The organism is Kocuria atrinae C3-8, assembly GCF_000286355.1.
GTDB lineage: Bacteria > Actinomycetota > Actinomycetes > Actinomycetales > Micrococcaceae > Kocuria > Kocuria atrinae_A.
In genome coordinates this window covers 1-54631 of record NZ_AJXN01000006.1, presented here as the reverse complement: position 1 = coordinate 54631, position 54631 = coordinate 1, and the positions used below count along the sequence as shown (strand labels likewise).

Here is a 54631-nt window from a genome sequence, read left to right as displayed (position 1 = left end):
TAACCGTGCAGCAGTCCCTATGCGTGGCGGACATGGCTCGCATCACAGTGCTTCCATTGAATGGAATGGCGCATGCGAAAGCCGCTGGCGACACAGGCCCGTCAATCGTTCATGCGAGGCGCAAGTTGGTGATGCAAGTGGGATCGTCCTCGTTTTTAGTCGAGATGCTTGCGGTTCCGATCTGACCTGCGTGACTAATTCTGAGCGTGGCGTCTATATCACGCGGTACCCAAAGTCCAAGGAAGCCATTGTCGTACGTCTTGCGCACTTCATCGACAAGAACCTCACCGCTGCCGCTCGTGAGTCTGACCTGCACGTCCGTGTTACCCAGCTCGCCGACACAAGTAGTCAGGCTATGAAAATAACAATCGTGTGTCTGGCTCTTGTAAGGAGCGATTGAGACATACATCCCATCCTCAGGCAGGGGGAGCCGAGCCTCGCGCTGCTGCGTGTCAGAAAGCACGACCGCATCAGGCTGCACTGACGCCTGCAGGCCAGCGGGCCGATTGGAAACAGGCATAGTGTCCAAGCGCTCAATGACTTCCGCCGCACCAAGTCCTTCCAAGCCATGGTTAGCCAAGAGGTCACTCTTTACTGCAAGGTCGCCCGACGATGTAGGCACTGCCTCAGGGGCAGATATTGTGCAGCCCGAGAGTGCAAGAGCGGATGCGAAACAGACTGCCGAAGATGCAAGAATCAGCTTCTGTCGACGGCCTGACTGAAGCTTAGTCATGCGGTGCTCCTCCAATGAACTGGCACGTACACACATCATCTTATTCCGACCGGAGCAGTTTCCATCGACCCTGAACCCGCGCCAACCCCTTTGACTCCATGCACTCGCCCGCTTGACCGTGGACCCCCCTTGGCAGACCCGTGTGCGCACCCGAGACAACACCACAGACCCAGTGCTGACATGTGCTGGACTCTGAAGAACGAGGCAAACAGCCTTGCCCCATACCCCCCATGGGTATATCCTGAAACCAAGCTCTTCAGAAGAGCCACACGGGTGGCCATCAACTTCGATATCCGTCGATGGGTACTCAATAGTCTGCAAGAATCCCACGCCTCTCCAGTTCACCCCGTCAGACAAGGAGCTTCAGATGAACAAGCGCACGCGCACCCTCATAGCCACTGTGACGCTCACCGGAGCAATCGCGTTCACCGGTTGTTCGAATTCAGCCAACGAAGAGCCAGCATCGCCGGCTTCCCAGAGTGACAACGCGCACGCGGGGCATGGCGGCATGGATCACCCAATGGACGGCGGCCCCGTGCCCGAGGGCATGACAGCAGCCACCGACCCGGAATATCCCGTGGATACCGAGGTAACCCTCACAGCCGATCACATGGAAGGTATGAACGGTGCCAGCGCGACCGTGGTCGGCGCATACAACACGTACACGTACGCGATCGACTACACGCCCACCGAGGGTGGAGACCCCGTCACCGATCACAAATGGGTCGTTCAGGAAGAGCTTGAAGACGCGGGTAACGAGCGCCTGGCCGATGGCACCGACGTCAAGGTAGCTGCCGATCATATGGAAGGTATGAACGGAGCAATAGCAACGATCGCGTTTTCAACCGACGAGACCGTCTACGTCGTTGACTACGAAGCCGACGGGATGGAAATGACGAACCACAAGTGGGTTGTCGAAAGCGAGATGCAGCCCGACTCCTAGCCAACAGGAACCGGGCATCGAGGAATGGACAGACCATGAACAATCAGCACACCCACCACGGGGCAACCGAGGCTACCCCCCACGAATATGCGGGCCACCACGACCACTCTGTACACGGGGAGCGGGGTGCACCCATGGAGCACGGTGGTCATGGCCACGCAGGTCAAGGCGGGCACGGTGATCATATCGGACAGTTTCGGCGGTTGTTCTGGATCATGCTCGTCCTCGCGATTCCCGTCGTGGGATTCAATGACATGTTTGCCCAGCTCATCGGCTACACACTCCCAGATGCCGATTGGGTGCGGTGGGTTTCCCCGGTCCTGGGCACGGTCATGTACTTCTGGGGTGGATGGCCGTTCCTCACTGGCGGGTTCAGCGAGATCCGATCTCGCAAACCCGGCATGATGCTGCTCATCGCTTTGGCCATCACCGTAGCCTTCCTCGCCTCTTGGGGCGCAAGTCTGCAGTGGCTTAGTCATGAACTCAATTTCTGGTGGGAACTCGCACTACTAGTGGTCATCATGCTTCTGGGCCACTGGATAGAAATGCGCTCCCTAGCCCAGACCACCTCGGCCCTTGACTCTCTCGCGGCGCTCATCCCCGATGAAGCCGAGAAGATTGAGGGCGACGGAGTCGTGAAAGTCGCGCCCACAGCCCTTGCTGTCGGAGATATCGTGATTGTCCGTCCGGGTGCCTCTGTGCCAGCTGACGGAAAGATCATCGACGGGTCCGCGTCCATGGACGAATCGATGGTCACCGGCGAGTCCAGGACCGTCAGCCGAGGGGTCGGTGGTCACGTGGTCGCCGGCACTATCTCCACAGACTCGGGGCTGCGGATCGAGGTAACCGCCACCGGCGAAGATACTGCCTTGGCAGGCATCCAGAGGCTTGTGACCGACGCTCAGGCGTCCTCCTCCCGTGCCCAGCGGATCGCCGATACCGCCGCCGGATGGTTGTTCTGGTTCGCCCTCAGCGCTGCCGTAATTACGGCGCTCGTGTGGTCCCTAATAGGTCTCCCTGACGAAGCCGTCGTGCGCACCATTACGGTCCTGGTCATCGCCTGCCCCCATGCCCTTGGCCTCGCAATACCGCTGGTAGTATCCATCGCTACCGAACGCGCGCCCGCGGCGGAGTGCTCATCAAAGACAGGCTCGCATTGGAGTCTACGCGCACCGTTGATGCAGTCCTCTTCGACAAAACCGGCACACTGACCAAGGGCGAACCTACGGTCACCGCCGTCGATACTGTCGGCGTACATACCGAGGACACGGTGCTTGCCTTAGCGGCAGCGGCCGAGTCCGACAGTGAACACCCCCTCGCTCGTGCCATTACCCATGCAGCCCAGCAACGCGGTCTGGAACCACCTCGAGCCAGGAACTTCACGTCCTCCCCCGCCATCGGGGTTAGGGCCACCGTCGACAACATGGTCATCGAAGTTGGGGGCCCGTACCTTCTTGAGCAGCGCTCCTTCAAGGAGTTACCCATCTCAGCGCAATGGCGAAATGAGGGTGCGATCATCCTCCACGTCATTTCCGACGGTCAGGTGATCGGTGCTTTGCGTCTCGCCGACGCAATCCGCACCGAGTCACGCGACGCCGTTGACGCTCTCCACGCTCAGGCGTTCAGGTCGTCATGATCACCGGCGATGCAGAGGCCGTGGCTCAAGCGGTTGCCGACGAGCTTGGTATCAACCGTGTCTTCGCCGGCGTGCACCCCGAGGACAAAGCCATGAAGGTCGCGGAGCTCCAAGGCGAGGGCCGCAAGGTTGCGATGGTCGGCGACGGAGTCAACGATGCTCCTGCGCTGGCCCAGGCCGACGTCGGCATCGCCATCGGCGCGGGCACGGATGTCGCCATCGGATCGGCCGGAGTCATCCTGGCTAGCTCCGACCCCCGTTCGGTGCTCTCGGTGTTAGAACTTTCGCGTGCGAGCTTTCGGAAGATGAAGCAAAACCTCTGGTGGGCTGCCGGGTACAACTTGATCTCCGTACCTCTCGCCGCGGGCATCCTGGCTCCGATCGGGTTCGTTCTGCCCATGAGCATCGGCGCAATCCTCATGTCCGCATCGACAGTCGTCGTGGCACTCAATGCTCAATTACTGCGCCGTCTCAACCTGGCCCCGGAAGTTAGCACTGATCACATGCTCCACAGCCGGTAGACATGAGGTCGGGCTTCGGGCCCTTCCCTCACGTCCGCTCAATATGCGGCGGCTGTGGACGCACAGACATTCATCCAGGACGCGGCAAAGGTTTCTGCTACAAAGGACAACCTTTGACAGTTGTTACAGTGCGCCCATGGCACGGGAGATTCCGTGCGAGGCAACCCTTAACGTTTGCACGACGCCGGGCACTTCTGCCGGGCCCATATCCTCGAGCGCCATGACCACGCCCAGCGCCACCGGGCGGTGCCACTGTGCACCCGTACCGGCACCGAGATACCACCGGTTTCCTGGTCAATTCGACCGCGTTGCAGGGCATAACCGCGTTGCGCGAAACGGCGCAGGTCAGTCATCAGACGATCCGTAGGAATCCCCTCGGGAAAACTGTCGTCGCGCACCCGCTGGCAATATTCCGTGACGAAAGACTCCGAGTATTGGGACATCAGCACCAGCCCCGCCGCCGATTGGTGCAGGGGTAACCTGCCCGCCACGTTCGAGCGCAGCGGCACATCCGACTTCTTGCCGAGGATCCGCTCGGCGAACAGAACGTCGTCGCCTTCCACGACTCCCACGTGAACGTGCTGTCGAAGCACCGCGTGGACGTCCGACATGAACGGGATGGCAACCGACGCCAGGTCCTCTGCCAATGCGGCCCGGGAGGCCAGCTCCCACAACCGGGTCCCCACCCGATAGCCCTGCCCGCGGGCGGACTCGATCCAGCCGATCTGCTTCATATCTGTCAATAAACGGAGTGCAGTGGACGTGGGGAGCTGAGCAGAACTGGCGATGTCCTTGAGCTGCAACACCGGGGTCTCTGAACCGAACGCCGCAAGGATCCGTTCCACGCGAGCGAGAACAGAATCGCCCGATGTCGAATTCGCCATCTCCCGCTCCTCGCCGCTCGTGCCACAGATCCCATGCTGCACCGTCACAGGCACACGAATGATCTGTACTCCAGCGTAGTCTCCCGGGCAATGCCGAAGGCCGGCCCCCACATGAGTGGGGACCGGCCTTCGGTCGTACGGACTACGGCAGCTCAGCTACCGCCCCGTGTGATCAGTTGGTGCCGAAGTCGTAGTCATCCAACGGGATGGCCTGGAACTCCGAACCCAACGCACCCGAGTTCTCCTCGGCGTAGCTGAAGTCAGCGAACGCGGAAGGATCGGTGAACATGGAAGCCTTGGCTTCCTCGGTGGGCTCAACATCCACGTTGTTGTAGCGTGCCAGGCCGGTGCCGGCCGGGATGAGCTTACCGATGATCACGTTCTCCTTCAGACCCAGCAGCGGATCCGACTTACCTTCCATGGCCGCCTGCGTCAGAACGCGGGTGGTTTCCTGGAAGGATGCGGCAGACAGCCACGAGTCGGTTGCCAGCGAAGCCTTGGTGATACCCATGAGCTCCGGACGGCCCGCTGCGGGACGCTTGCCCTCGGCCACCGCACCGCGGTTTGCCTCGAGGAAGCGCACGCTGTCCACCAGCTCACCCGGCAGCAACGGAGTGTCGCCGGATTCGATGATGGTCACGCGGCGCAGCATCTGACGGACGATGACTTCCACGTGCTTGTCGTGAATGCCCACACCCTGGGAGCGGTACACACCCTGGACCTCGTCCACCAGGTGCTTCTGAGCCTCACGGGGACCGCGGATACGCAGCACCTCCTTGGGGTCAACCGCACCGGTCACGAGCTGCTGGCCCACGACCACGGAATCGCCGTCGTGCACGAGCAGCTTGGCGCGACGCAGCACCGGGTAGGCAAATTCCTCGTCGCCGTTGTCCGGAACAATGACGATCTTGAGGGACTTGTCCGTGTCCTCGATGCGTACGCGGCCGGCCACCTCGGAGATCGGGGCGACACCCTTGGGGGTACGGGCCTCGAAGAGCTCCTGAATACGGGGCAGACCCTGGGTGATGTCACCGTCCGAGGAGGCGACACCACCGGTGTGGAAGGTACGCATGGTCAGCTGGGTACCGGGCTCACCAATCGACTGCGCGGCCACGATGCCCACGGCCTCGCCGATGTCCACCAACTGGTTGGTGGCCAGGGAGCGACCGTAGCAAGATGCGCACACACCCACGGCGGACTCACAGGTGAGCACGGAGCGCACGCGAACCTCGTCGATACCGGCGGTGAACAGCTTGTTGATCAACGCATCGGACATGTCCTGCCCGGCCTCGGCCACGATCTCGCCGTTGGCATCCACCACGTCGGTGGACAGCACACGACCGTGCACGGTGTTCTCGACGTCCTCGTGCAGGGAACGCACGCCGGACTCATCGATCTCCGACACGGGCAGCACCAGGCCACGGCTCGTCTGGCAATCCGCTTCGCGAACAATGACGTCCTGGGAGACGTCCACCAGACGACGGGTCAGGTAACCCGAGTTGGCGGTACGCAGTGCGGTATCGGCCAGGCCCTTACGAGCACCGTGGGTCGCGATGAAGTACTCCAGAACCGACAGGCCCTCACGGTAGGAGGACTTGATCGGACGGGGCATGATCTCGCCCTTGGGGTTGGCCACCAGACCACGGATACCCGCGATCTGACGAACCTGCATCCAGTTACACGTGCGCCCGAGGACACCATGCGGTTGATGGTGTTACTCGCGGTCAGGTTGTTGCGCATGGCCTCGGCGACCTCGTCGGTTGCCTTGGACCAGATGTCGATCAGCTCGGAACGACGCTCGTCGTCATCGATCAGACCCTTGTCGTACTGGCCCTGGATCTTCGCGGCCTGCGCTTCGTAGCCCTCCATAATGGCGGGCTTCTCCGGCGGGGTCGCGATGTCCGAGATCGCCACGGTCACACCCGAACGGGATGCCCAGTGGAAACCGGCGTCCTTGAGCAGATCCAAGGTGTGAGCCACCTGGGTCATGGGGTAACGCTCGGCAAGGTCGTTGACCAGAGAAGACAGGTGCTTCTTGTCGGCAACGTTCTCGTCCCACGGGTAGTCCTCAGGCAGCGTCTCGTTGAAGAGCACGCGACCCAGGGTGGTCTCGACGACGGCGGGCTGGCCGGGTTCCCAACCTTCGGGGGCCTCCCAGCCGGCGTACGGCACGAAGTTCTCCAGCTCGATCTTGCACTTGGAGTTCAAGTGCAGATCACCGGAGTCGTAGGCCATGATGCTTCGGCGATGGACGAGTAGCTGTTGCCCTCACCGGCCCAGCCGTCACGAACGGTGGTCAGGTGGTACAGACCGATGATCATGTCCTGCGAAGGCAGGGCGATCGGCTTACCGTCCGAGGGCTTGAGGATGTTGTTCGAGGACAACATCAGCACGCGAGCCTCGGCCTGTGCCTCCGGGGACAGCGGCAGGTGCACCGCCATCTGGTCACCGTCGAAGTCGGCGTTGAACGCACCACACACGAGCGGGTGCAGCTGAATGGCCTTACCTTCGACCAGCTGCGGCTCGAACGCCTGAATACCCAGGCGGTGCAGGGTGGGAGCACGGTTCAACAGAACCGGGTGCTCGGTGATGACCTCTTCGAGGACGTCCCACACCTGCGGGCGGTAACGCTCAACCATGCGCTTGGCAGACTTGATGTTCTGGGCGTGGTTGAGGTCGACCAGACGCTTCATAACGAAGGGCTTGAACAGCTCCAACGCCATCTGCTTGGGCAGACCACACTGGTGCAGCTTGAGCTGCGGACCCACCACGATGACCGAACGGCCCGAGTAGTCCACACGCTTACCCAACAGGTTCTGACGGAAACGACCCTGCTTGCCCTTGAGCATGTCAGACAGCGACTTGAGCGCGCGGTTGCCCGGTCCGGTGACGGGGCGGCCACGGCGGCCGTTGTCGAACAGCGAGTCAACAGCTTCCTGGAGCATGCGCTTCTCGTTGTTCACGATGATCTCGGGCGCACCCAGATCCAGCAGACGCTTCAAGCGGTTGTTGCGGTTGATCACGCGACGGTACAGGTCGTTCAGGTCCGAGGTGGCGAAACGGCCACCGTCGAGCTGGACCATGGGACGCAGCTCCGGCGGGATCACCGGAACGGCATCCAGGACCATACCCAGCGGGGAGTTATCCGTGGTGAGGAACGCGTTGACAACCTTGAGTCGCTTCAGGGCGCGAGTCTTACGCTGGCCCTTACCCGTGGCGATGGTTTCCCGGAGGGATTCCGCCTCGGCGTTCAGGTCGAAGGATTCGAGGCGCTTCTTGATCGCCTCGGCACCCATGGAACCTTCGAAGTACATGCCGTAGCGGTCGACCATCTGGCGGTACAGGGCCTCGTCACCCTCGAGGTCGTTGACCTTGAGGTTCTTGAAGCGGTCCCAGACCTTTTCGATGTGATCGATCTCGCGGTCAGCGCGCTTACGCACGTTGGCCATCTGGCGATCAGCGGAGTCACGCAGCTTGCGCTTCTCGGCCGCCTTGCCGCCCTCTTCCTCGACGCGGGCGAGTTCAGTCTCGAGGTCACGAGCGATTGCGGCGATGTCCGAATCGCGGGTGTCCTCCATCTGCTTCTTCTCACGGTCGATGGCAGCCTGCAGGTTGGGCAGGTCGTCGTGACGAGCCTGCTCATCCACGGAGGTGATCATGTAGCGGCGAAGTAGATGACCTTTTCGAGGTCCTTCGGAGCCAGATCCAGCAGGTAGCCCAAGCGCGACGGAACGCCCTTGAAGTACCAGATGTGAGTGACCGGTGCGGCCAACTCGATGTGGCCCATCCGCTCACGACGCACCTTGCGCGAGTCACCTCGACGCCACAACGCTCACAGATGATGCCCTTGTAACGGACACGCTTGTACTTACCGCAGTAGCACTCCCAGTCCCGGGTGGGGCCGAAGATCTTTTCACAGAACAAGCCGTCTTTCTCGGGCTTGAGCGTGCGGTAGTTGATGGTTTCGGGCTTCTTGACCTCGCCGTAGGACCAGCTACGAATCTGGTCCGCGGTGGCCAGGCCAATACGCATGAGGCCTAGTGAAGAATCGTTGGACATAAGGTCCTGTCCCTCTTTCTAAAAATCCTGAAGTTGTTCGTGCTTACCGATGACGAGTGGGGAATCAGACCTCTTCGACCGAGCTGGGCTCGGAGTGCGAAAGGTCAATGCCGAGCTCGTCGGCTGCACGGAAGCTGTCATCTTCGGAATCGCGCATTTCCACTGCGTTGCCGTCTGCCGAGAGGACCTCGACGTTCAGGCACAACGACTGCATTTCCTTGATGAGCACCTTGAAGGATTCGGGCACACCCGGTTCCGGAATGTTCTCGCCCTTGACGATGGCTTCGTACACCTTGACGCGACCGTGAACGTCGTCCGACTTGACCGTGAGCAGTTCCTGAAGGGTGTACGCGGCGCCGTACGCTTCCAGCGCCCACACCTCCATCTCACCGAAGCGCTGACCACCGAACTGAGCCTTACCGCCCAGCGGCTGCTGGGTGATCATGGAGTACGGACCGGTGGAACGAGCGTGGATCTTGTCATCCACCAAGTGGTGGAGCTTCAAGATGTACTGGTATCCGACGGACACGGGGTCCGGGAACGGCTGACCGGAACGGCCGTCGAACAACCGAGCCTTGCCGCTGCGGTCGATCAGACGATCGCCGTCGCGGGTCGGGTTGGTGTGATCCAACAGGTCGAAGATCTCGTCCTCGCTGGCGCCGTCGAACACCGGGGTGGCCACGTTGGTGGGGCCGGAGCTCTTCGGGAAGTTGGACAGGCGGTCCAACACTCGGGGTTGCCTTCGATGTTCCAGCCCTGCTTGGCCAGCCAGCCGGTGTGAACCTCGAGCACCTGGCCCAGGTTCATACGGCCGGGCACACCCAGCGGGTTCAGGATCACGTCAACGGGGGTACCGTCCGCCAGGAATGGCATGTCCTCGACGGGCAGGATCTTGGAGATCACGCCCTTGTTACCGTGACGACCCGCGAGCTTGTCACCGTCGGTGATCTTGCGCTTCTGGGCCACGTACACGCGAACCACCTGGTTCACGCCGGCGGGCAGGTCGTCGTCTTCGTCGTCACGGTCGAACACGCGGACGCCGATCACGGTGCCGGACTCGCCGTGGGGCACCTTCAGGGAGGTGTCACGCACTTCGCGGGACTTCTCACCGAAGATGGCGCGCAGCAAGCGCTCTTCCGGGGTCAGCTCGGTCTCACCCTTGGGGGTCACCTTGCCCACAAGGATGTCACCGGCCTGAACCTCGGCACCGATGTGGATGATGCCGCGCTCGTCCAGAGCGGAGAGCACTTCCTCGGACACGTTGGGGATGTCACGGGTGATTTCCTCGGCACCGAGCTTGGTGTCGCGGGCATCGATCTCGTGCTCCTCGATGTGGATCGAGGTCAGGACGTCCTCGGAGACCATGCGCTGGGAGAGGATGATCGCGTCCTCGTAGTTGAGGCCTTCCCAGGACATGTAGGCAACCAGCAAGTTCTTACCCAGTGCCAGTTCACCCTGATCGGTCGAGGGGCCGTCGGCGATGACCGTACGGTCCTCGATCCGCTCGCCCTCGGAGACGATCACGCGCTGGTTATAGGTGTTACCCGGGTTCGAACGAACGAACTTGTTGATCGGGTAGAGCTTGGTGGTTCCGTCGTCGTTGAGAACCTTCACCTGATCGGCGGAGACCTCTTCGACCACACCCGGCTTGATGGCCAGAACGGAGTCGCCGGCGTCCATAGCGGCGTAGCGCTCCATGCCGGTACCGACCAGCGGTGCTTCCGAGACCAACAGCGGCACAGCCTGACGCTGCATGTTGGCGCCCATCAACGCGCGGTTGGCGTCGTCGTGCTCGAGGTACGGAATCAGGGCGGTGGCCACCGACACCATCTGGCGCGGGGACACGTCCATGAACTCGACGTCCGAAGGCTCGACCAGCACGGCTTCACCGGAACCGTCAGCGGCACGTGCCAGAACGGCGTCCTCGGCGAAGTGACCGTCCTCGGTCAACGGTGCGTTGGCCTGCGCGATGGTCACGCCACGCTCGTCGTCCGCGGTCAAATAGCTGACCTCGTCAGTAACCACACCGTTGACCACCTTGCGGTAAGGGGTCTCGATGAAGCCGAACGGGTTGATGCGCGCGTAGGTCGCCAACGAACCGATCAGACCGATGTTGGAACCTTCAGGGGTTTCAATCGGGCACATACGGCCGTAGTGCGAGGGGTGCACGTCACGGACTTCCATGCCGGCACGGTCACGGGACAGACCACCCGGGCCCAGCGCGGAGAGACGACGCTTGTGCGTCAGACCGGCCAGCGGGTTGTTCTGGTCCATGAACTGCGACAGCTGGGAGGTTCCGAAGAACTCCTTGATGGCGGCAACCACGGGGCGGATGTTGATCAGGGTCTGGGGCGTGATGGCCTCGACGTCCTGAGTGGTCATCCGCTCGCGGACAACGCGCTCCATACGGGACAGGCCCGTGCGGATCTGGTTCTCGATCAGCTCGCCCACCGCGCGGATGCGACGGTTACCGAAGTGGTCGATGTCGTCGACGTCAACGTGGATCTCGCGCGGCTCGCCGTCGCGGACACCCTCCATGGTGCTGCCACCTGCGTGCAGGGTGACCAGGTAACGGATCATCGCCACGATGTCGTCCACGGACAGCACGGACGCATCCGCGTCAGTGAAGGACTTGTCCAGACCCAGCTTGCGGTTGATCTTGTAGCGACCCACCTTGGCCAGGTCGTAACGCTTGGGGTTGAAGTACATGTTGTCCAGCAAGGACTGGGCAGCATCAACCGTGGGCGGCTCTCCCGGGCGCAGCTTGCGGTAGATGTCCAGCAGTGCTTCTTCGCGGGTCTCGGTGGTGTCCTTCTCGAGGGTCGCGCGGATCGAGTCGTACTCGCCGAACTCTTCGAGGATCTTGGACTCGGTCCAGCCCAGCGCCTTGAGCAGCACGGTCACGGACTGCTTACGCTTGCGGTCCAGACGAACGCCCACCTGATCGCGCTTGTCGATCTCGAGCTCGAACCATGCGCCGCGGGAGGGGATGATCTTCGCGGAGAAGATGTCCTTGTCCGAGGTACGGTCCTGGCCCTTTTCGAAGTAGGCACCGGGGGAACGCACCAGCTGGGAGACGACCACGCGCTCGGAACCGTTGATGACAAAGGTTCCCTTTTCGGTCATGAGCGGGAAATCGCCCATGAACACGGTCTGCTGCTTGATCTCACCGGTGGTGTTGTTCATGAACTCGGCCTTGACGTACAACGGCGCCGAATAGGTGGCGTCGCGGTCCTTGCACTCGTCCATGGTGTATTTGGGGTCGTAGAACTCCGGCTCGGAGAACGACAGGGACATGGTGCCCTGGAAGTCCTCGATCGGGGAGATCTCTTCGAAGATATCCGACAGGCCGGACGTGGTGGCCACGCCGGTTTCGCCGGTCTCCTGGGCCTGCGCCAGGCGGGCCTGCCAACGCTCGTTGCCCACCAGACGGTCAAAGCTGTCCGTCTGAAGTGCAAGCAGGTTGGGGACGTCTAGCGGCTCGTGGATCTTTGCGAAGGAAATTCGGCGAGGAATGTTATCGCTCGTGGGGTGATTGGCGGTGACGTTCGAATCGGTGCTCGAGGCGACCAAGATGTGATCCTTCCACAGACATGCAGTGAATTCGCGAGGTTCCCGAGAATGAGAATGGGGGCCGGTGCTGGCTGTTCGCGCAACACGCCCCGGTGGCGCCCACCGCTATATGAAGGCACGCATGTATAAGGGACAACGCAAGCTATCAGTCTAGGACTTTTTTTGGGCTTTGTCCACACCCTTAGTGGACGGACGGGAGAAGTCGTCGTAAGATACCCCGCCCCCACGGTTCTGGGCCTCCACTTCCGTTCCGAATCCCGGCTCGTACGACGACGCGCCGCGGCGGGCGGTGCCGCGCATCGCGTTCGTCACGTGCCGCGTTGACCGACGCCCCCGGTCACCGGTTTCCCGGCGTCGAATTGCTGACTGGCGAAGGCCGCAAGCTCCGGATGATGCAGGTCGAGCGCCGGACGCTCGGAGCGAATGCGCGGCAGTGATGCAAAGTTATGCCGCGGCGGCGGGCAGGACGTGGCCCACTCCAACGAGCACCCGAAGCCCCAGGGATCGTCCACTTCAACCTTCTTGGCATGCCGGTGGGTGATGTATACGTTCCAGAAGAACGGAATCATCGAGAGCCCCAGCAACATGGCACCGGCCGTGGACAGCTGATTCATCCAGGTGAACCCGTCCTCCGGCATGTAGTCGGCGTACCGCCGTGGCATGCCACTGACGCCCAACCAGTGCTGGATGAGGAAGGTCGCATGGAAGCCGATGAACAACATCCAGAAGTGAACCTTGCCCAGCCGCTCGTTGAGCATCTTGCCGGTGAACTTGGGCCACCAGAAGTAGAATCCGGCGAACATGGAGAACACCACGGTGCCGAACACCACGTAGTGGAAGTGGGCCACCACGAAGTACGTATCGGACACGTGGAAGTCCAGGGCCGGAGTGGCCAGAATGATGCCGGTGAGCCCGCCGAAGAGGAACGTGAACAGGAATCCGAGGGCCCACAGCAGGGGCGTTTCAAAGGTTACGGAGCCCTGCCACATGGTGCCGATCCAGTTGAAGAACTTCACGCCGGTGGGCACCGCAATCATCATGGACATGAACGCGAAGAAGCTCAGTGCCACTGCTCCCGTGACGAACATGTGGTGGGCCCACACTGTGATCGACAGCGCGGCTATCGCGATGGTCGCGAAGGCCAGACCCTTGTACCCGAAGATCGGCTTGCGGGAGAAGACCGGGATGATTTCGGACACGATGCCGAAGAACGGCAGCGCAATGATGTAGACCTCCGGGTGACCGAAGAACCAGAACAGGTGCTGCCACAGGATGGCTCCGCCGTTCTCCGGATCGAAGATGTGCCCGCCCATGCGCCGGTCCATGCCAAGCGCAAAGAGTGCGGCCGCCAGTGGCGGGAACGCATGATCACGAGCATGGAGGTCAGCAGGATGTTCCACGTGAAGATGGGCATGCGCCACATGGTCATGCCAGGTGCGCGCATGCAGAGAATCGTGGTGATGAAGTTGACGCCGCCCAGAATGGTGCCGAAGCCCTGAAGCGCAAGTCCGAACAGCCACAGGTCTCCCCCGACCCCCGGGCTGAAGGTCGTGTTGTTGAGTGGCGCGTACGCGAACCACCCAAAGGACGCCGCGCCCTGCGGGGTGATGAACCCGGCCATCGCAACCAGAGAGCCGAACAGGAAGAACCAGAACGCGAGCGCATTGAGTCTGGGGAACGCCACGTCCGGGGACCCCAGTTGAAGCGGGACCAACACGTTGGCGAATCCGATGAACAACGGTGTTCCGAACATCAGCAGCATGAGCGTGCCGTGCATGGTGAAGAGCTGGTTGTATTGCTCCTTGGTCTCCAGAATCTGCAGACCGGGCTCGAAAAGTTCGGCGCGAATCAACAACGCCATCACGCCGCCTACGCAGAAGAACACGAAGGACGCGATCAGATACATGTATCCGATGGTCTTGTGGTCGGTCGAGGTGAGCCAGCCGACGATCATGCGGCCTTTGGAGCGAGGTACTGCGGCTACTTGTGTGCGGCTACGGCGTTCGGTTGCCGTGTATTCGTGGATGGCCATGACATGTCCTAACCGAGCATGATGCCCTGGTACAGGAGCGACTTCCTCGGCGCGGAGACCGAAGAAGGGGCCCGTGGTATTCCACGCTACGCGGTGGCCATCGCAAATGGTATGCCTACTGACTAGTTTCTTATTGCTTTAATAATTCGTCCATTAATTGACGTTTGTCCGGGTATCTGAGCTGTTGCGTCGACGTTCGCTCAGGCCTTCGCGGCAAGCTGGCAGCCCACGCCTGGCTAAGCCGCCTTATAGTAGTGACGGCTCATCCCCCTGCAGTGTCACAACGTGAGCACCGCCCTGTTCATCCGCCGGAGACGGGTTCTCCACGCTGCGTTAGAAGAAAGTTGAGACCGGTGACCATAGTCAAGGAAAGAACCGCTGCGCCGACCGCCAGAGGATCAGTGAGTTCCGCATTGATCTCGCTTCTGGTGGGTGACCACGAAACCACTGATGGGTTGGCCCACCTTGCTGCCGCCACTGATCGCGCGTTGGCCGAGTCCCAGGACCTCCTCACAGACGAAGACCTGCAGCTCTCGCTCTTTCTGCTCTATCTACTGCACTACGGTCCGGCCGAGTTCGTGCGCGGCGAATGGGAGTGGGACCCGGACCTGATCCGGATCCGCGGTCGTATCGAGCAGCGCTTCGAAGCTCAGTTACGGGCGGAGGTCGAGCTACCCGCTCCGCTCCCCCGCGACGGCAAGGAGGCCGCGGAAGCACTCTTCGCCATGACCCAACCGGCGGCCAAGCCGAGCACCGCCATGTGGCTGGCCAAGAACGCCACCGAGGACCTACTGCGTGAGTTCTTGATTCAGCGATCCATCTACACACTGCGCGAGGCCGATCCGCACACGTGGTCCATACCGAAGCTACAGGGACGAGCCAAGGCAGCAATGGTCGAGATCCAGGCGGACGAATACGGTGGCGGCCACCCGGACAAGGTGCACTCAGAAATCTTCGCCCGCACGATGCGCAACATCGGTTTGGACGACACCCCCGACGCCTACCTCGATCTGGTCCCCGCCAGCACCCTGGCATCGACCAATCTGATCAGCATGTTCGGCCTGAATCGCTGCTTGCGCGGAGCCAACGTGGGTCACCTGGCGGCCTTCGAGATGACCTCGACGATCCCTAACAAGCACTACGGCAATGCGTTCCGCAAACGCGGGTACCGCCAGGACGTGACGTGGTACTTCGACGAGCACGTCGAGGCCGACGCCGTTCACGAACAGTTGGCTGCGCGGGACCTCGTGGGAAACCTCGTGGACGACGAACCCCAGCTGACCGAGGACATCTTCTTCGGAGCGGCCGCGTGCCTCTACGTGGACGGGCACGCCGGCGATCAGATGCTCGAAGCGTGGATGTCGGGACGATCGTCGCTGCTCACCCCGGAACCCCGCACATGAGCTCGCACGTGCCTGACGACATGACGCACTCCGCCGACCAGACGGAACTCACCCATCGTTCTGCCCCGCTCGAGCAACCCCTGCCCCGTCCTCAGGGAGACCTCCGGGATGACTCGGAGCCGTCCAGGGGCAGTGCTACTTCGGAACCCCGGTCAGTGCCCGGTTCCGTGGAATCCCCCGTGATCACGGTGTGTCCCAAGGGCCCTCTGTTGGTTCGTGGAGATTTCCTGCTGGCCGCAGAGCCCGGCGCCGAACCGCTGCCACCCGAGCGGAAGGTCATTGCCCTGTGCCGGTGCGGGATGACCAGCATTGCCCCGCACTGCGACGGTTCCCACAAACTGGCCAAGGTGCGGGCCTTCATGCCCCGCAAGGACCGAGACTGATCACTCGGGATTGAACTCCGCGGCCCTCTCCTGCTCGCCCGCCAGCGAGAAGCGGCAAGTGAGAAATGGCAAGCGAATAATTCAGACACTGACCTACAGCGTCGCATCCGAAAAACACTTCGGGCCGGGTACCTCGTTCGAGGTATCCGGCCCGAAGTCTGTTCAGCCGTTGCTGAAAGGTGTTTCTACAGCCCTGATCAGCCGCGCTTGTAGAACGGCATCTCGGTCTGCTGAACCTCGATGTCACGGCCGCGTGCGTCCTGAACGCTCACGTCGCCGTCGGCGATCCGAGCCAGCGCGTCCGTGGCCACGAGGGCCATGGCAATGGGCTTGCCCAGCGTGGGCGAGGGCAGTCCGCTGGTGACGACACCCACGGTCTCGCCGCCGGACACCACGGTGTAGTCGGCGCGGATCGGCTTGCGGCCCACGCCTTCCAGGCCCACCAGGGTGCGCTTGGGTTCGGTCTCGACCACGGTGGCGAGCGCCTCGCGGCCCACCGTGTCCGTTCCCGCTTCGCCCTTCTTGCGCAGCGCGATCTCCACGAGCTTGCCCAAACCGGCCTCTGCGGGGTGATCTCGGTGGACAGCTCGTGCCCGTACAGCGGCATACCGGCCTCGAGACGCAGCGAGTCACGCGCGGCCAGTCCGGCCGCGGACACGGGCGCGTCCTCGGTGGACAGCTCCCCCGCAGTCTCAAGGAGCGCCGCCCATAGCGCCGGGGCATCCTGGTTGCTGCAGTACAGCTCGAAACCGTCCTCGCCGGTGTATCCGGTTCGAGCGGCCAGAACTTCCACCCCCGCGCAGCGAGCCGGTGCGGCGGCGTAGTACTTGAGATTCTCGACGACGTCGCTCGGGTCCAGGTCCGTGGCCTTGAGCACCTCGAGAGCGCGCGGCCCCTGCACGGCGATCAGGGAGGTCTCGGCACCCTGGTCGGTCACAGCGACGTCGAAACCCTCGGCGCGAGCGGTCAGCTCGCGCACGACCACTTCCTGATTGCCCGCGTTGGGGACCACCAGGTAGCGGTTCTCCTCGAGCCGGTAGGTGATCAGGTCGTCCAGCACGCGCCCGTCCGCATCCACGATCACCGAGTACTTGGCGCGGCCCACGGACATCGCGGACAGCACGCCCACCAGCGCGAAGTCCAGGAACGCACCGGCCTGCGGACCGGAGACCTCCACCTCACCCATGTGGGAGAGATCGAAGATTCCTGCGCCGCGGCGCACCGCGTGGTGCTCAGCCGTGTCACTCGCGTAACGCACGGGCATGGACCAACCACCGAAGTCGGTGAACCGAGCACCGAGTTCCTCGTGGGTGGCGTACAGGGCAGTTTTCTTCTCGCTCATCAGTTCTCCTCCCCCGCGGCAGCGGCGGCGTTGGCGGCGTCGAACGCCTCGATCGGCGGGCACGAGCACACCAGGTTGCGGTCGCCGGCGGCGTTGTCCACGCGGCCCACGGGAGACCAGTACTTCACACGACGCAGCGAGGGCACGGGGTACGCGGCCTGCGAGCGCGGGTACGAGCGATCCCACTCGTCCGCGGTGAGCACCTGGGCGGTGTGCGGGGCGTTGCGGACCACGGAATCGGCCAGCTCGATCTTGCCGTCGGCGATCTCCTGCATCTCGGCGTGGATGGTGCGCATGGCCTCGATGAAACGGTCCAGCTCTTCCAAGGACTCGGACTCAGTGGGCTCCACCATGAGCGTGCCCGCAACCGGGAACGCCAGGGTGGGTGCGTGGAACCCGAAGTCGACCAGACGCTTACACACGTCTTCCGCGGTCACACCGGAGGCCTTGGTCATGGGACGCAGGTCCAGGATGCACTCGTGCGCGACCAACCCGCCGTCGCCGGAGTACAGCGTGGGGAACACGTCGGACAGCGAGCGGGCAATGTAGTTGGCGCTCAGCACGGCCGTGCGGGTGGACTCGGTGAGCCCCTCCGCGCCGGTCATGGCGATGTACATCCACGTGATCGGCAGGACACCGGCCGAACCGAAGGGTGCCTGCGAGACGGGGAAGCCCGCGCCGCGCTCATCGAGCTTGGCTTCCACCGCATTACCGGCAGGTAGGGCACCAGGTGCTCGGCCACGGCCACGGGCCCACGCCGGGTCCGCCACCGCCGTGCGGGATGCAGAACGTCTTGTGCAGGTTCAGGTGGGAGACGTCTCCGCCGAACTTGCCCGGACGTGCCAGACCCATCAGCGCGTTGAGGTTCGCACCGTCCACGTAGACCTGACCGCCTGCGTCGTGGATGGCCTCGCACACCATGGAGATGTCCGTGTCGTACACGCCGTGGGTCGAGGGGTAGGTGACCATGATGCCCGCGAGTTCGTCACCCACGGATTCGATCTTGGCCTTGAGGTCCTCGTGATCGATCAGACCGTCCGATGCCGTAGCGACCACCACGACCTTCAGGTCCGCCAGCACCGCCGACGCCGCATTGGTTCCGTGCGCGGAGGACGGGATCAGGATGGTCTTGCGCTGGGTTTCCCCGCGGTCCACCTGGTAGCGACGGATGGCCAGCAGCCCGGCCAGCTCGCCCTGCGAACCGGCATTGGGCTGCACGGACACCGCGGCATAACCGGTAATCTCCGCAAGCCAGCCCTCCAGCTGCTCGATCAACTCGTGCCACCCTTGGGCCTGATCCTGCGGGGCCAGCGGGTGGATGTTGGCGAACTCCGGCCAGGAAATGGGCTCCATCTCAGCCGCGGCGTTGAGCTTCATGGTGCACGAACCAACGGGATCATGGTGCGGTCCAGCGCCAGGTCCTTGTCGGCCAGCTGACGCAGCCAACGCATGAGCGAGGTCTCCGAGCGGTGGGTGTGGAACACCGGGTGGGTCATGTACTCGTCCGTGCGGTGCCACTCCTCCGGCACACCGTCCAGGAGATCGGAGCTGGGCTCCACGTTCTCCCCGATGTTGCAGGCCTCGGACACCGCCGCCAGCACGTCCTCGACGTCCTCGCCGGTATGGGACTCGCCGAAGCTCACGCCCACGGTGTCCTGGTCCACGCGGCGCAGGTTGATGCCGCGCTCGGCAGCTGCGGCCAGGATCGCGTCTGCCTTGCCCTGAACCGAGAAGGTCACGGTGTCGAAGAAGCGCTCGTGCGCGATCGAAATACCGCGCTCGCGCAGCCCCTCCGCGAAGACCGTAGCCAGTCCGTGCAGGCGCTCAGCGAGCTCACGCAACTTGGCGGGGCCGTGGTACACGGCGTACGCGGCGGCCACGATGGCCAGCAATGCCTGTGCGGTACAGATGTTGGACGTGGCCTTCTCGCGGCGGATGTGCTGCTCGCGGGTCTGCAAGGCCAAGCGGTAGGCCGGTGCACCGGAGGAATCCGTGGACACGCCCACAATGCGGCCGGGCATCGAACGCTCCACACCCTTGCGGGTGGCCATGAAGGCGGCGTGCGGTCCGCCGTAGAACAGGGGGACACCGAAACGCTGGGCGGAGCCCACCGCGATATCGGCTCCGGCCGATCCCGGGCTCTGCAGCGTGGTGAGAGCCAGCAGATCCGTGCTGACCGTCGCCAGGGCACCGACCTCGTGGGCGGCTTCAATGACCGGGGTGGGATCGAAGACATCGCCATCGGCACCGATCTGCGCGACGACCACACCGAAGAAGTCTCCGTCCGAGGCCAAGGTGGCCGCGGCGTCGTCGGCGCCCAGGTCCGCGATGACCAGCTCGATGCCGGCGGCGCGAGCGCGGCCGGTGAGAATCGCGAGGGTCTGCGGGAGCGAACGGCTGTCCACGATTACGCGGGCGCTACGGGACTTGCGGTTGGCGCGGCGCATCATCAGGACGGCTTCGGCCACGGCGGAGGACTCGTCCAACAGCGAGGCGTTGGCCACGTCCATGCCGGTCAGGTCGATCACGGCGTTCTGGAAGGTGAGCAGCAGTTCCAGGCGGCCCTGCGAAATTTCGGGCTGGTACGGGGTGTACGAGGTGTAGAAGCCCGGGTTCTCCAGGATGTTGCGGCGAATCGCGGCGGGGGTGACGGTGTCGAAGTACCCCTGTCCGATCATCTGACGCATCACGGTGTTCTTGCTCGCAATGCTGCGGATGGCCGCGAGCGCCTCGGTCTCGTCGAGGGGCGCGGGCAGGTCCAGGGTGTCGCGGAATCGGATGCTCTCGGGGACGGCCCGGTCAATCAGCTGATCGAGGCTGTCCACGCCCACGGCGTTGAGCATGGTGGTGATGTCATCGGCGTCGGGGCCGATGTGGCGGGGCAGGAAAGACATGTGAGGGTCTCCTGGGTTACTTGAGGGCGTGCTAAGTCCCGGTGAGTTCCTCCCCGCTCTGTACATCAACCTGAGAGATTTCGCCGGTGCACGCGATCACTCGCGCCCACCGACCTGCCCCGTCGGTGCCCGGCCACGACACAGTGTCGCGTTCGAGCTTTTCAGAGTGGCCTGGTGCGGCGGTTCGGGTGCCTGAGAGATTCCCGGGGAGGGTTTGCTCCTTCGGCGATGGCGCGATGCTTGCGCACCCGCCATGCTCTCCCGCCGCACTGTGACGGCCAAGATGGTCAGTCCTAGTTTCGCACAACCCCGGACAGCACAAAGCCCCACACCGAAAACGATGCGGGGCTTTGCGAAGTGGTAGTACCGCTACCGACCCGTTCGGGTCAGGCTACGCGGCCGTACCTGCGCTCGAAAGCGCGGGGAATTACTTGAGGGTGACGGTAGCGCCAGCAGCCTCGAGGGATTCCTTGGCCTTGTCGGCGGTCTCCTTGTTGGCACCTTCCAGAACGGGCTTGGGAGCGCCGTCCACGAGGTCCTTGGCTTCCTTCAGGCCCAGGGAGGTCAGGGCACGAACTTCCTTGATGACCTGGATCTTCTTGTCGCCAGCGGCTTCGAGGATGACGTCGAACTCGGTCTTCTCTTCCTCAGCAGCAGCTTCGCCGCCAGCGGCGGGAGCGCCACCAGCCACGGCCACGGGGGCAGCAGCGGTTACGTCGAAGGTCTCTTCGAAGGCCTTGACGAACTCGGACAGCTCGATGAGGGAGAGCTCCTTGAAAGCCTCGATCAGTTCTTCGGTGGTCAGCTTAGCCATGGTGTTGGCTCCTTCTTTTACGTGGTTGTCAGTGCCCGCGGGCGCTGACGAGGTTTTGCGTGGTGATAGAACACGGGTTCATCCGGCCGGAGCCGGAACCCGAAACCCAGGGGATCCCGTGAGGATCAGGCGGCGTTCTCGCCCTGTTCCTCGACCTTGGCACGCAGGGCTTCTGCGGTGCGCACGGTCTTGGACAGCGGGGCCTGGAACAGCGCGGCAGCCTTGGACAGGGACGCCTTGGCAGCGCCTGCAACCTTGGCCAGCAGAACCTCGCGGGACTCGAGGTCCGCAAGCTTCTTGATCTCCGCTTCGTCCATTGCGACGCCGTCAAGGTAACCGCCCTTGACGATCAGCTCCGGGTTGTCCTTGGCGAAGTCACGCAAGCTCTTGGCAGCTTCGACAGGGTCACCCGAGATGAACGCGATAGCCGAGGGGCCGTTGAGCTTGCCCTCGAACGCGTCGATGCCGACTTCCTTGGCCGCAATCGCGGTCAGCGTGTTCTTCACCACGGCGTATTCAGCGTTCTCACCGAGCGTGCGGCGCAGCGTCTTCAGCTGAGCACGGTGAGCCCGCGGTACTCCGTCAGGACGGCAGCGTGCGAGTTGGAGAAGAATTCCTTCAACTCCGCAACCGCGGCAGCCTTTTCAGGATTCGCCATGGTGCTCCTTCCTTGCTTGTGTATGCCGGATTCTCGTGATCCGTTTCGGAACACAAAAAAGCCCCGCGCAGATGCCCGGGGCTCGACCTGATACACAACGCAAACGGTTCACACCGCGAGACGCTGTTGAAAAGATTCGTGCTGGTTCACCTGCGCTGGCCATTCCCCGTTTCCGGAGAACTCTTCGATCTCACATGCTTGCGCACGCGTGATGACCGGCGGTCTTAGGTACGCACCAATGTACCCGACGATTTCGAGCGGCGCCAAATCGGAGGCCCAAGCGCTCATACCCTGCAGATTGGACCACCCTGGGCGGCCGGCTCTGCTCGGTTGTCAGTCGGTGATCCGCTCCGGATGCGTATACACGTTGCACGTGCCCCGGCGGTTGAATCCCACCACGGTGACACCGTGCTCCCGACCGTGTTTGACCGCGAGCGCAGAGGGCGCACTGACCGCCGAGAGCACCGGGATCCCCGCCATCGCGGCCTTGCTGACCAGTTCGAAGGATGCCCGGGCCGACACCTGCAGCACGCAATCGTTGAGCGGCAACTTGTCGTGGTGCATGCCCATCCGATGACCTTGTCCACCGCGTTGTGCCGCCCCACATCCTCCCGAACCACCAGCGGCTCCCCCGACGACGCCAGGAACAGGCCCGCGGCGTGCACTCCCCCGGTGCGTCGAAGACCTTCTGATGATCACGCAATTCATCGGGTAACCGCACGAGCCGTTCCGCTCCCATGACCGGACGCACCGGTGGCAGCGGGTACGAGCTGGGTTTGACGATCTCCTCCATGGACGAGGTCCCGCACACCCCGCACGACGAGGACGTGTAGACGTTGCGCGCGGTGCCCTTCTTGGGTCCCGGCGCTCCCGGGGCCAGCCGCACGTCGATCACGTTGTAGGTCCGGTGCCCGTCCTGATCCACGCCGGAGCTGTAGTCCATCCCGGCGATGTGATCCATCTGCCGGACCACGGCTTCACTCAGCAGATAGCCGGGCACGAGTTCGAAATCGTGTCCGGGCGTTCGCATGGTCACGGTGAACTGCTCGCCGTTGAGCCGGATCTCCAGGGGCTCCTCGCCTGCAAGCTTGTCCGGGCCGGTGAATTCCTCACCGTCCGCGGACAGTTTCCGCACGCGAGTTGGGACCACAATTCTGCTGACCATGAGGAGTTATCCGTCCAGCCCGACCCACGAGTGGTGCCGTCCGTGTAGGTCTGTCGTTTCCAGATGGGCACACGGAGCTTGATGCGATCCACCAGGCGTCGCACGCGGCAAAGGCTTCCTTGCGGTGCGCCGAGGCCACCGCGGCTTCCAGCGCGCTGTCCCCCACGGTCAGGGATCCGATGCGGTGCTCGGCCCAAATCCGCACTGCGGGGAACTCGGCCGCGATCTCGTCCGCAACCTGCCGGATCACCGTATCCGCATCCGGGTGGGCGCTGTATTCGAGCCCCGTCACACCGGACCGGCCGCCGTCGTGGTTGCGAATCACGCCGCTGAAGCCCACCACCGCACCGCAATCGTCCGCGGCCACGGCGGCCTGTGCCCGCGCGGCATCCAAAGGCTCGCTGGTCACCTGCGCGTGCAGCACACGGGACGACGACGCCGCGGGGACGGGTTCAGATTCCGCACCCCGATCCTCACCGTGGCCGTGCACGTCCTCCAGTTGGGCGCTGATGTGGTCCAGCAGCGGTTCGAGCACCGTGATGCCGTCCTTCACGCCGCCCCTGGATCCGGGCAGGTTCACGACGAATGTCATTCCCACCTGACCAGCCACCCCGCGGCTCATCACCGCCGTGGCAGTTTTCTGAAGCCCATGGCTCCACAGCCCGTGCATGATTCCCGGAGATTCCCGTTCCAGGATCCGTGCTGTGGCTTCCGGGGTGACGTCGTCAGAGTTGAGACCCGTTCCGCCGCTGGTCACGATGAACCGTGGGCGTTCGGCCTGCGGTGTTTGTTCCGTGAGTTCGCGCAGGGTTTGCTCGACCTCCGGGCCGTCCGGAATCACGCGCACCGGATCCACGGCGAGCCCCATTCCGGTGAGCCACTCGTGCAGGATGGGGCCGCACAGATCCTGGGCCGTGCCACGTGCGGCGGACGAGGACACGATCACGACCACCGCGCGGCGGCCCAGCAGGTTCGCCCCGTGTGATTCGTCCCGATGGGGACCGTGATCCTTGGCCCCGTGCTCATCGCTGGGCCCGTGGGTGTCTGTCACTGTCTACTCCAATCGCCGCTTTTGCCGCCGGACTTGGCCACGACCTGCACGCCCGTGATCTGGGCGGCTTTGTCCACGGCCTTGATCATGTCGTACAGGGTGAGGCCGGCAACGCTGGCGGCCGTCAAAGCTTCCATTTCTACCCCGGTGACGCCACGGGTCTTGACCGTGGCACTGATGTTCACACGGTCCTCGGCCGGGACCAGGTCACCGTGACCTTGGACAGCGGCAACGGGTGGCACAGCGGGATCAGATCCGGGGTGCGCTTGGCCGCCATGATCCCCGCGATCCGTGCCACGGCCAGGGCGTCACCCTTGGGAAGGTCACCCGTGGCCAGCAGGTCGATGACGTCCGTTCGCGTGATGACTTGGGCCACAGCGGTGGCCTCGCGAGACGTCACGGCCTTCTCGCTCACATCCACCATGTGCGCTGTGCCGTCCTCGCGCACGTGCGTCAACCGATCCTGGTTGTCACTCATTGGCCGTCTCCTGTCCGATCGCCCCGCCGTTGACGGGCAAAACATGTATGCGCGCTCCGACTGGGAACTCTTGATCTCCCGCGGGGATCCGCAGCAACACGTTAGCGCGTGCGGCTGACATCAACAGGTGCGACGACGCTCCCCCCACGCCGCGCACGGCAGGTTCCCGAGCGGCGTCGTCGGCCGGCTCGAGAACGCCCCGGCGCAGCTGGGTGCGCCCGGGCAGACCGCGCACCGACTCGGCGAGGACCCCGGAGGCCCAGCGAGGCGGGGCACAGCAGCCCCAGACCTCGGCGAGCGCGGGCCGCAGGAACATCTCGCACGAGACCCACGTGCTCACAGGTTTCCGGGCAGGCAGATCACCGGCACTTCCCCGTAGTGACCGCAGCCCTGGGGTCCTCCCGGCTGCATGGCAACGTGCCCGAACCACATCTGCGCTTCGCGTTCCAGGGTCACCCGAACCACCTCGAACGCGCCGGCACTGATCCCCCCGCTCGTGACGATCAGCTGCGGAGCTGCGCCGTCCACGGCCTCACGAAGCCTGCGGGAGAATTCGTCCGGGTCGTCCGTGACGCTGAGCGTTGTCACCGAGTGAGCACCGGCCTCCTCGAGCCAGGAGACAAGCAGCGGGCCGTTGGCATCGTAGATGGCGCCCGGCCTGAGCGGCTGCCCGGCCGCGAGCACTTCGTCACCGCCCGTCACCACGAGCACGGACGGGCCGCGGCGTACCGTCACCGTTGCGGTGCCGTCCAGACCGAGGGCGGCGCACGCTCCCAGGGCAGTGGGCCCCAGGACGGTCCCTGATGGCAAGGCAACGGAACCGCGTTCGACGTCGCTGCCCTCCGCGCGCACGAACGTTCCGGGATCGATGCCCGCGGCGGTCTCGGCCGTGATGGTGACGCGATCGGTGTCGAAGGATGAGGGGGTAACTCGTTCCACCGGGATCACGGCGTCGGCCCCGGTGGGCAAGGCGGCCCCGGTCATCACGGCCATGGCGGTGCCGTGTGGAAGTTCAGTGGGGGCGGCGCCGGCCGCCTGTGTTCCGGACACGGGAAGCGAGATGTTTCCGTTCCCGTCGGCAGTTCCGCGAAGTTCCGAGGTGCGCACCGCAAAGCCGTCCATCTGCGAATTGGTAAAAGGCGGCAGGCGACGGGCGCCATGACGTCTCGCGCGAGAACGGAGCCCCGCGCCCGGGCGAGGGGAACCTCAAGACGAGCCGCGGCGGCGTCGTACCCGCGGGCTATCACCGCGCGAACTGACGAGGCGTGGTCTTCGATACTGCGGCTCATACCCCTACCCTAAGCGGGCTGGACACACGCCTTAGACTGGCCCCATGTCCGTTTTCCTCGGTATTCCACAAGCGCTACCGACCAAGGACGTGCCTGATCAGGGCCCCTTGGCGGATCGTTTTGGGCGCGTGGCCACGGACCTACGCATCTCCATCACCGACAAGTGCAATTTGCGCTGCACATACTGCATGCCGGCGGAGGGAATGGACTGGCTGTCCAAGTCTTCGCTGATGACCACGGACGAGATCGTGCGGCTCACCCGCATTGCCGCCGAGGAATTCGGAGTCAAGGAACTCCGACTCACCGGTGGCGAACCACTGATCCGCCCGGATCTCGAAGACATCGTGGCCGCGGTGACCGAAGCGCTGCCCGATTTCCCTGTCTCGATGACGACCAACGGGATCGGCCTGGCCCAGCGTGCCGAAGGGCTAGTCGCGGCCGGTATGACTCGTGTGAACGTCTCCCTGGACACCTGTGCGCCGAGACGTACAAGAAACTCGCGCGCCGCAACAAGCTCAGCGAGACCCTTGAGGGCGTGGCCGCGGCACAGGCTGCGGGGCTATCCCCCGTCAAGCTCAACGCCGTTCTGATGCGCGGTGTCAACGATCGCGAAGCACCCGAACTGCTGCGCTGGGCGCTCGACCACGACTGTTCATTGCGCTTCATCGAGCAAATGCCGCTCGACGCCGATCACGGCTGGACCCGCACCAACATGGTGACCGCGGCCGAGATTCGCGAGGACCTCTCCGAGCACTTTGACCTGAGTGCGGATCAGGACCCGCGCAACGGCGCACCCGCGGAAAAGATGCTCGTGCGCGAACGCGGCGGCACAGAGGTCATCGGCACCGTGGGCATCATCGCCTCCGTAACCGAACCGTTCTGCGCGGACTGCACACGCACTCGCATCACCGCCGAGGGCCGAGTGCGCTCATGCTTGTTCTCCCACCACGAGACGGACCTGATGCAGTTGCTGCGCTCGGAAGCCACAGACCAAGACATCGCCCAGCGTTGGCGGGCCGCCATGTGGGTCAAGCCCCGCGCCCACGGTATGGACCACGCGGGCCTGGACTCCGAGGATTACGTCCAGCCCGATCGCAGTATGAGCGCCATTGGAGGCTGACAGAGCAGTGCTCGTTCGATATTTCGCGGCCGCCGCCGCATCCGCAGGCACCGAACAGGAAAAAGTGGCCGCTGACACGACCATGACGCGTTCGGAACTTCAGCAGGTGCTCATCAATCTGCACCCCGTGGCCCCAGAGGGCGAGAAGACCCTGGCGCAAGTGCTGCCACAGTGCTCCTGGCTGGTCAACGGCGTGGCGCACAAGGATCCGGAATCCGCCATCGCCCCCGCAGCCACGGTGGATGTCCTGCCTCCCTTTGCCGGTGGCTGAGCCCTCGGCCGCGCCCTCGCGTCCTGCCCGCCCTTGGTGGGCCAGGGTCGAACCTGTCCGCCACGCGGGCCGAGTTCCAGCGCAGAGCACGGCTTTCGAACTCGGGCGGGCGTTGGCCGGGACCAGGCCTCCCGCCGTTCAGGCGTCGCTTGCCTCCGCAGTCGGTGCCACGCTTGCACACGATGTCCAGGCGCTGTGCCCCGTGCCCCACTACGCGTCCAGCGCCATGGACGGTTACGCGGTGCGCGGTCCGGGTCCGTGGCGTGTGGTCACCGGAGATACGGCCGTCCACGACGCCGCGTCCACCGCGAGCCTTGAGTTGGCCCCCGGGCAGGCCGTGCCCGTGGTCACCGGCGGCGTGATTCCGGCGGGGTGCGACACGGTCATCCGGGACGAGTACGCGCTACTGACCGGGGACGAACTGCGGTTCGACGAATCCTGCCCGCACTCCGAACTCGAGGGTCGGCATGTCCGTCCCGCGGGCACCGAATGTCAGGGAGGTGAGTCGATTCTGGCCACCGGAACCCTTCTGAGCCCGGCCGACGTAGCCTTCGCCGCGGTGGCCGGAGTGGATGACGTCCCGGTCGTTCCGGCCCCGGCCGTCCGATTCCTGCTCACGGGATCCGAGGTCCAGTCAGCCGGGGTCCCGGCTCCCGGGTTCGTGCGAGACGCATTCTCGCCGTCTCTTCCTCCGATCCTCGTTGGACTGGGGGCGCGGGTGGACACGGATTCCGTGCGCCGCTTACCGGATGATGCGGAGGCTTTTTCATCCGCCCTCCACCGTGCCGTAGCGGATCGCGTGCCTCTGGTCATCACGACCGGTGGCACGGCTCGCTCCCGTGCCGATCACGTGCGCGCACACCTGGAACGGCACGCGACGCCCATCATCGACGAACTGGATCTACAGCCGGGTCACCCCACGCTGTTCGCCGCGTGCGGCACGGGCACCGCAGTGCTCGCGCTTCCCGGCAATCCTTTGGCCGCCATGACGGCGCTGACATTGCTGGCGGTCCCGTTCCTGCGCGGAATGCTCGGCAGGCCGTCGCCCACCCCGCTCAGGGTGACAGTTGCCCACGAAATTCGCGGAGGGCGCCGCGAACGACTGGTTCCGGCCTTCCAGCACGCCGACGGCGCTTGGTCACCCTGCCGGGACATCGGCGCCAACATGCTACGGGGGCTGTCCCGCGCTGAGGCGCTCCTGTGTGTCCCGGTCGAGGGCTTGGCCGCGGGAGCAAGGACTGACGCTCTGGCGCTGCCTGGTAGATCTTCGGTCGCGGAACTCGTTCTGTAACTGGCCTGTGGGCATACCTCTGCCACGTGAAGTCGGCTCGGCGGGGCTGACCGGCCAGGCGCGGTTCAGTCGGCCCGGAAGTCCCTCATCCACACGGCGGACTGGCCTGCGTCCTGGAAACCCAGTTGAGCGTTGACCCAATTCATGCGGTCGTTACCGGTGTGGGTCCACGAGTACACGGTGTCCACTTCAGGTTGCACCTCAGCCAGTTGCTGCAAGTTGGCCATTTTCAGCCGCATCCCGAGCCTGCGACCGCGGTGTTCGCGGATCACCAGGGTTTCGTCCTGCAGCGCCAAGGTGGGGCGGTGCTGGGCCAGGATGAGTTCGGTCATGCCCACCAGTTCGCCGTCATCACGGTCCTGGGCCACGGCCATGAGGGACCGATCCCCGTCTTCTTCACGTAACCGCTCGGTGCGGCGCACACGCTCGGCGTCCCACGGATCCGGATCGGTCACGATCGGCTTGACGAAGGAATCGCTGGGGAGCCTCGCATGCAATCGTGCGAGCGGCTCGAGCAGTTCCTCGGGGGCAGACCCGACCCAGGTGCGCAGTGCATAGCGCTCCGAGAACGGGACCTCCTCCAACGAACGCTCAATGGATTCGGTGCGCTCGGCCGACAAAGGAACATCCAGCAGGGCAAAACTACTCACCGTCTGCAGTTCGTAACCGGCGTGCTCGGCAAAACGTGTTTGGCGGTGGCTCGCAGGCAACTTTCCGGAGCCGTCTGCGGCCTCGATCCATTCGACGCCCACACCGCTTGCCTCGCCACCCATGACGCTGCCGTCACCGGGGCCCGCGGGAGCTCGCAGTTCGGAGGCCGGGTGTTCGGTGACAAGGCGAATCACGCGACGTGATTCCCCGTACGCGAGCTGCTCGGCCGCGGACAAAAGTGACCGCCCGATCCCCTCGGAGAGCTCGTCGGGGTCCACGTCCACCACGATCTGCGCGACGTCCGTGTCTGAAATCAGTGGCATGCGCACCTCGGCGCGGCCGACCAAACGTCCGTCCAGGTAGGCGCACAGGATGTTCACCCGTTCGTACGGATCCTTGAGGTCCCGGAAGATGTCGTGAGCATCGTTGCTGAGTTCGGAGGTTCCCCACACGTAGCGTCGCGAGGCCTGCACGAGTGCGGCCACTTGACCGAGCTGATCCTGTGCGGCCTGATCGAATTCGTCAGGGATGCGCATCAGCTCAATGGCGAGTGCTGATGTCTGACTCACGGGGAACTCCTTTCACGCTCCGAGCTGTTCGGAACGCACCTGCCCACCATCGATCATGCACCATTGCAGCCGATTGAAATAGCAAGTTTACTGCGTAGTTTACCCTTGCCGCCTAGGGCAAGACAGAAGGGCCCGGCCATTTATGGTCCGAGCCCTTCCGTTCTATAACGTCAACCGTGCCTCATGCGGACACGGACGAGGCTCACGCCTCGCTGGTCACCTCAGTGGCGTTCGGGTCCACGGGAACACCCGGGCCGAACGTGGTGGCACGGTGGCCTTGGTGATGTAGCGGCCCTTGGAAGCGGACGGCTTCAAACGAAGCACCTCTTCCAGAGCAGCGCCGTAGTTCTCGGCCAGCTTCTGGGTGTCGAAGGATGCCTTGCCGATGATGAAGTGCAAGTTGGAGTGCTTGTCGACACGGAAGTCGATCTTGCCGCCCTTGATGTCGCCAACAGCCTTGGCCACGTCCATGGTCACGGTGCCGGTCTTGGGGTTCGGCATCAGGTTACGGGGACCCAGAACCTTACCCAGACGGCCAACCTTGCCCATCATGTCCGGGGTGGCCACGGCGGCGTCGAAGTCCACCCAGCCGTCCTGGACCTTGGCGATCAGGTCGTCGGAACCGACGTAGTCGGCGCCGGCTGCTTCAGCAGCCGCTGCCTTGTCACCGGTGGCGAAGACGACCACGCGGGCGGTCTTACCGGTGCCGTGCGGCAGGTTCACGGTGCCGCGCACCATCTGGTCGGCCTTACGGGGGTCAACGCCCAAACGCATGGCCACCTCGACGGTGGGGTCGGACTTGCTGCCTTCGGCCAATTCCTTGGCCAGGGCGACTGCCTCGGCGGGGGCGTAGAACTTGCCCTCTTCGATCTTGGCGGCAGCGCCTGGTATGCCTTGCTGCGCTTTGCCATCTGCTTGTTCTCCTTGTGCAGTTGTGGTCTGCGGACCGCGCTCGGCCCTGCCACGGGAAAATGTCTAATACTGAGGGCTAGCTAGAGCGCTCAGGCAACCTCGATGCCCATGGAACGGGCGGTGCCGGCGATGATCTTGGCAGCAGCCTCGACATCGTTGGCGTTGAGGTCTTCCTTCTTGGTCTCGGCGATCTCACGCACCTGGTCCATGGTGATCTTGCCGACCTTGTTGGTGTGGGGCACACCGGAACCCTTGGCGACGCCTGCAGCCTTCTTGATCAGCTGAGCAGCCGGCGGGGTCTTGGTGATGAAAGTGAACGAACGGTCCTCGTACACGGTGATTTCCACCGGCACGATGTTGCCGCGCTGGGATTCCGTGGCCGCGTTGTAGGCCTTGCAGAATTCCATGATGTTGACGCCGTGCTGACCCAGTGCGGGACCCACGGGAGGAGCCGGGTTAGCGGCACCTGCCTGGATCTGCAGCTTGATCAGGCCTGCGACCTTCTTCTTGGGAGCCATGTGATGGTCCTTTGCTTGCTGTACGTACCGCCGCACAGGAGCGTACGACGGCGGGTGGTCACCGTGGCGCGGTGACCGAACGGAAACGCCCCGGACCAAAGCTCATCCGGGGGTGTCCGAAAACTAAAGACCAGATCAGATCTTGGTGACCTGGTGGAAGCCCAGGGTGACCGGGGTTTCGCGTTCGAAGATGGACACCAGCACCACGAGCTGCTGGGATTCCACCTTGATCTCGGAGATCGTCGCGGGGAGGGTCTCGAACGGACCTTCCTTCACGATCACGGACTCGCCGACCTCGAAGTCCACGGTGATAGCCGGCTCTGCCGCACCGCCCGCGGCACCGCCGCCGGAGGTGTCACCCAGGCCCTTCGCCTTCTCCGGGGTCTCGAACACCGGTGCGAGCATGTCGAAGACCTCATCCATGCGCAGCGGCACGGGGTTGTAGGCGTCCTGTCCCACGAATCCGGTGACACCGGGGGTGTGCCGAACTGCACCCCAGGAAGCGTCGGTGAGGTTCATGCGAACGAGCACGTAACCGGGGATCCGAACGCGGCGCACGGTCTTGCGCTGAGCGTTCTTGATTTCCACGACCTCTTCCATGGGAACCTCGATCTGGAAGATGTCCTCTTCCATGTTGAGGGACTGGATACGGGTCTCCAGGTTGGTCTTCACGCGGTTCTCGTAACCGGCGTAGGTGTGAATCACGAACCAGTCGCCCTCTTGGCGGCGCAGCTTGGACTTGAACTCCTCAACGGGGTCGACCTCGTCCTCGGTGTCCTGCTCCTCAGCGCCCTCTGCCGGGGCTTCCGTGGCGTCGGCCGGATCAGCTTCTGCGGTCTCGGTCTCAGCCGGGGCCTGCTCGGCCTGATCGGCAGTGGCGGACACGCTCTCGGCAGCCTCTGACTGCGCAGCATCCGCGGAGTCGGACTCCGGCTGCGTTGCCTCAGTGGCTTCGTTTTCGAGCTCGTGGTCGGTCACTGGTGATTCCTGCTTTCTATGGACGGCTAGAAGATTGTGTGGTCTCAGGCCTGGTCGCCGTTGCCGAAGAGCCAGATGGCAACCTGACCGAAGCCCAGGTCCAATACCGAAATCAGCAACATCATGAAGGCCACGAAGACCAGCACGACCAGTACGTAGTTGACGAGTTCGCGGCGCGAAGGCGCTACGACCTTCTTCAGCTCGCCGATGACCTGTCGAATGAACAACCAGATGCGACCAAAAAAGCCCCGCTGCTGATTGGATCCAGCGGGTTGGTCCGAGGTTTCTCCGGTAACGGTGTGCGACATCGGCTCTCCCCTGCGTGGATTGGTTCCCGGCGGTGGTTTATGTGCCGTTGTAGGTCTGAAGCAGGGCAGACAGGACTCGAACCTGCAACCTGCGGTTTTGGAGACCGCTGCGCTACCAATTGCGCCACTGCCCTTCAGTTTGCGGCTTGTTCACACAAGACCACGAACACGGTGCACGAGCTTACCACCTTCGCCCAACTGATCCGGCACTCGGTCCGAATTCAGGCGTGCGAAAGTAAACGCACCAACAAGCCATGGTACGCGCCCGCCCGCCTCTGTGCAAAGCACACGGGTCCACGCCTAAACTGAGGGGTGAGCGCTACTGGCTGCGCAGTCAGGGCGGACGCCGTCACCGAACCGAGGAGAGTTGACCATCATGCCCCCAGCTCAGCAGCGAATTTCCCGCAAGATCGACGCGATCGCCGAGTCCGCGACCCTTGCGGTTGACGCGAAGGCCAAGGCGCTCAAGGCGGAGGGTCGACCCGTGATCGGCTTCGGAGCCGGTGAACCCGATTTCTCGACCCTGATTACATTGTCGACGCAGCCGCAGAGGCACTGAAGGATCCCAAGAACTTCCGGTACTCCCCGGCCGCCGGCCTGCCCGAGCTTCGTCAGGCCATTGCCGACGCCACCGCTCGCGATTGCGGCTGGACCGTGGAACCGTCCCAGGTGCTGGTCACCAACGGTGGCAAGCAAGCCGTCTACGAGGCGTTCCAGACCGTGGTGGACGAGGGCGACGACGTCCTGCTCCCCGCCCCCTACTGGACCACGTATCCCGAGGCCATCCGCTTGGCGGGCGGCAATCCCATCGAGGTCTTCGCGGGTGCGGACCAGGAGTACAAGGTCACCCCGGAACAGCTCGAGGCTGCCTACACAGAGAACACCAAGGCCCTGCTCTTCTGCTCGCCTTCCAACCCCACCGGTTCGGTCTACAGCGACGAGGAGACCAAGGCCGTGGGCGAGTGGGCAGCGTCCAAGGGCATCTTCGTGATCAGCGACGAGATCTACCAGCACCTCACCTACGACGGCGTGGAGTTCACCTCGATCGCCCAGGCCGCCCCGGAACTGCACGATCACCTGATCCTGCTCAACGGTGTGGCCAAGACCTATGCGATGACCGGTTGGCGCGTCGGATGGATGGTCGGCCCCAAGGACGTCATCAAGGCCGCTGCCAATTTGCAGTCCCACCTCAGTTCCAACGTCAACAACGTGGCCCAGCGCGCGGCCCTGGCCGCCCTGAACGGGCCCATGGACCAGGTGAGCGCCATGCGCGAGGCCTTCGATCGGCGTCGTCGAGTGATCGTGGACGGACTCAACGCCATCGACGGCGTGGTCTGCCCCACCCCCACCGGCGCGTTCTACGCCTACCCGGACGTGACCGCCCTGCTGGGTCGCGAATTCGACGGCGTGACGCCCCAAACCAGCGCTGAGCTGGCCGAAATGATCCTGGAACGCGCCGAGGTGGCCGTGGTCCCGGGTGAGGCATTCGGTCCCTCCGGCTACCTGCGCCTGTCCTACGCCCTGGGCGACGACGATCTCGCCGAGGGCCTGTCCCGCCTACAGAAAGTACTGGGAGCCAAGTAGATGAATCTCAAGGAAACCCTGCACTACGTGGACCAGCAGCTGCCCTCCCCCGTGGAGATGCCCAGTTCGGCGGTGGTCGCGAGCGGCTGATCGGTGGTTACGCCGTGGCCCGCTTGACCAAGATCCGCGCCCTGGGTGGCGTGGCTCTGCTGGCCGACGGCGTGATGGCCGGGCGCACCTGGTACAAGTCTGCGGGCCCCGCCACCACCGCGGGCCTGAGCGTGCTGTACCTGGCGGGCTTCGGCCTGTCACACCCGCTAGCCAAGAAGATCGGTGCGTGGCCCTCCGTGCTGACCGTGGCGGCCGTCAATTCGGCAGCCTCGTGGTTCCTGGTGGACCGCCACAACTTCGCCCGGGCCGAGGAAGAACTGAACGAGATCGCCTGACGTAACGCCACGAAAAACGTGGACCCGCACCGGATCGGTGCGGGTCCACGTTCGTATCGAGAGGCTCTGGACCGTCAGTCGTCCACGGCGTCGCGGCCGCGGCGGACGATCAGCGGATCCGGCGGGTACACGACGGAGGTGTCCTTGTCCTCGTAGTCGAACTGGTTCAGGAAGTAACGCATGGCGTTGAGCCGGGCGCGCTTCTTGTCGTTGGACTTGATGGTGATCCACGGGGCGTGGTCCGTGTCCGTGCGGCGGAAGGTCTCTTCTTTGGCCACGGTGTAGTCCTCCCAGCGGTCCAGGGACGCCAGGTCCATGGGCGAGAGCTTCCAGCGGCGCACCGGGTCGATCTGACGGATCGCGAAGCGGGTGCGCTGTTCGTGCTGGGTCACGGAGAACCAGAACTTGGTCAGGTGAATGCCGTCATCCACGAGCATCTTCTCGAACGTGGGGGCCTGAACCATGAAGCTTTCGTACTCTTCGTCCGTGCAGAAGCCCATGACGCGTTCCACGTTGGCGCGGTTGTACCAGGAGCGGTCGAACAGCACGATCTCACCGTTGGTGGGCAAGTGCTGGATGTAGCGCTGAAAGTACCACTGACCCTGCTCGCGATCGGACGGTTTGTTCAGCGCCACGGTGCGTGCGGCACGCGGATTGAGGTGCTCGGTGAAGCGCTTGATGGTGCCACCCTTGCCGGCGGCGTCGCGACCTTCAAAGACGATCACGTGCTTGAGGTCGTTGTCCTGACCCCAGTACTGGAACTTGAGCAGCTCGATCTGGAGCTGGTACTTCTCGAGCTCATAGTCCTCCCGGGACATACGCTCGTCGTACGGGTAGCCCTCGCGCCACGTCTCAACCGCGCTTCCACCTGGATCGATGAGGTCAGGGTCCGGAGACTGACCGTCCCGCACCGTGTACCCCTGTTCCACAAGTTTGTCGATGAACTCGCGGAGGTTCTCCCGTGCCGGTTCTTGCTGCGGGGTCATGTGTCCTCCTAGTGGGTCGTGCCGCGGGCGGCACCCTGTGTACGTCTCGCCATCAATCCTAGTTGGCGGGGTTAACGACTGTTGAACACGGCGCGGTATCGGCCTTCATCCGCAATACTCCCGACTCACTAGACTGGCAAGGGAAGGTTCCATACTCGATCACCGAGGAGCGCTGAAGCACGCATGAGAATTGGCCTAATGACGAGCGGTGGAGACTGCCCCGGACTGAACGCTGTGATTCGCGGCGCTGTCCTGCACGGAATCAAGTCCTACGATCACGAGTTCGTGGGCTTCCGTGACGGCTGGCGCGGTGTGGTCGAAGGGGACATCATGGAACTCCCCCGCCAGAGTGTTCGTGGCCTCGCACGCCAGGGCGGCACCATTCTGGGAACTTCGCGCACCAACCCGTTCGACGGACCCAACGGCGGTCCGGAGAACATCGCCAAGGTTCTGGAGGCCAACGGGATCGACGCCATCGTGGCCATCGGCGGCGAGGGCACTTTGGCCGGCGCCAAGCGGCTCGCGGATGCCGGGTTGCCCGTGGTGGGCGTTCCCAAGACCATTGACAACGATCTGAAGGCCACGGACTACACGTTCGGTTTCGACACCGCGGTGTCCATCGCGACCGATGCCATGGACCGCCTGCGCACCACCGGCGAATCCCACCACCGCTGCATGGTGGCCGAGGTCATGGGCCGCCACGTGGGCTGGATCGCGCTGCATTCCGGCATGGCGGCCGGTGCCCACGCGATTCTGATCCCGGAGTACGGGGTGTCCATGGAGCAGGTCTCCAAGTGGGTCAAGGAAGTGTACGACCGCGGCCGCTCGCCGCTCGTGGTCGTGGCCGAAGGCTTCATCCCCGAGGGCTACGAAGAGGCTATTGCCGGTAAGGGACAGGAGGCATCCGGCCGTCCGCGACTGGGCGGTATCGGTGACTACGTGACCCGCGAGATCGAGGACATCACCGGCATCGAAACTCGAAACACCATCCTGGGACACATCCAGCGCGGTGGCGCGCCCACCGGCTTCGACCGGGTGCTGGCCACTCGGCTCGGCATGGCCGCCGCGACCATGGCGGCGGATCAGGATTGGGGCCAGATGTGCGCGCTGCGCGGCACCGACGTGGTGCGCGTGGACTTCGCCGAGGCCCTCGACGGTCTCAAGGAGGTCCCGCTGGACCGCTACGAAGAAGCATGGTGCTCTTCGGACGTTAGTCTCGCAGCGGCGTCGGCGTGGCTGCGCCCACCCGGCGAACGGTACGCGCGGCGTCGAACTCCAGAAGGCAAAAAGAGTGCGGCGGTTCAGGAACTTTCCTGAACCGCCGCACTTTTTGTCGGACGAGTGCTACAGGCGCATACCGCCGTCGCGAGGCCCGCGCATGAGGTCCTTGGGGCGACCGACCACGGAACCCGCGTCAGGCTGGACCACCACGGTCTGGGCAGCGGACCACTGCTCGGTAGAGCCTTCGTCATCGGCAGCTTCTTGTGGCGCGACGTCCGCCGTGGTCGAAGCGCTGTCAATGGTGTCCCGCACCAGCAGCTCGGCCTGCGGGTCCACGTTGCGCTTGAGCACGGCCAAGGCGATGGGCCCGGCCTCGTAGTGCAGTCGCGCCGAAGTCACCTGCCCCACCTTCTTGCCGTTGAGCGTGACCTCCGCCCCGGCTGCGGGCAGCGTGTGCTGCGAGCCGTCCAGATCCAGGAACGTGAGCCTGCGCGGCGGGTGGCCCAAGTTATGCACACGGGCCACGGTCTCCTGGCCCTTGTAGCAACCTTTAGACAGGTGCACCGCGGTGCGCATCCAGTCGAGTTCGTGGGGAATGGTCTTGACGTCCGTTTCCGCTCCCCAGCGCGGGCGCCACGCAGCGATGCGCAGGGCTTCCGCAGCCCAGGATCCGGCCCGGTTGAGCCTCGTTCGTCCAGCGCGGTAGCGGCGGCGTCCAGAGCGGCCAGGGGAAGCACGTGCTCGAACCAGGGGCGTTCCAGCCCGGGGTGCTCCGACTCCACGCTGTAGGCGTAGCCGCCGGGGGAAATTTCGGGCCAGGGATCGCGCCAGACAACCACGGGCGACGACGCCGCCTGCTCGCTTTCCCGGGCATTGGCCAGTTCCGCGCTCAGATCCTTGGTCGCGGCGATAACGGCCCATTGGTCACTGACGTCAGCGACTTCCACGCGCAAGGCAAAGCGCATGGACTCGAGCCATGCGGCCAGTCCGGGAGCTTCCGCTGCTTCGGCGATGAGCCACGTGGTGGTTCCGTCATCCACGGCGTGGGGAGCGAACTCGACCCGACCCTGGATGCTGAGGAACATGGTTTCGGTGCTCTGACCGGGCTTGAGACCCGTGAGTACCTGGCTGGAGAGCGTGGTGAGCCAATTGAGGCGATCAGCGCCGGTCACGGTCACCACGCCGCGCTGAGACTGGTCCACGTACCCGGTTCCGCGCGCCAGGCGCGTTGTTCGGGAACGGGGTCCCCGTAGTGGCCTGCCACCCCCTCGTCCAGGCCTTCTGCCTCCACCGCGCCGGGGCGCGAGAGAAGAACGGATCGGTACGAGGATTCAGTGGAAGTCACTGTTGCGGATCAACCTTTTTCAGTTCGGCGGAGGCGTGCGTGGCCAGTTCCTGACCGTTGGCGGCCATGTCCCAGGCCCACATGAGATTCCCATTGACCAGACCGTAAAGCCTGGTTCCGGAGGCGTACTCCTTGGAACCCTGAGCGCGCATTACGGCGTCTGTGGCCAGGTCAACGCGGGGCCCTTTGATCTGCCCCAGGTACAGCTCAGAGATGCCACCGGGGTGCAGCATGGACACAGAGATGTCGAAGCCACCGTCCGCGTTGCGCAGATCCTCGACGTCCTGTGCGGTTTTCAGGACCGGTACGGGATCTGGAGGCAGCATGCCGGGACCGATGTCGCCGTCTTCGCGAGGGCGTGCCAGTTCCCAGAAACCCTGTTCGTAGGTGGCTTCGCGCTGGGGTTCGCCCTCTTCATTGAGGAGCGTGGTTTGGGCGCGATAGATCACGAACGGCAGACCGTGCTGCTCGAACGTGACCCGCTGCCGGAACGCACGCTGTTCGGCGTCTCCGTAACCGACGAAGCCGTCACCCTCCCAGGTCCCCAGGAGCCAGGCGAACGGCACGAGCTCCGGAGTGAGATTGGTGGGGATCTCTACGGGCATGGATTTAGAGCTGACCCTTGAAGAGGCTGGTGACGACCTTCAGAGCAATACCGCCGATTGCGAGACCGGCCAGAACCAACAGGACGAGGAAGAAGATTTCGAGTGCAAGCATGGCACTAAGCTACCACGGAGCCCAGCACCCGACCGGCAAAAAGTGCTGCCACGCCGAGTAGCGCAACGGGTGTTACGCCGAGGGTCAACAGGCCCCTTCGCTTGGGCGTTTCGGGTGCTGCCGAGATGATCCGGAAGCCCACCACACCAATGATGATGGCCAGAGGCAGGCCCACACCCGCCAGCGTGACCCACGTGCCCAGTCCGTACAGTTCTTCTACGTGCCCCAGGCCGACCCAGCCGGAAGCGCTGACAGCGGCGAGCACGCCCGTGACGGACGCCAGGGTGGATTCCAACCGTCCCTTGGCGCCTTCACCGCGCACGAGTTCGGCCACGCACACGGCCATGAACGCAACGCCCACCACCGCGGGAAGCCAAATCAGTTGCTGGTCGGGGACGAACGTGACCAGGGAGCACGCGACCACGCCTGCCGCGGCAATGATCACGTTGTGTCGACGCCGCGCCTCGATGCCCGTTGCAGCCGGCCAGCCCACAGCGATCACCACGGCCATGGCCACGGAAACGATCAACGGCAGCCACCCACCGAGCACACTGGCGACCAGGGCAAGAATCAGCGATACGGCGGCCGCGCCGATGATCCTCGCGTATCTCATGGGTGTCCTTCGTGCACGGTCAGGGGAAAGCATGCTCCCATCAGCCTAACGGTCCCCGCGCCGGGAACTCGTCAGCACATTGCCGGGTCCGGGCTTCAAGGCGCCATGAGCGTGGAGATAGTTAACGAGCCTCTCGATTATTTATAATGGTCGTCACAGCCGCCCGGGGACTCCCGTGGTGGGCTCCCCTCACCATCAACGGGATGATCCGTGCTCCAGATTGTGCTGCTCAGCGATGCAACGAACGCGGTTGCCAGTGTCCTGCCAGGTCTTGAACTGCTGTCGCACAAGATAGAAGTGGTGCCCCTCAGCTCCCCCGGTGCGCTCAAGCGCGTGCAGCGACCGGATGTGGTGGTTCTTGACGGCACCTCCAACATGGTGGCCGCGCGCAACACCGCGCAAACCCTCGCCGCTCGAGACAACCCCGTCCCCGTGCTCATGGCCCTGACCGAGGGCGGAATGGCGGCCGTGGCGGCGTCGTGGTGTGTCACGGACGTGGTGCTGACCAACGCCGGGCCCGCGGAGATCGAGGCGCGGCTGCGGCTGGCGAGCGCCAAGGTAACCGAGGAATCCCAGGACGAGACCCTGATCCGGGCCGGGAACGTGACCATCGATGACGGTTCCTACACCGTGAAGATCGGCGGCACACCGCTGAACCTGACGTACAAAGAATTCGAGTTACTCAAGTTCCTGGCGCAGAACGTGGGGCGGGTCTACACCCGCGCCCAGCTGTTGTCCGAGGTGTGGGGGTACGACTATTACGGGGGCACCCGCACGGTGGACGTTCACATTCGACGGCTGCGGGCGAAATTGGGCGCCGATCACGAGCACCTGATCACCACGGTGCGTAACGTGGGGTACAGCTTCACGGCGGGCCGGGACAGCGAGTCCTGACGCGCCGGACAACCGCTCACTGTGGAGGTATGCCATGCCCGTGACCATTCTCAGCCACGACGGAATTGCCGATTCTGCAGCCCTGACGGACTTGGCCCAGCGAGCTGCCCAGGCCGACGGCGATCCCCCCTTCTCGGACCAGACGCTCGTGGACGTGCGCTCGGACAAGGCGGGAATCCGGTCAGTCACGGCCGTTGCCGACGGCGCCTTGGTGGGCGCTGCGGTCATCAACCCGGACCCGGACCAGGCCTCGACCTTCACGGTGGAGCTGGTGGTGGATCCCGAACACCGTGGGGCGGGAATCGGAACCGCCCTCGCCCGTGAGGTGCGCGGCCAGGTGGAAGGCACCGTGGAGGCTTGGGCCCACGGTGACCATCCGGGTGCCCGGCGGCTGGCGGAAACCTACGGCTTGAACCCAGTGCGTGATCTTTACCGCTTGAAGCGTTCATTGCGCGGAGCATCCGACCTTCCCCTGCCCGTGGAACTGCCCGAGGATCTCGAGATCGGCCCCTTCGAGGTGGATCGGGACGAGAACGGGTGGCTGAGGGTCAATGCGCAGGCCTTCTCGGAGCATCCCGAACAGGGAAAAATGACCCTGGATGATCTGCGGCAGCGAGAGTCGGAGGACTGGTTCGACGCGCCCGGGTTCCTACTGGCGGTGCGATCCGAAGACCCCCAGGACATTCAGGGCTTCCACTGGACCAAGATCCACCCGTCTTCCGGCGATTCCCCCGCCATGGGCGAGGTCTACGCGGTGGGGATCGCCCCTGACCAACAGGGCCGGGGCCTCGGCAAGGCGCTGACCGCAGCGGGAATCAACTACCTCGCCAAGCAGGACCTCGATGACGTCATGCTGTACGTGGACGGGGACAACACCTCGGCCGTGGCCCTCTACGAAAAGCTCGGCTTCGAGCGCTGGCACGTTGACGTGATGTTCCGGGGCGAGATCAACGGCTAGCGGATGACCGGATAGCATCGTCAGGGGCGCCGCCTCACCCCACAGGGTGGTCAGCGTGTGCCACCTCGGTCCATCAGACAGAGAGCGGGTCATGGCGAAAAGTAATGCCTCCGGAAAGATCGATATCTACGCCGCAGGCTGTTTGTGCTGGCGTCTCAGCGCGGGCGAACTGCAGGTGCTGGTCATTCACCGACCGCGCTACGACGACTGGTCCTGGCCCAAGGGCAAGCAGGACAACGGTGAAACCCTTCCGGAAACTGCAGTCCGCGAATTGCGCGAAGAAGTGGGCCTGTCCGTGCGGCTGGGCGTGCCGCTGCCGTCCATCCGCTATGAGGTCAAGGGCCAATCCAAACTGGTGAAGTATTGGGCTGCCGAGATCGCCCCGTCCGTGAAAGCCAAGCCGGATCACGGTGAGGTGGATGAACTCCGGTGGGTTTCTGCGGATAAAGCCCGCTCAATGCTCAGCAACGACGACGATCGCGAACCACTCGACGAACTCGTCACGTTGCATCGCCACGGAAACTTGGCCACCCGACCAGTCATCATCGTGCGCCATGCCAAGGCGAAGCCACGCTCCTCGTGGCAGCGCGCCGAGGGCGACCGCCCATTGGCCGCCACGGGTAAGCGACAGGCGCTGGCCGTCACACGTTTGCTCGCTGCGTGGCAACCGCGCCGGGTCATCACGTCCCCGTGGTTGCGCTGCATGTCCACGGTGATCCCGTTCGCCAAGAAGTACAACGCCAAGGTCAAGGAACGCTCCCAGCTGACCGAAGCCTCCCACAAGCGCTCCCCCAAGAAGGCTGCAGCCATCGTGGAGCAGCTCTTCGACACCGAGCACCCCGTGGTGTTGTGCACCCACCGGCCGGTGCTACCCACGGTCTTCAAGGTGCTGTCCCGCCACATGCCCAGCTCGCTGAGCGACGAATTGCCGGATTCGGACCCCTATCTGTCCCCCGGGGAGATGGTGGTGCTGCACATGCCGCGGAACAAAAAGGACCGCGCCGTGAGTTGTGAAATCATCACCCCGTTCGACGACTGACCCTCGCCGATTCAGCACCACCGGCTGTCACCATGGCCGGCCCCGAATCCGGGTCACCACCGTTGCCGCGTTCAGCACGAAGGAAACCATGTCTGTCATCCCCACGCCCTATGAAGATCTCCTGGCCGAGGTCATGGCCGACGGCGCACTGAAATCCGATCGCACCGGCACGGGGACGCGCTCGGTGTTCGGACGTCAGATCCGGTACGACCTCTCCGAATCCTTCCCGCTGCTGACCACCAAGCGCGTGCACTTCAAGTCCCTCGCACTGGAACTGTTGTGGTTCCTGTCCGGTTCGTCCAACGTGCGGTGGCTGCAGGAACGCGGCGTGAGCATCTGGGACGAGTGGGCGGACGAGAACGGTGACTTGGGCCCGGTCTACGGTGTGCAGTGGCGCAGCTGGCCGGCCGGTCACGGTGAGAGCATCGATCAGATCGCCCGCGTGGTGGAGTCCATCAAGACCTCACCGCATTCACGCCGCCACATGGTGACCGCGTGGAACCCGGCCGAGGTCGAGAACATGGCGTTGCCGCCCTGCCACGCCCTGTTCCAGTTCTACGTGCAACCCCGCGAGGACGGACCGGACGCCTGAGCTGCCAGCTCTACCAGCGTTCGGCGGACCTGTTCCTGGGTGTTCCGTTCAACATTGCCTCCTACGCGCTGCTCACCATGATGGTGGCCCAGCAGTGCGATCTGGTCCCCGGTGAATTCATCTGGACCGGCGGCGACTGCCACATCTACAACAACCACGTGGAACAGGTCACCAAACAGTTGGCTCGCGATCCGTACCCTTATCCGCAGCTGAAGATCCTGCGGAAGCCGGACTCCATCTTCGACTACGAGTTCGAGGACTTCGAAGTGGTCAATTACCAGCACCACCCCGGAATCAAGGCACCGGTGGCGGTATGAGCGCGGCGCATTCAATGCCCGAGCCCGCCGCGAAACAAGGCCGTCCCATCGTGGGTGGTATCTGGGCGCAAAGCCCCCAGGGTGTAATCGGCAAGGACGGCACCATCCCGTGGCACGTGCCCGAGGATCTGCGCTTCTTCTCGATCACCACCACCGGGAACCCGGTCATCATGGGCGCCGCACGTGGGAATCCTTCCCCCCTAAATTCCGCCCCTTGCCGGCCCGACCCAACATCGTGGTGACCAGCCACCCCGAGACCGTGGCGAGCGACCAGGAGAACGTGTGGACGGCGGCGTCGTACGCGGAAGCCTGGACCTGGCCCAATCCCTGCTCACCGAGCCGAACGGCGATATTTGGGCGATCGGCGGGACTCGAATCTGGGCCGACGCCCTCGCCCACGAGACGCTGCCGCTGACGCGCGCCTACGTGACCACCGTGGACCTGCCCGTGGGCGGAGACACCGTGGCCCCGAAACTGGATGACTCGTGGCAGCGCCGCGAACTGGCCGACTGGGCCGAGTCCAGCAAGGGGCCCCGATTCCGCGTGGACGAATACACACGGGCGTGAGTCTTGGGACGACTCGATGCACAGCGGCCCGGATACATGCGATAGCGTGATCTTGACCACATCGACCTTGGAGGACTGAGCCGCCGTGACCACTGGCCCCACACCGAGCATCCACGAGAGCCCCACGCTCGAACTGCGCGCCAACCCCGACCTCGGTCGTTACGACCTGTGGGACGACCAGCAGTTCATTGGCTTCCTGGGTGTCGAAATCCTCGAGGACGGAACCGTGGACGTGCAACACACCATTGTGGCCGAGGCTTTCGGCCGCCAGGGCTACGCGCGCACCCTGGTGACGTTCGTCTTTGATCAGTTCCGCGAGCAGGGCGTGAAGATCCGCCCCACCTGCACCTACGTGCTCGATTACCTGCAGCGCTTCCCGAGCTATCAGGACCTGGTGGCCGATACTCCGGACCCGCGCAACCAGGAGTAACTGTGATTCGCGCCCTATTTATCGGTCGATAGACTGGGCGGCATGACTTCACAACCTTCAGCCGTAGGCTTCATCGGCTGGCGCGGCATGGTCGGTTCCGTTCTGATGGACCGCCTGCGCGCCGAGAGCGATTTCGCAAGCCTCGATCCCGTGTTCTTCTCCACCTCCAACGCCGGAGGTGCCGCACCCACCATTGACGGTCTGGGTGACACCGGAACGCTGAAGGACGCCTACGACATTGAGGCGCTGTCCGCGCTGCCCATCCTGGTGACCGCGCAGGGCGGCGATTACACCAAGGCCGTGCATTCCAAGTTGCGCGACGCCGGCTGGGACGGCATCTGGATCGACGCCGCTTCAACCCTGCGCATGAACGAGTCCTCCATCATCCCGCTGGACCCGGTCAATCGCGACGTGATCGACGCCGGCCTGGCACGCGGCGTCAAGGACTTCACCGGCGGTAACTGCACCGTCTCCTGCATGCTCATGGGCCTGGGCGGACTCTTCAACAACAACCTGGTCGAGTGGACCACGTCCATGACTTATCAGGCCGCCTCCGGTGGCGGTGCCCGCCACATGCGCGAGGTCATCCAGCAGTTCGGTGACATCCACGGTTCGGTCTCGGACCAGCTTGCCGACGCCGCTTCGGCCATTCTCGAGATCGACCGCGCCGTGCTCGCCAAGCAACGTTCCGGCGAGCTCGACACCTCACAGTTCGGTGTCCCGCTGTCCGGTTCGCTGATCCCCTGGATCGACGCCGATCTGGGCAACGGTCAGTCCCGCGAGGAGTGGAAGGCCGAGGCCGAGACCAACAAGATCCTGGGCCGCTCCGGCGAGGACCTCATCCCCGTGGATGGGCTGTGCGTGCGCATCGCCGCGATGCGCAGCCACTCCCAGGCGTTGACCATCAAGTTGCGCGAAGACATCCCGGTGGACGAGATCGAGCGGATCATTGACGCCGAGAACCAGTGGGCCAAGGTCATCCCGAACACCAAGGAGGCCAGCATGCAGGATCTGACTCCCGTGGCCGCCTCCGGTTCGTTGGACATCCCCGTGGGCCGAATCCGCAAGCTCTCCATGGGTCCGGAGTACATCTCCGCCTTCACCGTGGGAGATCAGCTGCTGTGGGGTGCCGCTGAGCCCCTGCGCCGCATGCTCAAGATCGTGACCGGCACGCTATAAGTAGGTTCTACTTCTCGACCGATTCCGGGGCCGTGACACGCAAGTGTCGCGGCCCTTGGACTAGGTGATGGGGTTTGTCGCGGGCACGGCGGAAACGCCATTCGGCCACGATGTTGGACCACCAGCGCCAGGCCCTGATGGCCAGCCGTTTGACCCGCTGGTTGAGACGGTGCGCCCACGCGAATTCGGTGCTCCACAACCCGATGCCCAAGAAGATCGCCAACCAGCCGGGACCGGGTGTCACCAGCATGATGATGCCCGCGATGACGAACACTGCGCCCAGCACGGTCACCAGGGTCATGTGAATCACGCGCAGTGCGGGATGCCTGTGGGAGAACGCCTTGACCCGCAGCACGGTGCGATGGATCCGGCCGCCTTCTTCGCCGCGGCGGATCTCCTCGTGTAATTCGGAGCTCATGCTGTGGTGAGCACCTAAAGACTCAACCCCACCAGGACCGGCTCGGGAACCAGACGCACGCCGTACACGTGCTCCACGCCGTCGCGGACCGTGCGTGCCAGGGCTGCCAAGTCCTCGGAAGAGGCACCGCCGCGGTTGGTCATGGCCAGCGTGTGTTTGGTCGAGAGCGCGGCGCGGCCGTCGGCCACGGATTCGCCATCCAGATCGAGTTGCTGATTGCGGGAACCGGGCAATCCGAACCCCTTGGCGAACCCTGAATGGTCGATGAGCCATGCCGCGGAGAGCTTGGTGGAACCGGGAATCTCTTGGCCTGCGGCGTCGAGCACGGGATAGCGCGGAGCGTCGTCCGGGATGCTTTCCAGGCGGGCGGGATCGTCCACGATGGGGTTCGTGAAGAACGAACCGGTGCTGTAGGTATCCCGGTCCTCGGGATTGAGCACCATGCCCTTGGACGCACGCAGCCGAAGCACGGTGTCGCGCACGGTGTCCAATGGCGCGCACTCGCCGATCTCGACGCCCAGCGCCCCCGCGAGCTGTCCGTAACGCACCGGGAGGCCAACGTCCTGCGGAAGCAGGCGGAAGGCCACCGAGAGCACCACGTAGCGCGGTGACCCGTGGTCCATGCTCCGCTTGAGCACGGAATCACGGTAGGAGAATTCCAGCTCGTCCGTGCTGAAAGTTCGCTGCTCCCCGGTCTGGCGGTCCCACGTTCGCACGCTCTCAATGGTCTGCGAGACCTCCGTGCCGTACGCGCCAACGTTCTGCACTGGAGTGGCTCCCGTGGTGCCGGGAATGCCCGAAAGAGTCTCCAGACCCGCCAGGCGCTGCTCGACGCTCCACAGCACGGTCTGATCCCACGAGTGCCCGGCCTGGACCTCCACCAGGGTGCCCTTGGTCCCGTCAGTGTCGACCACGTCGATGCCCTGGGTGGCCACGTGCACCACGGTTCCTTGGAAGCCGTTGTCCGAGGCCAGGATGTTGGAGCCGCCACCGACGATCAGGACCGGCTCCCCCGCGCGGTCCGCCTGGGTCACCGCCTCGACCAGTTGTTCTTCGGTCTCCGCTTTGAGGTAGCGAGTCGCGGGGCCTCCCACCGCAGTGGTGGTCAGATCGGCCAGTCGGGGTGCATTCATGATGGACAACTCTAGTGCTAGAACTTCACAACAACCTGAGCCTTGACCAAGACCTTGAGCGCTTGGCCTCAGCGGGATCCGCACCTTCCTCGGCCAGGTCGGGGGCGGTCACGGTGAGGTCCACACGCACGGTGCGAGCGTCCGGATCCACCAGGCCGATCGCGCCGCTCACGGACAGCGCCGTGCTCGGCTCGACCTCACCGTCGAAACGGTTGGGCACCACCACGGGCTTGGTGAAACGCGTTTGGTAATCGACGACGCGCCCGCGTCGCCGGCCCATTCGGTCACCAAACCCACGGCGGCACCCATGGTGAACATGCCGTGGGCGATCACGTTGGGAAGGCCCACGTTCTGGGCGAAATCCTGGTTCCAGTGGATCGGGTTGAAGTCCCCGGAGGCACCGGCGTACTTAACGAGGTCCGCACGGGACACCGGCACGGTGCGCTCACCGACGGACTGGCCCTTTTCGAGCTGATCGAATGCGATGTTCATTACTGATCCTCCCCGCGTACCAACAGCGACGACGTGGTGGTGGCCACCTGGTCTCCCCCGAGCGTGGTGATTTCCACGCGGGACGTGATCATGGCCCCGGAACCCAGCGGACGCACCTGGTCCACCGTGAGAGCAGCGAGCAGCTCGTCACCGGCCACAATGGGGCGGTGGTGCGTGAAGCGCTGCTCCGTGTGGACCACGCGCGAGAAGTCGATACCCGCGCTCGGGTCCTGGATCAGAGCGGCGTCGGCGCGCTGGGACGCGATGATCGCAAAGGTGGGCGGAGCCACCAGGTCGTCGTAGCCGGCAGCCTGGGCTGCTTGCACGTCGAAATGAACGCTGTCCGTGGCCTTGACCGCGGAGGCGAACTCGCGGATCTTCTCACGGGACACCTGATAGGCGGGCGCGGCCGGTACGTACGACCCACCACGTCTTCTGAAATGGCCATGGCTCTCCTCGGTCGGTCGGAAGAATTTCCCTCAGCCTACTGGGCCGACCGGCACGGGATAGAAAAAGACGCCGTTCCGTGTGGAACGACGCCTTGAAAGTAGCGGTGGACGGGCTCGATCCGTCGACCTCACGATTATGAGTCGTGCGCTCTAACCAGCTGAGCTACACCGCCATTTCATGAACGAACCTGCGGCTCGTTTGCACAAGCCGCAGGCCCTCATCATGAGAGCCCCGACCGGGAATCGATCCCGGGACCTCCATCTTACCAAGATGCGCTCTACCACTGAGCTATCGGGGCAACGCGGAAAACTCTAACAGCATTTCGGCGAGTTGCAAAAACGAGGTGAACTCGCCGAATCCGCAGAGTATCCGCGGGGTGCCAACCGCCCTGAATCGGGCGGTCAGCGGGGTCTATCAGCGGTCGCGGAAGCCGCCATTGCCCTTGGGGAAGCCCTTCTTGCGCGGACGATCCTGGTACGAGGAACCACCGCTGCGCGGACGGTCACCACCGCGGAAGCCTCCGCGGTCTCCACCACGGTCGCCACCGCGATCCGAGCGGCCGCCACGGTCGAAACGACCACCGCGGTCACCGTCACGGTCGCGGAACCGGCCACCCTCACGGGAACCTCCGCGGGAGCCGCCGCCACCACCGGGTCCGCGATCCTCCTGGATGCGAATCGGGGAGCCGTTGATGCGGGTGTTGGACAGCTTGTCCATGGTGCCCGCGGGCAGGTTCTCGGACAGGCCCACCAACGTGAAGTTGGGGTGAATGTCGATCGCACCGATTTGCGAACCGTTCAATCCGCCCTCATGGGTCAGCGCGCCCACGATGGCACCCGGTGCCACGCGGTCACGATGGCCCACGGCCAGCTTGTAGGTGCGCATGCCGGCCTCGGGTCCGCCGCGACGTCCACCGCCGCCACGGGGCCGTCAGAGCCCTCACGACGGTCACGGTCGCGCTTGCGCTGCGGCAGCTCGGGGAGCTCTTCGGCCAGGAACGGGCGACCGGCCTGAGCGATCACGGCGAGCGCTGCGGCGATCTCAGCGGCATCCACGTCGTGCTCGTTCTCGTACTGTTCCACGAGCTCGCGGAAGAAGGAGAGGTCCTCGGACTCGATGGTCTCCGCGATCTGGTTCGCGAAATTCTCCTTGCGGGTGCGGTTGACGTCCTCCACGGACGGCATGCGCATCTGCTCGACCGGCTGACGCGTGGCCTTCTCGATGGCGCGCAGCAGGTACTTCTCCCGCGGGGTCATGAAGAGAATGGCCTCACCCTTGCGTCCCGCGCGGCCGGTACGGCCGATGCGGTGCACGTAGGACTCGGTGTCGTGGGGGATGTCGTAGTTGACGACCAGGGAGATGCGCTCGACGTCCAGGCCGCGTGCGGCGACGTCGGTGGCGACCAGGATGTCCACCTTGCCGTCACGCAGCGAGTCCACGGTGCGCTCACGCAGGTTCTGCGGGATGTCACCGTTGATCGCGGCGGCGGTGTAACCGCGAGCCTTGAGCTTGTCGGCGATTTCCTCGGTGGCGGCCTTGGTTCGGACGAAGACGATCACGCCGTCGTAGTCCTCGACCTCGAGCACGCGAGTCATGGCGTCCAGCTTGTGCGGGCCCATGACCTGCATGAAGCGCTGACGGGTGTTGGTTCCCGTGGTGGTCTTGGCCTTGACCGTGATCTCCTTGGGATCGCGCAGGTACTGCTGAGCGATCCGGCGGATGGCCTTGGGCATGGTCGCGGAGAACAGGCAACCTGCTTCTCCTCCGGGGTCTGGCTGAGGATCTTCTCGACATCCTCGGAGAAACCCATGCGGAGCATCTCGTCGGCCTCGTCCAACACCACGTAGGCGATGTCGTCGAGCTTGAGGGATCCCTTGCTCAGGTGGTCGATCACGCGACCGGGGGTACCCACCACGACCTGCGCGCCGCGGCGCAGGCCAGCCAGCTGCGGGCCATAGGAGGAGCCGCCGTAGACGGGCAGCACGGTGAAGTCGTCCAGGTGCGTTGCGTAGGAGCCGAAGGCCTCTGCCACCTGCAGCGCGAGCTCACGAGTGGGGGCCAGCACCAGCACGCGGGTGGAGCGCTGCGGGCCGTGCAGGTCGGACAGTTCCGCCAGCTTGGACAGCGCCGGAACCGCGAAGGCCGCGGTCTTACCGGTACCGGTCTGGGCCAGGCCCACCACATCGCGGCCACTCAGCAGAGCGGGGATGGTGGCTGCCTGAATGGGTGAGGGATACTCGTAGCCGACGTCGTCGAGGGCTGCCAGGATGCGGCCGTCAACGCCGAGTTCGGCGAAGGTGGGGGTGTCGGGCTTGGATTCGGCGGGCTCGGGAGCGCTTTCAGCGTCCTGGGGAGCCTCGGTAGTAGTGGTCGTCTCAAGCTCTGCAGCAGTTTCAGGGGTGGATTCAGTAGGCATGGGTGAACCTCGCTTCGGTGGGGTGGAAATGATTGACACCGGCGCGTGCGGTCCTACCGCGTGTGCCTCTGATCGACATGCCTGCTACGGCGAAACGATTTAATGAGGACAGAAAAACCGGAATGATAACGCCCCAGTCTAGCGCACTTCGTTGCGTTACGGAGACTCCTGCTTGAGCAGAATGATGTTCCCCTCGTCACGTACGGTGACATACGTCTCTCCGTACAGTTCCTCCGCGTACTCGGTGGGACGCTGCGGAGGATCCTCTCCCCATGTGCCACCTTCACGGTCGATCACCACGTACTCGGGGGCGGGATCGCCGAGATTTCCGATCCAGTGCACGTCCGCTCGGGACACCAGCCCGTTGATCAGCGTCAGGTCGGTGGCCACGGATGCACCTTCCGGCACAGCCTGAACCGTGGCGTGCTTGATACCGGCTCGTGGGTCGTCGCGCCAGGCCTCCTCCGTAGCCAACTGAGACAGCGGCTGCTGGGTGGCCACGGTGAGCGCGACGACCAGGGCGGCCCAGGGGCCGATTTTCGCGAGTGTCCGCGACACACGGGCCCCTGCGCCGGCGGCGCGAAGTCTCACCACGGCGTCGACCAGGGCGATGAAGATGATGGGCATGATCACCGCGTTGTAATGCCAACCCGGACCCCAGTAGCCGTGATTGGGTGAGAGCATGCGCCACGCGAGCGTGGGTAGAGCGACCAGGGCCAGTGGTGAGCGCACCACGATCACCGCACCCGCGGCGATCGTGAGCAGCCACGTGCCCAGCTTCTGTTCAGGAACGAACAGGGAAATCACCGCGCCGGCCGGGTCGCGCAGGATTCCGGCGATGTCCAGCTTGTCCGCGTACGCGAACGAATCGTTGGGGTTGAGTCCGGGGAGCACGACCCAGATCGCCAGGAGGCTCAGCCCCACACCCCACAGCATCAGGAGGGCTCCCAGCATGGCCGGCTGCTGCGCCGTCCGGCTCAGTGCCGTACTGAATTCCGACGACGACGCCGCTCGCGCACCCGGCCCGCGCCCGGTCGCCGGTTCGTACACCCGGCCCAGCAGCCGGCCCGAAAGCCGCGCGGTGGGCCTGAACGCGTGAGCGAACATCACCGCGCCGAGGGCGGCAACCGTCATCCCCAGATCCTCCTTGACCAGGGCAACCGGGGCACTCCACAAGGTGGCTGAGAGCCACCGCCGTTCCCTCAGTGCGCTCATGGCGAGAGCAGGAGAGGTACGGCGAGCGAGATTTCGTGGAACTGTACGGCCAGCGCACCCTGCAGACCGAAGCTCAGTCCGTAGGCCACCCCGATCGCAGCGGCGGGTGCCGGTCGAAGGGCTCTCACGGCGCACCAGGTGACGACCCCCACGGAGATCCCCAGCAGACCATCCTGGATGATCATCAGCGTCAGGGCGGAGGGGAACAACCAGTAGACGGGCGCCAGCACCGCCAACAACGGGTGGAAGTGATCGCCGAGCAGATTGAACCCGTGACCTTTGATGTTCACCACGGGAGGCTCGCCGGCGGCGTAGGACTGCAGCAGTTGGGTGAAGATCGCGTTGTCCCACGAGGCACGTCCCAGCGGTGCCACTGCGTGAGCGAGAAAAGCGCGTACAGAAGCGTGAAGGCTAGGGCAGTCAGGAGCGGCAACCAACGTGTGAGGCTGCTAGTTCCACCCTTCCGAACCCACATTCCACCCCTGGTGGGTGTGGCACGCGCGAACGAAGTGGACACAGGAATTCCTCACGTGGGTAACAGACGAGGGCAGGATATCCCAGGCATCCAACACGTAGATGAACATGTAAACGACTCTAATTTCGCGGTCCTGCCAGTGGCAGTCGGGGGTGGCACCCCACGTGGGCGGACCCGCTTATGCGTGTCGTGGGTGCGTGCAATGATGACGAACATGTCCTTGGAAGCCCCCGCTGTTCTCGCGCAGCATTCCGCATCGGAGCCCGTTCGGCTCCGGTGGTCCCCGCGCGGCCGGTGCACCTGGGGCAGACATTATCGGTCCTTGGCCGGGGCAAGAACGACCCCACCGTGCGGGTCCTGTCGCCCGAGTGCGTGTGGATCACCGCCAGACACCAGGGCCTGGCCGTCTCCGCTCGGTTCACTCGAGTTCCGGGCGGCTCGAACGTGGCAGCGTTGGAGCGGGACATCGTGGTCGATGCCTGGGGTCCCGGCGCCTCCGAGTGGATCAGCAGCGCACCCAATTGGTGCGGTGCCGCGGACGACTGGACCGCGTTCGAAAGCTCCCCCGCCTACGACTTGCTCCCGGAACAATTGCGGCTGGCGCGGCGTCGTCACCCTGGACTTCGGTTGCCGGCCACCGGCGCCGTGACAGACCGCGCAGTCATCGCGATCATCGAGCAACGCGTCACCGCCATCGAGGCCATCCGTGCCTATCGCTACTTGGTCGGACTGGCGGGCGAACCGGCACCGGGACCCGCCCCGGCCGGGATGTTCGTGCCACCCACAGCCGAACGATGGCGCACGATTCCATCATGGCAGTGGCACCGCGCGGCGTGGATCCTCACCGTTCCGCCACCGTCATGCGAGTAGTTCACCGGGCGAGTGCCCTTGAACGGCTGGGACTGATCGAGGACCCCGCAGTGGTGCGCGCCAAGCTACAAACCCTCAGTGGGGTCGGAGTGTGGACCGCGGCGGAAATCACCCAGTGCACGCATGCGGACCCTGACGGCATTAGCGTGCGCGACTACCACCTGGCCGACTACGTCTGTTGGTTCTTCGACGGAGCCCCGGGTTCGGACGAGCGCATGGAAGAACTCCTGGAACCGTGGCGAGGACACCGCCAACGAGTGGTGCGATTACTCAAGGCCAGCGGTCACCGCAAACCATCGTTCGGCCCCCGGCTCGCCCCGGCGGATCACCGCTGGCACTGACGGCGCTCGCATGATTCGGGTCGGCTCGTTACCAACTGAGGATTGGTTAACCTAGCTAGCTAACGTGCCGATGCCGGAGCACACTTGAGGCATGAGCGAGCACGTGATCGCCGAACCTCACAATGACAAGTACGGCGAAAAACTCAATAAACTCCGCGCCGGGGTTCTGGGTGCGAATGACGGAATCGTATCCGTGGCGGCCACGGTGGTCGGAGTTGCCGGCGCAACGGCCAGTTCGTGGCCCATCCTGGTGGCCGGCTCGGCCGCGGTAATCGGTGGTGCCCTGTCCATGGCCCTCGGTGAGTACGTGTCCGTCTCCAGCCAAAAGGACTCTCAAGAAGCCTTGATTGCCAAGGAAGAACGCGAGCTCACGGAGATGCCGGAGGCCGAGCTCCAGGAACTGACTGACATTTACCGTTCGCGCGGGCTCTCGGAAGACACTGCGCGGCGGGTGGCCGTGGAACTCACCGAGCGCAATGCGCTTTTGGCGCACCTGGATGCCGAGTTGGGCATCGATCCGGAAGACATCCCGAGCCCGTGGGCAGCAGCCTGGGCCTCGGCACTGGCATTCCTGCTCGGTTCGTTCCTGCCCATGCTCGCGATCCTGTTGCCGCCGCCCGAATGGCGGATCCCCGTGACGTTCGTGGCGGTGCTCGCTGCCCTGGCAATCACGGGCACCCTCGGCGCACGCTTGGGAGGCACACCGCACGTGGGACGTGCCGCCACGCGAGTGGTCATCGGTGGTGCGCTGGCCCTCGGCGCCACGTTCCTCATCGGATCGCTGCTCGGTGTGACCGCTGCGTAAGTGCCTGCGCTGAAGTCAAGGGTGGGCTGCTGACGTGTCAGCGTGCGTCCGTTCAGAAGCTCATAAAAAAACTCAGGGGCGTCTCCACGTGGAGAGCGCCCCTGAGCGGTTAAGCTTTGTGCTGGGTCAGTTGGCCTGCTCGCCCTCGGCGGCCTGCTTCTCGACCTCGGCGCGGACCTCTTCCATGTCCAAGCCCTTGACTGCGTCAATGACCTGATCCAGGGAGTTGGCCGGCATGGCGCCGGGCTGGGAGAACACCAGGATGCCCTCGCGGAAAGCCATGAGGGTGGGGATCGAGGAAATCTGCGCTGCGGCAGCCAATCCCTGCTGGTCCTCAGTGTCCACCTTGCCGAACACGATGTCGGAGTGCTTCTCGGATGCGGCCTCGTAGGTCGGAGCGAACTGCTTGCAGGGGCCGCACCAGTCTGCCCACCAGTCCAACAGGACGATGTCGTTGTCGGAAATGGTCTGGCCCAGAGTGTCTTGGGTGATGTCTACAGTAGCCATGGATCCAGCCTAAAACGCCGGGAGTTTCAACCCCAGAGCGTTCACTGCTGGCACAAGACCCCGCTCTGATGTGTCCTGCCGAGTTCCGGGAAGAGATCTTCGAGGAACGCGTGCTCCAGGAGCGATTGGCGTCGCACCGCCTGAGGTCAGGCCTGGGTCAGAAAATCAGTCAGACAGCGAAAAATCCCGGACCGATCGGTCCGGG

Annotated in this window: 35 protein-coding genes, 3 tRNA genes, 18 pseudogenes and 1 riboswitch; of the genes and pseudogenes, 21 read left to right on the top strand and 35 right to left on the bottom strand. The window is 64.2% G+C overall.

Translation table 11 applies throughout. The features are described from left to right. Positions 1-109 precede the first annotated feature (109 nt). Positions 110-733 (bottom strand): CueP family metal-binding protein, encoded by a 624-nt coding sequence (locus YO9_RS0101190; RefSeq protein WP_031272447.1) that lies wholly within the window; start codon positions 731-733, stop codon positions 110-112. Positions 734-1100: 367 nt separating this feature from the next. Here YO9_RS0101190 and YO9_RS0101185 point away from each other — a divergent pair, with 367 nt between their 5' ends. Further along, a complete protein-coding gene (locus YO9_RS0101185; RefSeq protein ID WP_016995837.1) occupies positions 1101-1676 on the top strand; it encodes a YdhK family protein in 576 nt (191 codons plus the stop codon). 35 nt (positions 1677-1711) lie between these two features. After that, positions 1712-3833 (top strand): annotated as a pseudogene (locus tag YO9_RS0101180) (heavy metal translocating P-type ATPase). 167 nt (positions 3834-4000) lie between these two features. Here the strand turns inward: YO9_RS0101180 and YO9_RS0101175 are convergent. The 4 genes and pseudogenes from YO9_RS0101175 to ctaD all read right to left on the bottom strand — a co-directional run bounded on the left by YO9_RS0101175 (position 4001) and on the right by ctaD (position 14381). Then, complete coding sequence (locus YO9_RS0101175; RefSeq protein WP_223285921.1) at positions 4001-4717, bottom strand: IclR family transcriptional regulator; 717 nt, start codon at positions 4715-4717, stop codon at positions 4001-4003. Between the two features lie 172 nt (positions 4718-4889). Then, positions 4890-8776: pseudogene (locus YO9_RS0101170) on the bottom strand (DNA-directed RNA polymerase subunit beta'). Positions 8777-8840: 64 nt separating this feature from the next. Further along, positions 8841-12349: pseudogene (gene rpoB / locus YO9_RS0101165) on the bottom strand (DNA-directed RNA polymerase subunit beta). Positions 12350-12657: 308 nt separating this feature from the next. Then, positions 12658-14381: pseudogene (ctaD, locus tag YO9_RS0101155) on the bottom strand (aa3-type cytochrome oxidase subunit I). 401 nt (positions 14382-14782) lie between these two features. On the opposite strand from ctaD, the gene YO9_RS0101150 reads away from it, so the two are divergent. Together YO9_RS0101150 and YO9_RS16190 are read left to right on the top strand one after the other, a co-directional pair. Beyond that, positions 14783-15784, top strand: a complete 1002-nt coding sequence (locus tag YO9_RS0101150) for an iron-containing redox enzyme family protein (protein WP_016995834.1) — start codon at positions 14783-14785, stop codon at positions 15782-15784. Continuing rightward, on the top strand, positions 15781-16167 hold the full coding sequence (locus tag YO9_RS16190; protein ID WP_016995833.1) for a CDGSH iron-sulfur domain-containing protein: 387 nt from the start codon (positions 15781-15783) through the stop codon (positions 16165-16167). The genes YO9_RS0101150 and YO9_RS16190 overlap by 4 nt, the downstream gene beginning before the upstream one ends. Positions 16168-16364: 197 nt before the next feature. Here the strand turns inward: YO9_RS16190 and gcvT are convergent. The 10 genes and pseudogenes from gcvT to YO9_RS0101105 form a co-directional block, all read right to left on the bottom strand. Further along, positions 16365-17509 (bottom strand): annotated as a pseudogene (gene gcvT / locus YO9_RS21200) (glycine cleavage system aminomethyltransferase GcvT). Continuing rightward, positions 17509-20403 (bottom strand): annotated as a pseudogene (gene gcvP, locus YO9_RS0101135) (aminomethyl-transferring glycine dehydrogenase). Before gcvP ends, gcvT begins: the two co-directional pseudogenes overlap by 1 nt. Before the next feature lie 170 nt (positions 20404-20573). Beyond that, a riboswitch (glycine riboswitch) is annotated at positions 20574-20677 on the bottom strand. 153 nt (positions 20678-20830) lie between these two features. Beyond that, positions 20831-21217 carry a 50S ribosomal protein L7/L12 gene (gene rplL / locus YO9_RS0101130; protein ID WP_016995828.1) on the bottom strand — a complete coding sequence of 129 codons (387 nt, stop codon included), beginning with the start codon at positions 21215-21217 and terminating at the stop codon, positions 20831-20833. 125 nt (positions 21218-21342) lie between these two features. Further along, positions 21343-21875, bottom strand: a pseudogene (rplJ, locus tag YO9_RS0101125) (50S ribosomal protein L10). A 333-nt stretch (positions 21876-22208) separates the two neighbouring features. Then, a complete protein-coding gene (locus tag YO9_RS20335; RefSeq protein WP_016995825.1) occupies positions 22209-22445 on the bottom strand; it encodes a formate dehydrogenase accessory sulfurtransferase FdhD in 237 nt (78 codons plus the stop codon). Positions 22446-22498: 53 nt separating this feature from the next. Continuing rightward, positions 22499-22905 (bottom strand): annotated as a pseudogene (locus YO9_RS20330) (formate dehydrogenase accessory sulfurtransferase FdhD); the annotation flags it as partial. Positions 22906-22984: 79 nt separating this feature from the next. Beyond that, positions 22985-24091, bottom strand: coding sequence for a molybdenum cofactor biosynthesis protein MoaE (locus YO9_RS0101115; RefSeq protein ID WP_223285920.1), 1107 nt, complete (start codon positions 24089-24091; stop codon positions 22985-22987). Then, positions 24088-24569: pseudogene (gene moaC / locus YO9_RS0101110) on the bottom strand (cyclic pyranopterin monophosphate synthase MoaC). Before moaC ends, YO9_RS0101115 begins: the two are co-directional and overlap by 4 nt. Continuing rightward, positions 24562-24909, bottom strand: a complete 348-nt coding sequence (locus YO9_RS16185; protein WP_223285919.1) for a MoeA family protein — start codon at positions 24907-24909, stop codon at positions 24562-24564. Before YO9_RS16185 ends, moaC begins: the two are co-directional and overlap by 8 nt. Continuing rightward, positions 24906-25691 carry a molybdopterin molybdotransferase MoeA gene (locus YO9_RS0101105; protein WP_262925526.1) on the bottom strand — a complete coding sequence of 262 codons (786 nt, stop codon included), beginning with the start codon at positions 25689-25691 and terminating at the stop codon, positions 24906-24908. The genes YO9_RS16185 and YO9_RS0101105 overlap by 4 nt, the downstream gene beginning before the upstream one ends. A 211-nt stretch (positions 25692-25902) precedes the next feature. Here YO9_RS0101105 and moaA point away from each other — a divergent pair. From moaA to YO9_RS0101090, 3 genes and pseudogenes are all read left to right on the top strand, one after another. After that, positions 25903-26978 (top strand): annotated as a pseudogene (moaA, locus tag YO9_RS0101100) (GTP 3',8-cyclase MoaA). Between the two features lie 7 nt (positions 26979-26985). Beyond that, positions 26986-27249, top strand: coding sequence for a MoaD/ThiS family protein (locus YO9_RS0101095; protein WP_016995823.1), 264 nt, complete (start codon positions 26986-26988; stop codon positions 27247-27249). Further along, on the top strand, positions 27221-28540 hold the full coding sequence (locus YO9_RS0101090) for a molybdopterin molybdotransferase MoeA (protein WP_223285918.1): 1320 nt from the start codon (positions 27221-27223) through the stop codon (positions 28538-28540). The genes YO9_RS0101095 and YO9_RS0101090 overlap by 29 nt, the downstream gene beginning before the upstream one ends. A gap of 65 nt (positions 28541-28605) precedes the next feature. On the opposite strand, the gene YO9_RS0101085 is transcribed toward YO9_RS0101090, so the two are convergent. The 6 genes and pseudogenes from YO9_RS0101085 to YO9_RS0101060 all read right to left on the bottom strand — a co-directional run bounded on the left by YO9_RS0101085 (position 28606) and on the right by YO9_RS0101060 (position 32610). Continuing rightward, a complete protein-coding gene (locus YO9_RS0101085) occupies positions 28606-29760 on the bottom strand; it encodes a GNAT family N-acetyltransferase (RefSeq protein ID WP_016995821.1) in 1155 nt (384 codons plus the stop codon). 202 nt (positions 29761-29962) lie between these two features. Beyond that, a pseudogene (gene rplA / locus YO9_RS0101080) lies at positions 29963-30671 on the bottom strand (50S ribosomal protein L1). Positions 30672-30761: 90 nt separating this feature from the next. Then, positions 30762-31190 carry a 50S ribosomal protein L11 gene (rplK, locus tag YO9_RS0101075; RefSeq protein ID WP_016995820.1) on the bottom strand — a complete coding sequence of 143 codons (429 nt, stop codon included), beginning with the start codon at positions 31188-31190 and terminating at the stop codon, positions 30762-30764. 135 nt (positions 31191-31325) lie between these two features. Then, entirely contained in the window at positions 31326-32168 is an 843-nt protein-coding gene (nusG, locus tag YO9_RS0101070; RefSeq protein WP_016995819.1) for a transcription termination/antitermination protein NusG, read from the bottom strand. A gap of 44 nt (positions 32169-32212) precedes the next feature. Further along, a complete protein-coding gene (gene secE / locus YO9_RS0101065; protein WP_016995818.1) occupies positions 32213-32476 on the bottom strand; it encodes a preprotein translocase subunit SecE in 264 nt (87 codons plus the stop codon). Positions 32477-32537: 61 nt separating this feature from the next. Further along, positions 32538-32610: transfer RNA gene (locus YO9_RS0101060), tRNA-Trp, on the bottom strand. A 242-nt stretch (positions 32611-32852) separates the two neighbouring features. On the opposite strand from YO9_RS0101060, the pseudogene YO9_RS0101055 reads away from it, so the two are divergent. After that, positions 32853-34060, top strand: a pseudogene (locus YO9_RS0101055) (pyridoxal phosphate-dependent aminotransferase). 104 nt (positions 34061-34164) lie between these two features. After that, positions 34165-34446 (top strand): hypothetical protein, encoded by a 282-nt coding sequence (locus YO9_RS0101045; protein ID WP_016995815.1) that lies wholly within the window; start codon positions 34165-34167, stop codon positions 34444-34446. Between the two features lie 74 nt (positions 34447-34520). On the opposite strand, the gene ppk2 is transcribed toward YO9_RS0101045, so the two are convergent. Beyond that, complete coding sequence (gene ppk2 / locus YO9_RS0101040) at positions 34521-35432, bottom strand: polyphosphate kinase 2 (RefSeq protein ID WP_016995814.1); 912 nt, start codon at positions 35430-35432, stop codon at positions 34521-34523. Positions 35433-35615: 183 nt separating this feature from the next. Here ppk2 and YO9_RS0101035 point away from each other — a divergent pair. After that, positions 35616-36646, top strand: a pseudogene (locus YO9_RS0101035) (6-phosphofructokinase). Between the two features lie 130 nt (positions 36647-36776). Here YO9_RS0101035 and ygfZ read toward each other — a convergent pair. From ygfZ to YO9_RS0101015, 3 genes and pseudogenes are all read right to left on the bottom strand, one after another. Next, a pseudogene (ygfZ, locus tag YO9_RS0101030) lies at positions 36777-37998 on the bottom strand (CAF17-like 4Fe-4S cluster assembly/insertion protein YgfZ). Next, positions 37995-38603, bottom strand: coding sequence for a nitrobindin family protein (locus tag YO9_RS0101025; RefSeq protein ID WP_016995811.1), 609 nt, complete (start codon positions 38601-38603; stop codon positions 37995-37997). Before YO9_RS0101025 ends, ygfZ begins: the two are co-directional and overlap by 4 nt. 116 nt (positions 38604-38719) lie before the next feature. Next, entirely contained in the window at positions 38720-39328 is a 609-nt protein-coding gene (locus tag YO9_RS0101015) for a hypothetical protein (RefSeq protein ID WP_016995809.1), read from the bottom strand. A 210-nt stretch (positions 39329-39538) separates the two neighbouring features. Between YO9_RS0101015 and YO9_RS0101010 the strand changes: the two genes are divergently transcribed. From YO9_RS0101010 to asd, 8 genes and pseudogenes are all read left to right on the top strand, one after another. After that, complete coding sequence (locus YO9_RS0101010) at positions 39539-40222, top strand: response regulator transcription factor (RefSeq protein ID WP_016995808.1); 684 nt, start codon at positions 39539-39541, stop codon at positions 40220-40222. A gap of 34 nt (positions 40223-40256) precedes the next feature. Beyond that, positions 40257-41180 (top strand): mycothiol synthase, encoded by a 924-nt coding sequence (mshD, locus tag YO9_RS0101005; protein WP_016995807.1) that lies wholly within the window; start codon positions 40257-40259, stop codon positions 41178-41180. A 91-nt stretch (positions 41181-41271) separates the two neighbouring features. Then, positions 41272-42219, top strand: coding sequence for an NUDIX hydrolase (locus YO9_RS0101000; RefSeq protein WP_031272438.1), 948 nt, complete (start codon positions 41272-41274; stop codon positions 42217-42219). 88 nt (positions 42220-42307) lie between these two features. Then, positions 42308-43128 (top strand): annotated as a pseudogene (locus YO9_RS0100995) (thymidylate synthase). Further along, positions 43125-43381 (top strand): annotated as a pseudogene (locus YO9_RS19440) (dihydrofolate reductase); the annotation flags it as partial. The pseudogenes YO9_RS0100995 and YO9_RS19440, both read left to right, overlap by 4 nt. Before the next feature lie 29 nt (positions 43382-43410). Next, positions 43411-43695 carry a dihydrofolate reductase family protein gene (locus YO9_RS19430; protein WP_016995803.1) on the top strand — a complete coding sequence of 95 codons (285 nt, stop codon included), beginning with the start codon at positions 43411-43413 and terminating at the stop codon, positions 43693-43695. Positions 43696-43780: 85 nt separating this feature from the next. Beyond that, a complete protein-coding gene (locus YO9_RS0100985; protein WP_016995802.1) occupies positions 43781-44125 on the top strand; it encodes a GNAT family N-acetyltransferase in 345 nt (114 codons plus the stop codon). A gap of 42 nt (positions 44126-44167) precedes the next feature. Continuing rightward, on the top strand, positions 44168-45304 hold the full coding sequence (gene asd, locus YO9_RS0100980) for an aspartate-semialdehyde dehydrogenase (RefSeq protein WP_016995801.1): 1137 nt from the start codon (positions 44168-44170) through the stop codon (positions 45302-45304). Between the two features lie 7 nt (positions 45305-45311). On the opposite strand, the gene YO9_RS0100975 is transcribed toward asd, so the two are convergent. The 9 genes and pseudogenes from YO9_RS0100975 to YO9_RS19425 form a co-directional block, all read right to left on the bottom strand. Further along, positions 45312-45722: a PGPGW domain-containing protein gene (locus YO9_RS0100975; protein WP_016995800.1), complete on the bottom strand. Its 411-nt coding sequence runs from the start codon at positions 45720-45722 to the stop codon at positions 45312-45314. Between the two features lie 14 nt (positions 45723-45736). Then, positions 45737-46855 (bottom strand): UDP-N-acetylmuramate dehydrogenase, encoded by a 1119-nt coding sequence (locus YO9_RS0100970; RefSeq protein ID WP_031272437.1) that lies wholly within the window; start codon positions 46853-46855, stop codon positions 45737-45739. Positions 46856-46872: 17 nt separating this feature from the next. Further along, positions 46873-47347 (bottom strand): annotated as a pseudogene (locus YO9_RS0100965) (MaoC family dehydratase). Further along, the gene (locus YO9_RS0100960) at positions 47347-47739 is read right to left on the bottom strand and encodes an FAS1-like dehydratase domain-containing protein (RefSeq protein WP_016995797.1); all 393 of its coding nucleotides are present in this window, start codon (positions 47737-47739) and stop codon (positions 47347-47349) included. Before YO9_RS0100960 ends, YO9_RS0100965 begins: the two are co-directional and overlap by 1 nt. A 156-nt stretch (positions 47740-47895) precedes the next feature. Beyond that, a tRNA-Met gene (locus YO9_RS0100955) sits at positions 47896-47969 on the bottom strand. A gap of 55 nt (positions 47970-48024) precedes the next feature. Next, positions 48025-48095, bottom strand: a tRNA-Thr gene (locus YO9_RS0100950). A 116-nt stretch (positions 48096-48211) separates the two neighbouring features. After that, positions 48212-50213, bottom strand: a pseudogene (locus tag YO9_RS0100945) (DEAD/DEAH box helicase). A 156-nt stretch (positions 50214-50369) separates the two neighbouring features. Next, complete coding sequence (locus YO9_RS16180) at positions 50370-51428, bottom strand: DUF2079 domain-containing protein (RefSeq protein ID WP_016995796.1); 1059 nt, start codon at positions 51426-51428, stop codon at positions 50370-50372. Then, positions 51425-51802 carry a DUF2079 domain-containing protein gene (locus YO9_RS19425; protein WP_016995795.1) on the bottom strand — a complete coding sequence of 126 codons (378 nt, stop codon included), beginning with the start codon at positions 51800-51802 and terminating at the stop codon, positions 51425-51427. The genes YO9_RS16180 and YO9_RS19425 overlap by 4 nt, the downstream gene beginning before the upstream one ends. A gap of 281 nt (positions 51803-52083) precedes the next feature. On the opposite strand from YO9_RS19425, the gene YO9_RS16175 reads away from it, so the two are divergent. The 3 genes from YO9_RS16175 (at position 52084) to YO9_RS0100920 (ending at position 53919) form a co-directional block, all read left to right on the top strand. After that, the gene (locus YO9_RS16175; RefSeq protein WP_223285917.1) at positions 52084-52773 is read left to right on the top strand and encodes a DNA glycosylase family protein; all 690 of its coding nucleotides are present in this window, start codon (positions 52084-52086) and stop codon (positions 52771-52773) included. Beyond that, on the top strand, positions 52716-53114 hold the full coding sequence (locus YO9_RS16170) for a DNA glycosylase family protein (RefSeq protein WP_223285916.1): 399 nt from the start codon (positions 52716-52718) through the stop codon (positions 53112-53114). The genes YO9_RS16175 and YO9_RS16170 overlap by 58 nt, the downstream gene beginning before the upstream one ends. A gap of 91 nt (positions 53115-53205) precedes the next feature. Continuing rightward, entirely contained in the window at positions 53206-53919 is a 714-nt protein-coding gene (locus tag YO9_RS0100920) for a VIT1/CCC1 transporter family protein (protein ID WP_016995794.1), read from the top strand. A 126-nt stretch (positions 53920-54045) separates the two neighbouring features. On the opposite strand, the gene YO9_RS0100915 is transcribed toward YO9_RS0100920, so the two are convergent. Next, complete coding sequence (locus YO9_RS0100915) at positions 54046-54426, bottom strand: thioredoxin family protein (protein ID WP_016995793.1); 381 nt, start codon at positions 54424-54426, stop codon at positions 54046-54048. Positions 54427-54631 lie beyond the last annotated feature (205 nt).

Coding starts and splice junctions, on each gene's coding strand:
- YO9_RS20335 (WP_016995825.1), bottom strand. CDS start 22,445: ATGGGCATGCACCACGACAAGTTGCCGCTCAACGATTGCGTGCTGCAG.
- YO9_RS0101175 (WP_223285921.1), bottom strand. CDS start 4,717: ATGGCGAATTCGACATCGGGCGATTCTGTTCTCGCTCGCGTGGAACGG.
- rplL (WP_016995828.1), bottom strand. CDS start 21,217: ATGGCTAAGCTGACCACCGAAGAACTGATCGAGGCTTTCAAGGAGCTC.
- YO9_RS0101025 (WP_016995811.1), bottom strand. CDS start 38,603: ATGCCCGTAGAGATCCCCACCAATCTCACTCCGGAGCTCGTGCCGTTC.
- YO9_RS0101105 (WP_262925526.1), bottom strand. CDS start 25,691: ATGGACGGCTTTGCGGTGCGCACCTCGGAACTTCGCGGAACTGCCGAC.
- YO9_RS16175 (WP_223285917.1), top strand. CDS start 52,084: ATGCGTGTCGTGGGTGCGTGCAATGATGACGAACATGTCCTTGGAAGC.
- YO9_RS16190 (WP_016995833.1), top strand. CDS start 15,781: ATGAGCTCGCACGTGCCTGACGACATGACGCACTCCGCCGACCAGACG.
- asd (WP_016995801.1), top strand. CDS start 44,168: ATGACTTCACAACCTTCAGCCGTAGGCTTCATCGGCTGGCGCGGCATG.
- YO9_RS0100915 (WP_016995793.1), bottom strand. CDS start 54,426: ATGGCTACTGTAGACATCACCCAAGACACTCTGGGCCAGACCATTTCC.
- YO9_RS0100920 (WP_016995794.1), top strand. CDS start 53,206: ATGAGCGAGCACGTGATCGCCGAACCTCACAATGACAAGTACGGCGAA.
- YO9_RS0100970 (WP_031272437.1), bottom strand. CDS start 46,855: ATGAATGCACCCCGACTGGCCGATCTGACCACCACTGCGGTGGGAGGC.
- YO9_RS16170 (WP_223285916.1), top strand. CDS start 52,716: ATGGCAGTGGCACCGCGCGGCGTGGATCCTCACCGTTCCGCCACCGTC.
- YO9_RS0101090 (WP_223285918.1), top strand. CDS start 27,221: ATGTCCTGCCTCCCTTTGCCGGTGGCTGAGCCCTCGGCCGCGCCCTCG.
- YO9_RS16180 (WP_016995796.1), bottom strand. CDS start 51,428: ATGAGCGCACTGAGGGAACGGCGGTGGCTCTCAGCCACCTTGTGGAGT.
- mshD (WP_016995807.1), top strand. CDS start 40,257: ATGCCCGTGACCATTCTCAGCCACGACGGAATTGCCGATTCTGCAGCC.
- rplK (WP_016995820.1), bottom strand. CDS start 31,190: ATGGCTCCCAAGAAGAAGGTCGCAGGCCTGATCAAGCTGCAGATCCAG.
- secE (WP_016995818.1), bottom strand. CDS start 32,476: ATGTCGCACACCGTTACCGGAGAAACCTCGGACCAACCCGCTGGATCC.
- YO9_RS0101000 (WP_031272438.1), top strand. CDS start 41,272: ATGGCGAAAAGTAATGCCTCCGGAAAGATCGATATCTACGCCGCAGGC.
- YO9_RS0101015 (WP_016995809.1), bottom strand. CDS start 39,328: ATGAGATACGCGAGGATCATCGGCGCGGCCGCCGTATCGCTGATTCTT.
- YO9_RS0100975 (WP_016995800.1), bottom strand. CDS start 45,722: ATGAGCTCCGAATTACACGAGGAGATCCGCCGCGGCGAAGAAGGCGGC.
- YO9_RS0101185 (WP_016995837.1), top strand. CDS start 1,101: ATGAACAAGCGCACGCGCACCCTCATAGCCACTGTGACGCTCACCGGA.
- ppk2 (WP_016995814.1), bottom strand. CDS start 35,432: ATGACCCCGCAGCAAGAACCGGCACGGGAGAACCTCCGCGAGTTCATC.
- YO9_RS0101190 (WP_031272447.1), bottom strand. CDS start 733: ATGACTAAGCTTCAGTCAGGCCGTCGACAGAAGCTGATTCTTGCATCT.